Below are 57,054 nucleotides of genomic sequence, written 5' to 3' on the forward strand. Positions count from 1 at the left end.
AGGATCCAGGCCGCGTGATTCCAGTTACTCGAATCGAACAGATGCTCCTCGTCCGGCTTGGACTTGTCGTACATCTTCAGGATCTTGCCTTCGGCATCACTCATTGCGCTGTTTCTACCTTTTTATTTCGACTTGGCGGCTTTCGCGACCAGGGCATCCATTACTTGCAGCGTGGCTCCGAACAGGGCCGGCTCGTTCTGGGTCTTGACCGAATTGTAGACCAATGCCGGCGACGTCTGGTACTTGCCGTCGATGATGATGGTCGGCACGCTGTCGACCTTGTAGTCGCTGGTGATCTGCGGCAGGCGGCGCAGCTTGGTCGTCACGCCGAACGAGTTCCACGCGTCCAGGAACTTGTTACGGTCGAGACCATTCTTCGAGGCCCAGTCGATGATGGCCGCGTCCGTGTTCAGGCGCAGGCGATCCACGTGCCAGGCCTTGAAGACCTTCGGCTGGAACTCTTCGGCCTTGCCCAGCGCTTCCAGCGTCAGGCGCAGGTGTGCTTCCGGATCGTTCGGGCCCGACGACGGCAGGTGGACGCGCTTGAACACGATGTTGTCGCCCTGCTTTTTGACCCACTGTTCGAGCTGCGGTTCCAGCGCGTTGCAGTGCGGGCAGTGGTACATGAAGAACTCGATCACCTCGACTTTTTTACCCGTGGCCTGCACCGGTTGCGGCTGAGCGAGCGTCACGTACTCGACACCGCTCTTCGGGTCGGTCGGCGACGCGAACGCGGTGCTGGCGGCGAGGACGGTGGCGAGCAGGGCAAAACGCAGGGAACGCATAGTTTTCCTTCTAGGGTTGGTTAAGCAAACGACGCGAGATTACCACTTTTTCGGTCGCGAACCTTAGCCAGGGCTTATTTCTTGCAATTGGTTACCGTCGTAACCAACACCGGGGTCAGAGCGGGCTCTGACCCCGGTTTGTCAGAAGTCGTACCGGGCCGACAATTTCAGTTGACGTCCATCGCTCGGGTAGATGCCGCCCTTGCACGAGAATGCATTGCTGAAGTAACGACGGTCCGCCAGGTTCAGCCCCGTCGCGGCGACGTCCCATGCGCCCACCTTGATGCTGTAGCGCGCGTCGAGCGTCGTGTAAGACGGGATCCGCGCGCCGCAGGTGTTGCTGAAGTCGCCGCCGTAGCGCTGGCGGTCGACCCATTGCACGCCCACGTCGGCCGACTGGCCGTTGGCCGGCACCCATGCCAGGCGCGCCGTCACGACGTTCTTCGGCACGAGCGCCAGTTCGCGGCCGGTGTTCGGGCCATCCGTGAAGTGCGCGATTACATGCTGCAGGTGCGCACTCGCACGCCAGCCTGCGGCCAGCGCCGCCTCGGCGTCGATCTCGAAGCCCTTGCGCTCGGTCGGATCGAGGTTCGTGTTCGCACCCCAGCCGCCGTTCAGCGTCGGATCATAAAAAATCTCGTTGTCCAGGCGATGGCGGAATACGCGCGCCGTCAACGTGCGGCTGTCGTCGCCCGGCGCGTGGCGCAGGGTCGTACCGAGTTCCAGGTCGTGCGACGTCTGCGCCTTCAGGATGTCTCTGCTTGCACGGTAGCCGTTCTCGTCGACGTTGGCCACGCGATAGCTTTGTCCCGCCTTCGCGTACACCTCGACGAGCGGGTGCACGCGGTAGCTGGCCTGCGCTTCCCACGCGTTCTGCGATTGCGAACGGTCTTCCGGCGCGACGCCGCCCACGACGTCCACGACGTTCTTGTCGAAGTTCTCGTGGCGCGCGCCCAGGGCGATGCGGCCGTCGTGGGCCGGATCGAAGCGCAGCTCGTCGCGCAGGTACACGGCTTTCGACGACTGGCTCGCGTCGGCGCTCGAGAACGAGGCCGTCGTCTTGCGCTTCCAGCGCGTGAGGTCCACCCCGCCCACCAGTTCATTGAGCATGCCGCCGACGTCGGACAGCCAGCGGGCGCGCGGCGAGAACTGGTCCTGGCGGCCGTCGTACGCATTGTTCGAGCCGAAGGACAGGTAGTTCGAGCGCACGTTGCGCTCGCGGTGCGACAGGTCGGCCGCCAGGTCGACGGCGCCCAGGCGGTATTCGGCGAAGACGTTCGCGCGGTCCGTGTTCAGCGAGCCGAAGTCGTTCGGCGTCGCGGCCAGGCGCGGGTCCGCGTCGAACTGGGCCAGCGACAGCGCGCCGGGAAGGCGCGAGTCCTGGCGCGCGCTTTCGACGTGGATGCCGGCGCGGCCGCCCGCGAAGCGGGTCTGTACGTTGAGCGAGGCGGTCGTCTGGTCGAAATCGCTGTTGCGGCGGTAGTTATTCGAACCCTGGCGCGCGACGGCGATGTCGGCGCTGACGTTGCCCGCCGTCTGCGACAGCTGCGCGCGCACGTCGTGCTCGTGGAACGAGCCGCCTTCGGCAAACACGGAACCGTGCAGGCCACCGGCCACGTTGCGGCGCGTCGTGATCTGGATGATGCCGCCGGTGGCGCCTTCGCCATACAGCACGCTGCCGCCGCCGCGGGCGATCTCGATGCGTTCGACCGTGTCGATCGGGATCGTCGACAGCACGGTGTTCGCCAGCTCGTTCTCGTTCAGGCGCACGCCGTCGACCATGATCACCATGTTCTGCGCGCTGTTGGTGCCGAAGCCGCGCAGGTCGAGCGCGAAGTCGGGCGAGGAGTCCAGGCTCTGGCGGCCGAACACGCCGCCGATCTTGCGGATCGCGCTATTGACGTCGTTGACGCCGGCGCGGCGGATGTCGTCCTGCGTGATGACGGTGGCGCCGATCGGACGCAGGGTTTCCACGCTCGGGAAACGGGCACCGGTGATGACGACGGTCGATGGGTTGCCGTCCTGGGCGCGCACGGCGCCGGTGGAGAAGGACAGGACGATGGCGCAGGCCAGCGCGAGCGGCTTGATAGCCGGCGCGCCGCGGGTGGAGGCGGCAGTATGCATTGGATGTTCAGTGTTCGTTTGGCGCCGGCAAGCGTCCCCGCACGCCGGCGTACACAAAAGCGCGGCGTAACGCCGGCTTCCCCTGTCTGGCCGGTCTCCGGGCTCCAAGACGGACCGTCCCACCTTCCTATGCAAGCACAGTGGCTGTCGGGGCGGCCTGTCGCCATGCGGCGACGCTTGTTTACCGTTGCGGGGGCAGCACACGTTGGCACGCCGCCGTAGGCGACGCCGCTTCGTGTTTCCCGTTTAACTGCACGCGCAGACGCGCGTGCGGGCACCAGAACCCCGAGATTATAACCTGTATAGTGTAGGCACAAAAATAACAGCCACGCCCGGGATCCCGCATGCTTCCTCGTTTCCGATTTCACCTCGCCCTCGCCGCGGTGCTGCTGCTGGCGGGCGCGGTGTTCGCCGCACCTGCATCCGACGGCATCGCCCTCGCCCCGCCGGATGCCGCCGCCGTGCGCGTGCCCAGCAGCCCGGATGGCTGGGGCGGGCCGCGCACGGGCCGCGAACCCACGCTGTCGGACCGCGTCGTCCATTACGACATCGCCGCCACGCTCGACCCGGTCAAACACACGGTCACGGGACGCGAGCGGCTCACGTGGCGCAACCGCAGCAACGTCGCCGTCAGCAGGGTCTACCTGCACCTGTACATGAACGCGTTCGAGAGTGCGGGCAGCACGTATTTCACCGAGCGGCGCGAGCGCGACGGCACCTTCCGCTCCGGCGTCGACATCAAGGATGCGTGGGGCCACATCGCCCTGCGCCGCGTCGCGCAAGGCGGCGCCAACGTGCCGTGGACGTTCGTCCATCCGGACAACGGCCCGGCGACGGACCATACGGTCGTGCGCTTCGACCTGCCGCAGGCCGTGGCGCCGGGCGCATCGACGACGCTCGACATCGACTTCGTCACGCAATTGCCGCGCGTCGTCGCCCGCGCCGGCTACTTCGGCACGTTCCACCTCGTCGCGCAGTGGTTCCCGAAGATCGGCGTGCTGGAACTGCCGGGCGAACGGGGGGCGACGTCCCCGCGCTGGAACGTGCACGAGTACCACCTGAATTCCGAGTTCTATGCGGACTTCGGCAGCTACGACGTGAAGCTCACCGTCCCGCGCGGCTACACGGTGGGCGCGACGGGCGAACCGCAAGGCGCCCCCGTCGACAAGGACGGCATGCGCACGTGGCGCTTCGTGCAGGGCGACGTCCACGACTTCGCCTGGACGGCGGACAACCAGACAGCCAGGCCGCTCGTCGACACGTGGACCGGCCCGGGCAGCCCGACCGTGACGGTGACCGTGCTGTACCCGCCCGAATTCGCCGCCAGCGCGGCGCCCGCGCTGAAGGCGGCAAAAGAATCGCTGACGTACTTCTCGAACACGCTGGGTCCGTACCCGTACCGGACGCTGACCATCGTGATCCCGCCCTACAACGCGGAGGAAGCGGGCGGCATGGAATACCCGACGTTCTTCACGGCCGAGGCCTACCGGACCGTCGAGCCGCGCACCGCGAACCAGTTCGCCCTCGCCTTCGTCACGATCCACGAATTCGGCCACGGCTATTTCTACGGCCTGCTCGCGTCGAACGAATTCGAGGAACCGCTGCTGGACGAAGGCCTCAACGAATACTGGGACAACCGCATGATGCGCGACCAGGGCCAGCTCGCGTACATCGCGACGCCGCTGCTCGCCCGCCTCGGCTTCGCGCCGGGCTATCCGACCTTCGACGCCGAACGCACCGCGACGCCGCGCCACGACCCGGCCGACCCGCCCGGCGCCAACGCGTGGCACCGCCTGCAGGACATCGGCCCCGTCTACACGCGCACGGCGATCCTGATGCGCGACCTGGAAGCGCGCATCGGCCGCGCACCGATGGAGCGCGCGTTCAAGGAATACTACCGGCGCTGGAAATTCCGCCACCCGGGCACCGCCGACCTGCGCGCAACGCTCGCCGAGGTGACGGGCCAGCGCGCCGTCATCGAGGACGCGTTCGAGCGCCAGGTCTACGCCGTCTCCCGCGTCGACGACGGCATCGCCGACCTCACGAGCACGGAACTGGTGCCGCTCCCCGGCGCGCACGCCAGCCAGTCCGCCCTCGACAAGCGCATCGACGCGGCGCGCGCGGCCTGGCGCAAGACGCATCCGGACGGCACCGGGCCGTACCCGTACCGCACCGATGTCACGGTCCGCCGCCACGGCGCGCCCGTGCCGCAGACGCTCGTCGTGAAATTCGCCGACGGCAGCACCGAGACCGCGCGCTGGGATGCCGACGAACGGTGGCACAAGTTCACCTGGACGAAGCCGGCGAAGGCCGTCTCCGCCGAACTCGATCCGCAGCGCCTGCACTACCTGGACGTGAACAAGCTCGATGACAGCCGCACGCTCGCACCGGATGCGCGCGCCTCGCACCGCTGGGGCTTCGAGTTCGCGGCGGTCGTCAACTACCTCCTTGCCCTGATCGCCACCTTATGACGACCGAAACGCTCACGCCCCCTTCGCTCGCGCCGCGCGCGGCCGGCCCGCATGGCGTACTGCACGCGGCGCGCGCCGCGCTGCAATGGCGCTTGCTGCTGTGGTGGGCCGTGCTCCTGCTGCTGCCGACCGTCGTCGCCGCGCTGCCGGTGTGGGAGCTGCTGGCCGCCGGCCTCGATCACTCGGTGTACGCGGGACGTTTGGCGGAACGCCTCGACATGATCGCGTACGCCGACATCCTGCACGCCGCGCGCGACCAGTACGCGCCGGCGCTGGGCGCGGGCAGCCTCGTCGCGCTGGTGCTGACGTTGCTGCTGTCGCCGCTGCTGGCCGGCATGGCGCTCGCCGCCGCGCGCGCGCCGGAACCGCTGGCGTCGGGCGCGTTGCTGACCGCCGGCGCGCAGTGTTACCCGCGCCTCGCACGCATGCTCGCGTGGTCGGTCGTCCCGCTCGGCGTGGCGGGACTGATCGGCAGCTCGGCCCACCATCTGGCCGGCCAGATCGCCGAGACGGCGCGGCTGGAAACCGACGCCGAACGCGCCGCGCACCTGGCCACGCTCGCGACCGTCGTGCTGCTCGTGCTGGCCCACGCGACCGTCGACATCGGCCGCGCCATGCTTGCCGCCGACCGCCGCCGGACGTCCGCCATCGGCGCGTGGTGGCGCGGCTGCGGGCAGCTGGCACGCCGGCCGCTGGCGCTGCTGGGCACCTGGCTCGGCATCACCGCGGCCGGTCTCGCGCTCGCGGCCGTGCTCGCGTTCGCGCGCGTGCACGTGCCCGCGCTGGGGATGGCCGGCACCATCGGCGCCGTCGTGCTGGCCCAGCTCGTCGTGCTCGTGCTCGGGTGGATGCGGATGGCGCGCCTGTTCGCGCTGGTGGCGCTGCTGCGCTGATCCACGCGGGCGGCGCGGATCGGCTACCATGAACGCTTCGATTGCCGCCCGAAGGAACCTGCCATGACCCGCCTGCCCACCTATTTCGTCTCGCACGGAGGCGGCCCGTGGCCGTGGATGAAGGACCAGTACGGTCCCACGTATGCCGAGCTGGAAGCGTCGCTGGTCGACATCAAGCGGCAGATCGGCGTGCGTCCGAAGGCCGTGCTCGTCGTGACGAGCCACTGGGAGACGGACGACTTCACGGTATCGTCCGGCACGGCCCCCGGCATGATCTACGACTACGGCGGTTTCCCGCCGCACACGTACCAGATCCGCTATCCGGCGCCGGGCGAACCGCAGCTGGCAGCGCGCGTCGCGCAACTGCTGAACGATGCCGGCCAGCCTGCCCGCCTGGATGCGGAGCGCGGCTTCGACCACGGCACGTTCTCGATGCTCGCGCCGATCTATCCCGAGGCCGACATGCCGGTCGTGCAGCTGTCGATCCGCCACGGCTACGACCCGGCCGTGCACCTGGCGGCCGGCCGCGCGCTGGCCCCGCTGCGCGACGAGGGCGTGCTGATCCTCGGCAGCGGCCTGTCGTTCCACAACCTGCGCCAGTTCGGCCCGGGCGGCGCGCTGGCGTCGAACGCGTTCGATACGTGGCTGCAGCACGTGCTGCTGGAATTATCGCCCGCGGACCGCGAGCAGGCGCTGCTGCACTGGAGCGAGGCGCCGTATGCGCGCATGGCGCATCCGCGCGAGGATCACCTCGTGCCGCTATGGGTGGCGCTGGGCGCGGCCGAGCAGGAGGCGGCCGCGTGCGTGTATCACGAGGAGAGTTTCTTTGGGGCGTTGACGGTGTCGAGTTTCAGGTTTGGCGGGGCGAACGCCGCATGATGGTGCCCGGAGCCGGCGTCGAACCGGCACCGGTTGCCAGCACTCGATTTTAAGAACGCAAGTCGATCTTCATTAACGTATTTCGTTCCTCCCTCACGACCTGGCAGACGAAAGGTGACCTGATGGCTTCATTACTTGAGCAGTTCGCCAAGGAGGAGGCGACACCTTATGTTCGCGGGCTTATTCTGGAAGCGGTACGTGAGCGCGAATCAAATCCCGCGCGGGAGCAAACTTATTTCAATTTCAACCGCTTTGATATTACCCTTGATTTCGTCAGCGATACCGTCCTGATCGAAGACGAGCTGAATTTCGATCCTGGAGCCAACGAGGCCCGGCTTTCACTCACTGAGTTTATGCGCTACTTGTCGTCCGAGCCAGCGCCGCGCAGTGAATAGCTTGCCCCTCGTCACCAGCGATTGTCCCAGGTCGAAAGCCGCCCCACTCATCTTTTTGTCAGGCGCCCTAACAAGGTGTAGACGATTTTGTCTACACTCACTAAGACCCGCGCTTCCCGCGCGCCGCCTCTTCCGCCTTGCGCGCCGCCTTCTCGGCCGCGATGCGCGCCTTTTCTTCCATCTCGATGCGGTGACGCTCCAGCGCCTCGGCGCGGGTCTGCGGGGTTTCCAGGCTGATGCGGCCCAGCGCGCCCTGGCGGTAATCCTGCAGCAGCACGTGGGCCGCCTTTTCGTAGTCGTAGTCGCCGCCGCGCACGCGGAACGCGCGGCGCTGGGCGACGCCTTCGATCACGCCGAAGCCGTCCAGCCCGTCCGTCTTGATGCCGTAGCGCGCCGTCAACAGTTGCGGATAGCGCTGCAGCAGCAGGCCGCCCAGGTATTCCGCCACTTCTTCCTCGATGACGGCGTTCGTGCCGATCGCGTGGCTGGCGGCCAGCATCAGGCCGTCGCTTTCCATCGCGATCTTCGGCCACAGCATGCCCGGGGTGTCGACCAGCACCGTGAACTTGTCCAGGTAGAGCTTTTGCTGGGACTTCGTGACGGCCGGTTCGTCGCCGACCTTGGCCACGCGCTTTTTCAGCAGCGCGTTCATCAAGGTGGACTTGCCCACGTTCGGGATGCCCATGATCATGATGCGCAGCGGCTTCGTCGGCACGCCGCGGTGCGGGGCCAGCGCCTTGCACAGGTCGGGGATCCGCGCCACGTCCGACGGCTTCTTGGTCGTCATCGGGTACGCGGTCACGCCCTCCTGGGCGTCATACCACGCGGCCCAGGCCGCGGTGGCGGCGGGGTCGGCGAGGTCGGTCTTGTTCAGCACCTTCAGGCAGGGACGCTGGCGGAACTTGCGCAACTCTTCGACCATCGGGTTGCTGCTCGCCTGCGGCAGGCGGGCATCCAGGACCTCGATGACCACATCGGTGTTTTCCATCTGCTCCGCGGCCTGCTTGCGGGCGGCGGCCATGTGGCCCGGGAACCATTGAATCGACATGCTCTACCTTCAAAAATTTGCGTGCAACCGACTATTTTACCCTAGTCCACGCAAATCGACGACAGCCAGGACGGTGCCGCAGGGCCGTCCGGGTCGACTGCCCTCCTGTCGACGGCGCTTCAGTCGAGTTCCGCGAGGGCCTTGACGTGGGCCACGACACTGCGTCCCAGCGCCGACAGCGCGTAGCCGCCCTCGAGGCAGCTGACGATGCGCCCGCCCGCGTACCGGTGGGCGATGTCGGCGACCTGGTGCGTGATCCACGCGTAATCCGCCTCGACGAGGGCCATGCCGCCCATGTCGTCTTCCTTGTGGGCGTCGAAGCCGGCCGAGATGAAGATCATCTGCGGGCGGAACGCGTGCAGCGCGGGCAGCCATTGTTCGGCGACGAGCTTGCGCACGACGTCGCCGCCCGAGTACGCGGGGACCGGGACGTTGACGCAGGTCGGCGTGATCGGTTCCGGCTCCGTGTACGGATAGAACGGATGCTGGAAGAAGCTGGCCATCAATACGCGCGGGTCGTCCTTGAACGACTCCGCCGTGCCGTTGCCGTGGTGGACGTCGAAGTCGACGATGGCGACGCGCTCCAGCCCATGCACGTCGAGCGCGCGGCGCGCGGCGATGGCCACGTTGTTGAAGAGGCAGAAGCCCATGGGCTCCGTCGGCCGCGCGTGATGGCCCGGCGGGCGGACGGCGCAGAAGGCATTGTCGACGGTGCCGGCGATGACGGCATCCGTCGCGGCCACGGCGGCGCCGGCCGCGCGCAGGGCGGCGCGGTAGCTGTCCTTGCACAGCAGGGTGTCGCCGTCGAGCGGATAGAACTCGCCTGCTGCCTGCGGCAGGTTGTCGCGCACGAGGTCGAGCGCACCCTGCGTGTGGTTGCGCAGGATGTCGGCTTCGTCGGCCAGCGGGGCGCTCACCTGCTCGACGAGCCCCTCCAGGCGCGCGAGGATCAGCTGGTCCTCGATGGCACGCAGGCGCTCGGGGGCTTCGGGATGCCAGCTGCCCATCTGGTGCAAGGTGCAGTCCGGGTGGCTGTAAATGGCTGTACTCATGATTCCTGGTTGATGCTCATCGATACCGCAAGTCCCTCCGTTCTCGCATAGAATCGATGCGAAAGGCAACCGCAGGCATATCAGGATTGCTAACAGCGTTAATCTACCACGCCCGGGTGCCCCGCCGCCCGGAACGACCATCGGAAGCCATCCATGTTCAATCAATTGCACGCCGCCGCCCGCCAGGTCAACCAGATCGTGGTCGGCAAGGACCAGCAGGTCCGCCTCGCGTTGACCTGCCTGCTGGCCGGCGGCCACCTGCTCATCGACGACGTGCCCGGCGTTGGCAAGACGACCCTCGCCCATGCGCTCGCGCTGGCGCTGGGCCTGAAGTTCAACCGCGTCCAGTTCACGAGCGACCTGCTGCCGGCCGACGTCGCCGGCATCTCCGTCTACGAGCGCGAAAAGAACGGCTTCGTCTTCCACCCCGGTCCGATCTTCACCCAGGTGCTGCTCGCGGACGAGATCAACCGCGCCACGCCCAAGACGCAGTCGGGCCTGCTGGAAGCGATGGAAGAGCGGCAGGTCACGGCGGACGGCGTCACCCGCGCGCTGCCGGAACCCTTCTTCGTCATCGCGACGCAGAATCCCGCGCACCAGGTCGGCACGTTCCCCCTGCCGGAATCCCAGCTCGACCGCTTCCTGATGTGCCTGTCGCTCGGTTATCCGGACGCCGCCGCCGAGCGCGCCCTGCTGATGGGCGAGGACCGGCGCGCGATGCTGAAAACCATCGAGCCCGTGATGCGGCCGGAAGATCTGCTCGACGCCCAGCGCTCGCTGCGCGCGATCCACGCCTCCGACAAGCTCATCGACTACCTGCAGGCGCTCGCGCTGGCATCGCGCTCCGGCAAGCTGTTCGCGGAAGGCCTGTCGCCGCGCGCCGCGCTCGCGCTGCTGCAGGCCGCGCGCGCGTGGGCCGCGCTGGAAGGCCGCGACCACGTGATCCCGGAAGACGTGCAGGCCCTGCTCGTGCCCGTATGCGCGCACCGGTTGCGGCCGCTGCGTTCCGCGCAGGGCGTGGCGATGGCCAGCCGCGACCTCGTTCTGCAGTTGCAGAAATCGGTCCCGGTCTGATGCCCCCGACAGCCGATCCAGCGATGGCACGACCCGATGGCTGGCTGAACCGCAAGCGCGCCCAGTGGCGCACGAAGACGACGGCCCGCGACACGGGCAGCGTGCTGCTGAACCAGCGGCGCGTCTACATCCTGCCCACGCGCGCGGGCCTCGCGTTTTGCGCGCTGCTGCTCGTCCTCCTGATCGGTTCGATCAACTACAACCTGGGCCTCGGATTCGGCCTCACGTTCGTCGCCGGCGCCTGCGCCATCGTCGACATGGTGCAGACGACGCGCAACCTGGCCGGCCTCGTGCTCAGCCCCGGCCGCGCACCGGACGTGCATGCGGGCGAGGACGCGCCGTTCGAACTGCGCGTCGAGAACCCGACGCGCCTGGCCCGCTACGCCGTCTGGATCGATTTCGAGCACGTGCCCGAACCGCGGCAGGCCATCGACGTGCCGGCCGGCGGCAGCACGGCGCTCGTGCTGCGCACGGCCACGCGCACGCGCGGGTGGATGCGTCCGCCGCGCGTGCGCCTGACCACGCACTTCCCGCTCGGCCTGTTCCGCGCGTGGAGCTGGTGGCAGCCGGACAGCCGCGCCCTCGTCTACCCGTTCCCCGAGCAGGACGCGCCGCCGCTGCCGATGCTGGGCCGTCCCAGCCCCGACGGCGCGGGCAGCACGGGCAGCGATGATTTCGCCGGCGTGCGCAGCTACCAGCCGGGCGACCCGCTGCGGCACCTCGCGTGGCGCCAGATCGCGCGCCTCGATCCGGAACTGGGCGGCCAGCTCGTCACCAAACATTTCGAGGGCGGCACGGTCGACGAGCTCGTGCTCGACTTCGACACGCTGCCCGCCCACCTCGACGTCGAGCTGCGCCTCGCGCGCATGGCCCGCTGGGTGCTGGAAGCGGAGCAGCGCGCCCTGCCCTATGGCTTTATCCTCGGCCGCATCCGTTACCCCGTGGCGCTCGGCACGGCGCACCAGGCGGCGTGCCTGCGCGCGCTGGCGCTGTACGGCTTGCCGGAGGAGCCGGCGTGAAGCTGCTCCTGTCACGGGACAAGCAGGATACGTTGCTGCTGATCGCCAGCAGCCTGCTCGTGCTGGCACCGCACGCGGCCCACCTGCCCGTGTGGGTGAGCCTGCTGTGCGGCGCCACGCTGGCCTGGCGCGCCGCGGTCACCCTGCTGGGCCGGCGCATGCCGTCGAACTTGCTCCTCGTGCCGATCGCGGCGGCCGCGATGTTCGGCGTGCTGCAGAGCTATCACACCCTGCTGGGACGCGATGCGGGCGTCGCCATGCTCGTCCTGCTCGTCGCCTTCAAGATGCTGGAGATGCATGCGCGGCGCGACCTGTTCGTCGTCGTGTTCCTGTGCTACTTCCTGGTGCTCACCAATTTCTTTTATTCGCAGACGATCCCGACGGCCCTGCTGATGCTGGCCTCGCTCGTCGCGCTGCTGGCCACGCAGTTGTCGTTCCAGCTGACGGGCGCCGTGCCCCCGCTGCGCACGCGCCTGTGGATGGGCGCGAAACTGCTCGGGCTGGCGCTGCCGCTGGCGGGCGCCGCGTTCGTCCTGTTCCCGCGCGTCGAAGGACCGCTGTGGGGCATGCCGGACGCGTCGCACAGCGCGCAGAGCGGCCTGTCCGACACGATGGCGCCCGGCCAGATGTCGAACCTGGCGCAGTCGGAAGACGTCGCGTTCCGCGTGAAATTCGACGGCCCCGTGCCCGCGCAGCCGCAACTGTACTGGCGCGGCCCCGTGCTGGGTAGCTACGACGGCCGCACCTGGACGCGCGTGCGCCCGTCCCGCCACACGCGCACGCAGGCGCTGTCGCTGTCCGTGGGCGGTACGCCGGTCGGCTACCAGGTCACGCTGGAACCGTCGAACACGCGCTGGCTGTTCGCCCTCGAGATGCCGCGCGCCATCCCCGAGCTGCCGGGGCATGGCGTGACGCTGTCCGGCGAACTGGAATTCCGGTCGCTCGACCCGATCGGCGAGCGCGTGCGCTACGACCTCGTCTCCTTCGTGCACTACAGCCTGCAGACGGATGCGTCGCCCGTCGACGGGCAATGGCTGATGCTGCCCTACGGCCTGAATCCGCGCACGCGCGCGGCCGGCCAGGCGCTGGCGTCCGAGCCGGATCCGGCGCGCCGCGTGGCGGCCGTGCTGCGCCTGTTTGCGGAAGGCGGTTTCGTCTACACGCTGCAGCCGCCGCTGCTGCCCGGCCGCGACTCGATCGACGATTTCCTGTACGGCACGCGCGCCGGCTTCTGCGAGCATTACGCGGGCGCCTTCGTGTTCCTGATGCGCTCGGCGGGCGTGCCGGCGCGCGTCGTCACGGGCTACCAGGGCGGCGAGATGAACCCGATCGACGGCTACCTCACCGTGCGCCAATCGGACGCGCATGCGTGGGCCGAGGTGTGGCTGCCGCGGCGCGGCTGGGTACGTATCGACCCGACGGCCGCCGTGGCGCCGGAGCGCGTCCAGCGCAGCCTGGCGCGCGCGCTGCCGCCACCGGCGCCGTTCGGCCTCGAAGGCCTGGGCCGGCTGCTGCAGCCCGATCCGGATTCGCTCCCCGGCCGCATCCGGTACATGTTCGGCGCCGTCAACAACGGCTGGAACCAGTGGGTGCTGAATTACACGCCGCAACGCCAGCGGCATCTCGTGCAACGCTTACAAGAAGGATTGTCCCATTGGCAAAGCCTGGCACTCGTTACCATGCTCTGCGTCATGTTGTTCCTGGTAAAAAAATTCTCGCAGAGGCGGAAAGCCGACCCCGTCGATGCGCTATACTCGCTCCTGTGCCAGCGCCTCGGCCAGCTTGGCGTGCCGCGTGCGCCGGACGAAGGGCCGACCGCGTACGCGCAGCGCCTCGCCGCCGCCGACCTGGCTCCCGAGACTGGCGCGGCCGCGACGGAATTCCTGCGCCGCTACAGCGCTTACCGCTACGGACCGCAGAGTCCGGGCACCGGCCTCGTTCCCATCCTGAGAGATTTGCTGTCCCGAGTTCGATGAAATCCTTCGCTTCCCTGCTGCTTGCCCTGGCCATCGGCGCCGGGCCGGCGGCGGATGCCCTCGCCGCATCCTCGCTCCATCACACCAAGACCACGGCCAAGACGGCCAAGGCCGCCAAGGCCGCCAAGGCCGCCAAGGCCGCCAAGGCGGGGCGAAAGGCCGGCAAGAAGGCGAAAGCCCCCGCCCGCCCCGCCATCGATTACGACGGCGAGGCCGTCAATTTCAGCGACTGGCAGGCCGTGCGCGATTTCGAGGACGACATCGTCGCCCGCAACGGTTTCGAGCGCGCGCAGATCGAGGATGTGATCAAACGCGCACGCTTCATCGATTCCGCGGTCCAGCTCGTAAAACCGGCGCCGCCCGGCAAGCCGAAGAACTGGCAGGCGTACAGCGACCGCTTCATCGAGCCGATCCGCATCAACGCGGGCGTGCGCTTCTGGAACGAGAACGCCGACCTCCTCTCCCGCGCGGAGGCGACGTATGGCGTGCCGGCCGAGATCATCGTCGGCATCCTCGGCGTGGAAACGATCTATGGCCGCGACACGGGCCGCTTCCGCGTCGTCGACGTGCTGACCACCCTCGCCTTCGCCTATCCGGAAGCGCCGAACCGCGCCAACCGCATGGCGTTCTTCCGCAGCGAGCTGGAACACACGCTGCTGCTCGCGCACAAGGAAAACATCGACCCGTTCTCGCTGCTGGGCTCGTTTGCCGGCGCCGTCGGCATGCCGCAATTCATGCCAGGCAATATCCTGAAATATGGCGTGGACTTCGACGGCGACGGCATCGTCGACCTGCGCGGCTCGGCCGCCGATGCGATCGGCAGCGTGGCCAACTTCCTCGTCGAGCACGGCTGGGATCGCAACAACACGGGGCCGGCCGTGTTCCCCGCTGACGTGGCGCCCAGCCTCGCCTGGCAAGGGCTGCTCGGCGGACTGGAAGCGCGCTACCGCCCGGGCGAGCTGGACGGTGCCGGCGTCGCGACGCGCACGGCCCTGCCGGACGGCCGCCTGTACGGCCTCGTCGATTTACAAAACGGGGCGGACCCGACGGAGTATTGGGTAGCGAACGCTAACTTTTTTGCTATCACTAAATACAATCGCAGTTATTTCTATGCCATGTCCGTGATCGAATTAGGCCGTGCGGTGCGGTTGGCGCGCGGAATCTAGTGTCCTCCAACCAACAACTTTGTATCAGTTTGTAACAGGATTGTCATAAATACGGCTGAGTCATGCAGTCGTGACAACCTTATACTCCCCGGGGGTATGCTTATTTCTTCTAGACAGTTCTCCTGAGAAACTTAGCATCCTCCCCGATACCCCCTCTCAAGTTGTCATTCCACTACTCAATTCCTAATTGTGCGGCAGCGCATCGTTAATTGCTCTACACTTAAGTTTAAATAAAAAACAATGATGTCCTCAGTGAGTTTGTGAGAGAATTGCATTGCGGCTATTGTTGCGATGGGACAACGAACTCAACGAAAGCCACTGATCCTTATTGCTCTTAAGTACTAAATTGGAAATTAGTTGTATAATTTAGTAGAAACTTTCATATCCTTACAGGAGTGGAAGTTCCGCCGCGAGCTCTGACAAACCCTCATAGGAATAGTGAATCATGACGAACCAAGTCGGTATCGATATGAACAGCGATTCGGAAAACGACGAACTGCTGCAATACAACCCGAATCGCCTGCTCGACACCCTGATCGAGAACCTGCGCCTGAAGAACGACGCCGCACTGTCGCGCGCCCTGGAAGTTGCGCCGCCGGTGATCTCGAAAATCCGCCACCACCGTCTGCCGGTCGGCGCTTCGCTGCTGATCCGCATGCACGAAGTCTCCGATCTGTCGATCCGTGACCTGCGCTACCTGATGGGCGACCGTCGTGCCAAGTTCCGCATCAGCGACAAGCAGTTCAAGCCGAAAGACAAGGACGGCAACGCAGGCGGCAGCGAGTAATAATGGCACGCACCGGACCGGACGGCGGCCATTGATGCCGCCGCACCGCCCGACTCTGCCGGCCTCCCGAATGATCGAATTGCCGGGTCAGGGATAGTATTTCCCCGCAGCGGATGCGGGATGGGGAAGACCCAGCGCCGGGAACCCGCGCCGGGCAAGCAAGCAATCAGGCGGGGAACACACCCGTCGACAGATAACGATCACCGCGGTCGCAGACGATGAACACGATCGTCGCATTCTCCACCGTTTGCGAGATACGCAAGGCGATTTCGCAGGCGCCGGCCGCGGAAATACCGCAGAAAATACCCTCTTCGGCCGCCAGGCGGCGTGCCATCTGTTCCGCCGCGGCCTGGGTCACATTCTCGACCTGGTCGATGCGCGATTTATCGAAGATCTTCGGCATATAGGCTTCCGGCCATTTGCGGATGCCCGGGATCGACGATCCCTCCTCCGGCTGCGCGCCGATGATGCGGATCGCTTCGTTCCGTTCCTTCAGGTAGTGCGACACGCCCATGATGGTGCCGGTCGTGCCCATCGCACTGACGAAGTGGGTGACGCGGCCTTCCGTGTCGCGCCAGATCTCCGGACCCGTCGTCTCGTAATGGGCGCGCGGGTTGTCCTGGTTGCCGAACTGGTCGAGGATGATGCCCTGGCCATCTTTCTGCATCTGCTCGGCCAGGTCGCGCGCGTATTCCATGCCGCCCGTCTTGGGCGTCAGGATGATCTGGGCGCCGTACGCGGCCATGCTCTGGCGGCGCTCGATGGACAGGTTGTCCGGCATGACCAGCACCATCTTGTAGCCGCGGATCGCGGCCGCCATCGACAGCGCGATGCCCGTGTTGCCGCTCGTCGCCTCGATCAGCGTGTCGCCGGGCTTGATCTGGCCGCGTGCCTCGGCCCCGCGCAGCATCGACATCGCCGCGCGGTCCTTCACGGAACCCGCCGGGTTGTTGCCTTCCAGTTTGCCGAGGATGACGTTGTTGCGGGCCGCCGCTTCCGGCCCGGGGATGCGCACCAGCTGCACCAGCGGGGTATTACCGATCGTGTCTTCGATGGTCTTGTATGCCATTGCCTACTCTTTTGCGAACGCGAAACCGACATTCTAATCCGAGTTGACGGGGCGCGTATGGGACCGGCAAGCGAAATACTTTTGTACAAAGACAAAAACCCCGCGCGGGGCGGGGTTCTCATGCGGCAGGAGCCGGATCAGGTCGCCGATTTGGCGGCCTCGGGTTTGGCTTCCGGCCTGGCCTTCGCGTCGGCCGGCTTGGCGCCGGCTTTGGCGGGCTTGGCGGTCTTGTCAGCCGGTGCGGCGGCCATCGGCGCGCCGTCCCTGGCCTGGCCATTGACCTGCAGGCCGGCCTTCGACAGCTGGGCGGCGCGCTTGTCGGCCACACCCTTCACGCGCTTCTGGAAATCGGCCCAGTCCTTGAACGGACCGGCCTTGGTGCGCTCGTCGATGATTGCCTTCGACATGGCCGGACCGACGCCCTTGACCGAATCCAGCGCGGCGGCATCGGCCTTGTTGACGTCCACCTGGGCGAATGCAAAGCCCATCGACGCCACCAGCGTGGCGACTGCAAGCATCAGCTTCTTGATCATCTCGTTTTCTCCGTTATCGTTGGCTTGGTTGGCGGCCGGGGATGGCCGCCTGTTGCCTTAACGGATGAATACGGCGGTGGGTTGACGCCCTGGTTTGCGACCACGCAATCACGCGTGGCCGTCGTCCTTGCGGCGTTGCGCGAACAGCTCGTCGCGCGTGACGGTCGCCGTACCCAGCTTGCCGACGACGATGCCGCCCGCGCGGTTCGCCGTCGCCAGCGCTTCCGGCAGCGATACGCCGGCACCCAGCATGGCGGCCATCGTCGCGATGACGGTGTCGCCGGCGCCGGAGACGTCGAACACCTCGCGCGCGTCCGCTTGCACGTGCAGGACCTCGTTCGCCGTGTACAGGCTCATGCCCTCTTCCGAGCGCGTGAGCAGCAGCGTTTCCAGGCCGAGGTCCGTGCGCAGCTTCTGGGCCTTTTCCGTCAGCTGCTCTTCCGTCTTCCAGCTGCCGACGATGCGCTTGAGTTCCGACTTGTTCGGCGTGAGCATCGTGGCGCCCGCGTACGGCGTGAAATCGTCGCCCTTGGGGTCGACCATGACGGTCTTGCCGGCCGCGCGCGCGGCGCGGATCATCTCGGCCACATCCACGAGACTGCCCTTGTTGTAGTCGGACAGGACGATCACGTCGTAGTCCGGCAGCAGCGCCTTGAATTGCGTGAGCTTGTCGCGCAGGATCGTTTCGGTGGGCGCGTCCTCGAAGTCGATGCGCACCATCTGCTGCTGGCGGCCGATCACGCGCAGCTTGATGATCGTGGAGATCGCCTCGTCGCGCTTCAGGTAGCTGTGGATGCTCGATTCGCGCAGGATGCGTTCGACGTGGTCGCCCGCCTCGTCGGCACCGACGACGCCCAGCAGGCCGCAGTGCGTGCCGAGGGCCGCGGCGTTGCGCGCCACGTTGGCGGCGCCGCCCAGGCGCTCCTCGCGGCGCTCGATGCGCACGACGGGCACCGGCGCTTCCGGCGAAATGCGCGAGACGTCGCCGAACCAGTAGCGGTCGAGCATGACGTCGCCGACGACGAGCAGGCGCACGCTCTCCAGTTGGGGCGCTTCGGCCTGGCGGTAGCTGTCGGTCGGCAGCAGGCGGCTGGGGATCGTAGCGGTCATGCGTGCCTCACTTGCCCGTCAGGACCGAACGGCCGATGCCGTGGTACTCGATGCCCAGGCCCGTCATCAGCGGCGGCTCGAACAGGTTGCGGCCGTCGATGATCACCGGGTGCTTCAGGCGCGCCTTGATCTGCTCGAAGTCCGGGCTGCGGAACGCCTTCCATTCGGTGACGATCACCAGGGCTTCGGCGCCGTCCAGCGCTTCCATCGGCGTCTTCTTGAAGTCGACGCGCGCGAGTTGCGCTTCGGAGAGGTCCAGCGCCAGCACGCGCTGCGCTTCTTCCATCGCGACCGGATCGTGCACGGCGACGCTGGCGCCCCGCTCGATCAATTCCTTCAGCAGCACGCGCGACGGCGCTTCGCGCATGTCGTCCGTGTTCGGCTTGAATGCGAGGCCCCAGACGGCGAAGGTCATGCCCGCAAGGTCGTCGCCGAAGCGCTGCACGACCTTGCGGCCCAGCACCTGCTTCTGGCGGTCGTTGACGGCTTCCACGGCGCGCAGGATCAAGAGTTCCTGGTCGTACTGGCGCGCGGTGCGCTCGAGCGCCTGCACGTCTTTCGGGAAGCACGAGCCGCCGTAGCCGGCGCCCGCGTACAGGAAGCTGTGGCCGATGCGCGGGTCGGAGCCGATGCCGTGGCGGACGGCTTCGATGTCGGCGCCCACCTGGTCGGCGAGGTTGGCCAGTTCGTTCATGAACGAGATGCGCGTCGCGAGCATCGCGTTGGCCGCGTACTTCGTGAACTCGGCCGAGCGCACGTCCATCCAGTAGACGCGTTCGTGGTTGCGGTTGAACGGGGCGTACAGCAGCTTCATGAGGTCGCGCGCGCGCTGGCCCGCGGGGCTGTCGTCGTGGCCGATGACGATGCGGTCCGGGCGCATGAAGTCGTCGACGGCGGCGCCTTCCTTCAGGAATTCCGGGTTCGACACGACGGCGAATTCCATGCTTTCTTCACCACGCGCACGCAGCTCTTCGCGCAGGGCGGCGGCGACGCGGTCGGCCGTGCCGACGGGCACCGTGGACTTGTCGACGATGACCTTGTAGCCGTCCATGTGGCGGCCGATGTTGCGCGCGGCGGCCAGCACGTACTGCAGGTCGGCGGAACCGTCTTCGTCCGGCGGGGTGCCGACGGCGATGAACTGGAGCTGGCCATGCGCGACGCTGGCGGCGACGTCGGTCGAGAACTGCAGGCGGCCGCTGGCGCGGTTGCGCGCGACGACTTCTTCCAGGCCCGGCTCGTGGATCGGGATGCCGCCGTTGTTCAGCAGGTCGATCTTGCGTTGGTCGACGTCGAGGCAAAAGACGTCGTTGCCGAGTTCCGCCAGGCAGGCGCCGGTCACGAGGCCGACGTAGCCGGTGCCGATAATCGTAATCTTCATGGTTCGCTTTAGCTTAGTTCATCACGTTCAGTTCTTCGGTGCGGCGCGGCGGGTAAGTCTCCCACTTGCTGCACCCCGGGCATTGCCAGTAATACTGGCGCGCCTTGAAACCACAATGGCTGCACTGGTAGCGCGCCAGCTTCTGCGTGTACCCGTGCACCAGGTTCTTCACCATCGACAGCTCTTCCCATACGTTCGCCGGCGCATCCATCAGGCGCGCTTCCAGCAGCTTGTCGAGACCGAGCAGGGTCGGATTGCGGCGCAGCTCTTCCACCACCAGCTGTTTGGCAGCCTCCACGCCGTTGAGTTCAATGACGGCCTTGAAGACGACCTCGATCAGATCAATCGACGACGCTTCTTCCAGGTACGAGCGCAGCAGGTTGACGCCTTCCTGCGGGCGGCCGACGGTGCGGTAGCCATCCATCAGGCGCGCGGCGACGAGGGCCACGTGCGGCACGCTTTGCTGCTCCACGCGGCGCCACGTCTTCAGCGCGCCCTCGATGTCGCCTTCGGCCTTGAGCGCATCGCCGCACAGCATCGTCGCGCGCACGTTCTTGCGGTCGGCCTGCAGCGCCTTGTCCAGCAGCGCCTTCGCTTCCTCGGACTGCATGTGCACGAGGGCGTCCTGCGCCAGCTCGCAATAGAACTGCGCGATTTCCTTGTGGTGCGCGCCGGCGCCGGATTCCATCAGGCCTTCCGCGGCGGCGATCGCACGGCGCCATTCCTTTTCGCGCTGGAAGATCTCCAGCAGCGCGCGGCGGGCCTGCACGCCGTACTGCGTGTCGACGAGCAGGTTGAACGTCTCTTCGGCGCGGTCCAGCAGACCGGCCTTCAGGTAGTCCATGCCGAGTTCGTACTGCGCGTGCACCTGCTGCTCGATCGGCAGGTCGGGACGCGACAGCAGGTTCTGGTGGACGCGGATCGCGCGCTCCGTCTCGCCGCGGCGGCGGAACAAATTACCCAGCGCAAAGTGCATGTCGGCCGTTTCGGGATCGAGCTTGACGATCTCGATGAACGCGTCGATGGCCTTGTCCGGCTGTTCGTTGAGGAGGAAATTCAGGCCCTTGAAATAGCCGCGCGGGAGGCTGCGCGATTCGGAGACGAGCTGCTTGATGTCGACGCGGGCGGCGATCCAGCCGAGGGCAAAAAAGACGGGGATGCCGAGCAGCCACCAGATTTCAAATTCCATATGTTGTTCTTATTGATGACTGAGTTACGGTCAGGCGCGCGGCGCGACGCTGTCCGGCTGCGGCGCATTGGCAGCGGTACCGGCCGCGCTCTGCAGGGCCTGGATCGTGTGCTTGTGCTGCGAGCTTTCGCGGCGGTGCCGGAACACGGTCGGCGTCACGGCCAGGATGCCGAGGAAGGCGCCGGCGATGAAAAACGCGAGCAGCATCAGCACCAGCGGTCCCCGCACCTCGTAATTCAGGAAGAAATGCAGGTCGACCTGATGCGTGTTCTTCAGGGCAAAACTGAAGAACAGGACGAACAGCAGGCATCCGACGATGGTGGAGACGAGTTTCATCAGCAGGTCCCGAGAGGTAAGACGGCAAAGGCGCAGTGTCGCATATTTGAAACAATATTCCTAGAACGGCCGGCCCGGCCGTTGCTCGCGTGCGGCGTGATTATACGTGGGTTGCACGATTCGGGGTCAGAGCTCATTTTTCGGGAGATTCGGGGTCAGAGCACTTTTCAGGTCATTATCTCTGCAGCAAATTTCTCGTGAGTCCGGTAGCAACTATCGTCTGTGGTTGCTGATGCGCGCGACGCCCGTGCGTTGCGATTGTTCATCAGTAAATTGATCGAAAAAGTGCTCTGACCCCGAATTTTTGCGGGAATGTGCTCTGCCCCCGAATTTGAGATCGGCATAGGGGCGGCCAGTTGTCTGGCCGGTCCCCTGCCACACCACCCGGCGTGCGGGTCCGCACCGGGCGGTTCGAGTAGTTGAGGTTAGGTGAGGCGTGGCATGCCAAGACGGTCGAAGTAGGCAATCGTTAGCGCATTGTTCAAGGCAAACTTGCTGTTATGCCACCAGCGACGGCTGTTTCTTGCCACCAGCAGTGCAACGTTCGGTTTTGCCCCTAGCTTCAGCAGTTCACGGTAGATCGTCGTCCCTCGCTTCCAGTGCTTGAGGTGAAGTGCTCGCATCCGGTGCCGCATCCATTCATCCAGCCTGTTTAGGACCTTTGGGGTTTGCGCCAGACCGAAGTAGCCTTTCCATCCCAGCACATAAGAGCGCAGGCTTTCAATCACCTGCATGATGCTGCGTCCGCCGGACCGGCGGGTGAGTTCTCTGATCTTTTGCCGAAACGCCTCCTGCGCCTTCTTCGACACCGCACGTTTTACCTCGCCTTTTCCGGTCATATAAAGCTCGTAGCCGAGAAATTTGCGGCCAAACGCCTGGCTTACCGCACTTTTCGATTCGTTGATCTTCAAGTGCAGCTTGTCATATTGACGCTTGAGCAGAGCCATCACCCGCTCGCCTGCCTTCTGGCTGCGCACGTACACGTTGCAGTCATCGGCATAGCGGGCGAAGCGGTGTCCCCGTCGCTCCAGCTCACGATCCACCTCGTCGAGAAGCACATTGGCCAGTAGCGGAGAAAGCGGACCGCCTTGCGGCGTCCCTTCTCCCCGCTCGAGCACCACGCCGCCATTCATGATGCCCGCGTTCAGGTAGGCGCGCACTAGCCGGATGATTCCGGCGTCCTTCACGCGTTTCCCTAGACGGTCGATCAGAATGTCGTGGTTGACTCGATCGAAGAACTTCGACAGATCGACGTCGACCACGGTGCGGTAGCCCTGCTGCACGTACCACTGTGCTGCAAGCACGGCATCTCGCGCACGACGGCCGGGCCGGAACCCGTGGCTGTGTTCACTAAAAGTGGGATCGATCAGGGGTTGCAGCACCTGCAACAGCGCCTGCTGAATCAAACGGTCGGTCACGGTGGGTATCCCCAGTTCACGCTCGCTCCCGTCCGGCTTCGGTATGCCGACGCGCCGTACCGGCATGGGCCGGTACGTGCCTTCCATCAGTTGCTGCCTGATGGTGGGCCAAGCGTGCTTCAGGCGTTGTCCGGTTTGGGCAATGTCCAGACCGTCGGCGCCTGCGGCTCCCTTGTTCGCCTTCACGCGTTTCCACGCGCGTTGCATGTTCTCCCTCGCGAGCGCTTGCGTGAGCAAGTCTCGCCCTGTGCCTTCCAGTCCCTGTCGCGGGAGCCGTGTTTCATCGCTGGACGCTTGGGACGGGGCTTCACCCCGCCTTGCCGCGACCCGCCCCGCTTTTGCGGGCATCTGATGCCGTACACAGTTCATCGACACGTTGTTGGACACTCCTACTCGTTCGGCCCTTCGCTGAAAAAAAAAAAAAACTCAGCTACTACGGCCTCTGCTGACTTCTCGCTCCGATTTTTTTTCGTCGCCCTTTCAGGCGTGAGGCGAGATCTCCCCAGGTAAGAACGCACTCCTTCCCTGCACAACCGCCGGATCTACGCCGCTTCGCCTTGACCACAAGAGCTTCGCGGTTTTTGGCCCGCTCGCCCTGCTCGGCAGCGCCTTGTATCCGATTCTTGTTCATCGGCTCGCAGTTTCGCTCCACGCTTCCTCCCCACAGTCGGTCGCCCTCGTGCAGTTGCGCTTCGCTTCGCTCGCTGTGGTCAGCTCGCGGCGGGACTTCCACCCACAAGAGTGCGCCCATGCTGGGCGCACCAAAAAAAACGGCGCCCCGAGGGACGCCGTTTCGTGAGTCTGTCGCAGACGGATCAGTCTTCGATGATCGGTTGTCCGACCATCGCATCCACCCGCTCGCGCAACTGCTTGCCCGGTTTGAAGTGGGGCACCCGTTTTTCGGGCACCATCACTTTGTCGCCGGACTTCGGGTTGCGGCCGATACGGGGCGGCCGGCTGTTCAGGGCAAAGCTGCCGAAACCCCGTATCTCGATGCGCTGGCCGCTCGCGAGAGCGCCCGTCATCGCATCGAGGATGGTCTTGACGGCGAACTCGGCGTCTTTTGCCACCAGCTGAGAATAGCGCTCGGCCAGGCGGTTGATCAGCTCGGACTTGGTCATCTGCTCATTCTCAGGTGATTAACCTTTGTTATCGAACTTGGCCTTCAGCAGGGCGCCCAGCGAGGTGGTGCCGGTTGCTGCGCTGTTGTCCGAAGCCAGCTTCTGCATGGCTTCCTGGGTCTCGGCGTTGTCCTTGGCCTTGATCGACAGCTGGATGCTGCGTGCCTTGCGGTCGATGTTGATGACCAAGGCTTCGACCTTGTCGCCCACTTTCAGGTGGGTGCCGGCATCTTCCACGCGGTCGCGCGAGATTTCCGAAGCGCGCAGGTAGCCTTCGACTTCGTCGCTCAGGGCGATCACGGCGCCTTTCGGCTCGACCGACTTCACGGTGCCGGTGACCAGGGTGCCCTTGTCGTTCAGCGAAGCGAAGTTGTTGAACGGGTCGCCTTCCAGCTGCTTGACGCCCAGCGAGACACGCTCGCGCTCGACGTCGATCGCCAGAACGACGGCTTCCAGCTCGTCGCCCTTCTTGAAGCGGCGGACAGCTTCTTCGCCCGGCTCGGTCCACGACAGGTCGGACAGGTGCACCAGGCCGTCGATGTTGCCCGGCAGGCCGATGAACACGCCGAAGTCGGTGATCGACTTGATCAGGCCCTTGACCTTGTCGCCCTTCTTGTGGGTCATGCCGAAGTCGTCCCACGGATTCGCCTTGCACTGCTTCATGCCCAGCGAGATACGACGACGCTCTTCGTCGATTTCCAGGACCATGACTTCGACTTCGTCGCCCAGCTGGACAACCTTGTTCGGCGCCACGTTCTTGTTGGTCCAGTCCATTTCCGAGACGTGCACCAGGCCTTCGATGCCCTGCTCGACTTCCACGAACGCACCGTAGTCGGTCAGGTTCGTGACCTTGCCGAACAGGCGGGTGCCTTGCGGGTAGCGACGCGACAGGCCGGTCCACGGATCGTCGCCCAGTTGCTTGACGCCCAGCGAGACGCGGTTCTTTTCCTGATCGTACTTGAGGACCTTAGCGGTGATCTCTTGACCAACCGACAGGACTTCCGACGGGTGACGCACACGACGCCATGCCAGGTCGGTGATGTGCAGCAGGCCGTCGATGCCGCCCAGGTCGACGAACGCACCGTAGTCGGTGATGTTCTTGACGACGCCGGTGACGACGGTGCCTTCCTTCAGCGTTTCCATCAGCTTCGCACGCTCTTCGCCCATCGATGCTTCGATGACGGCGCGACGCGACAGCACGACGTTGTTACGCTTGCGGTCCAGCTTGATGACCTTGAATTCCAGGGTCTTGCCTTCGAACGGGGTCGTGTCCTTGACCGGACGGGTGTCGACCAGCGAACCCGGCAGGAATGCGCGGATGCCGTTGGTCAGGACGGTCAGGCCGCCCTTGACTTTGCCGTTCACGGTACCGGTGACGATCTCGCCCGATTCCATTGCTTTTTCCAGAGCCAGCCACGATGCCAGGCGCTTGGCCTTGTCGCGCGACAGGATGGTATCGCCGAAACCATTTTCCAGCGATTCGATGGCCACGGAAACGAAGTCACCCACGTTGACTTCCAGTTCGCCCTGGTCATTCTTGAATTCTTCGATGGGGATGAAAGCTTCCGATTTCAGGCCGGCGTTGACGATCACGAAGTTGTGATCCAGACGCACGACTTCGGCGGAGATGACTTCGCCCGAACGCATGTCTTGACGCGCCAGCGACTCTTCGAAGAGTGCTGCGAAGCTTTCCATACCGGTATCTTGATTTGCTGCAGTAGCCATAAGTTTTGAGATGTTAGCCAGCAGATCGGCTATATGCGATCTGAACTGGGTCAAGTTGAACCACACCCGGGACATCCCGGGCACCAAAAAACGCCGCTCTCACGGCAGTTCCTACGCCTTCAGGAACGAATTCTTGTTCAGGGATGCGCGTACCAGGCCAGTACCTGTTCGACGGCTTCGTCCGCCGTCATCTGCGAGGTATCGAGGATGTGCGCCCCTTCCGCCGGCACCAGCGGGGCCACGGCGCGCTGGGTATCGCGCGCGTCGCGGGCCTGCAAATCCGCCAGCAGATCGTCCATATTAGCAGAAAATCCTTTGTCAATCAATTGCTTATACCGGCGTTGCGCACGTGCCTCAACACTTGCGGTCAGGAACACCTTCAGCTGGGCGCCGGGAAAGATCACCGTGCCCATGTCGCGGCCGTCGGCCACGAGCCCGGGCGTTTCGCGGAAGCTCAGTTGCAAGCCGTACAACGCCTGGCGCACGGCCGGCAGCGCGGCGATCTTCGACGCGGTATTGCCGACTTCTTCCTGGCGGATGGCGTTGCTCACCTCTTCCGTGCCGAGATAGATGTGGCCGCCGTTGAAGCGGACGGGCAGGTGTTCGGCGACCTTGGCGAGCGCGTGCTCGTCGTGCAGGTCGGTGCCGCGGCGCAGTGCGGACAATGCGGTCAGGCGGTACAGGGCGCCGGAATCCAGCAGGTGGAAGCCCAGGCGGTCGGCGACCTTGTGGGCAACCGTGCCCTTGCCCGAGGCGGTCGGGCCGTCAATCGTAATGACGGGAATATTCGAGTTCGGCATGTGAATTTGTTACCAAAATGCCGACGGGATGCTCGCATGATGGTGGGCACGGGGTGCCCACCCTACGGCAATCGTCGGACGTAGGGTGGGCACCCCGTGCCCACCGAAAATCAAACCATCAGGATACGGTGTCCTGGGCGATTCCGGAAAACGTTTCGAAATAATCCGGGAACGTCTTGGCCACGCACTTCGGATCGTTGATGCGCATCGCGTTGCCGCGGCGCGCGGCGCCATCCAGCGACGCCAGCGAGAAACACATCGCCATGCGGTGGTCGTCATAGGTGTCGATCGTCGCATGCGACAGCGTGTCGGGCGGCGTCACGCGGATGTAGTCCGGGCCCTCCTCCACCGTCGCGCCGACCTTGCGCAGTTCCGTCGCCATCGCGGCCAGGCGGTCGGTTTCCTTCACGCGCCAGCTGGCGATGTTGCGCAGCGTGCTCGTGCCGTCCGCGTACAGTGCGGCGACGGCGATCGTCATCGCGGCGTCCGGGATGTGGTTGAAGTCCGCGTCGATCGCTTTCAGCACGCCGTTCGACTTCGCCTCGATCCAGTTGTCGCCCTTCGTGATCGTCGCGCCCATCTGCTCCAGCGCGTCGGCGAAGCGCACGTCGCCCTGGATCGAATCCTTGCCCACGCCTTCCACGCGCACCGGACCGCCGGCGATGGCGCCCGCGGCCAGGAAGTACGACGCCGACGACGCATCTCCCTCGACGTGGATGCTGCCCGGACTCTGGTAGGTCTGGCCCGGCTGCACGGTGAACGACGCCCAGCCGTCCTGGCCGACCGTCACGCCGAAGCGGCGCATCAGGTTCAACGTGATCTCGATGTACGGCTTCGAAATCAGCTCGCCCACGACCTCGATCGTGACCGGCTTGTCGACCGCCATCAGCGGCGCAGCCATCAGGAGGGCCGTCAGGAACTGGCTCGACACGTTGCCGCGCACGGCGATGCGGTCCGGCTGGACCTTGCCTGCGCGGATGTGCAGCGGCGGGTAGCCCGGATTGCCGGTGTATTCGATGCTGGCGCCGACCGCGTTCAGCGCGTCGACCAGGTCACCGATCGGACGCTCGTGCATGCGCTCGACGCCGTGCAGCGTGTAATCGCCGCCGATCACGGCCAGCGCCGCCGTCAGCGGACGGATCGCGGTGCCCGCATTCCCCATGAAGAGGTCGGCCTGGCCGACGGGCAGCTTGCCGCCGGCGCCGTGGACGACGTGCGTGCGCTCGTCGACTTCTTCCCACCGGATACCGAGCTTCCTGAGGGCGTCCAGCATGACGGACGTGTCGTCCGACGCGAGCAGGTCGTGGATGGTCGTCGTGCCTTCGGACAGTGCGGCCAGCAGCAACGTGCGGTTCGATATGCTCTTCGAGCCGGGCAGGCGTACGGTGCCCTGCACGCGCATCACGGGTTCGAGGTCGATGTGCTGGGGATAGATTTTAGCTTGTGTCATTTTCCAGATTCCTGATCGGGCGCCGGCGGTTTTTCCGCGGCTTCGATCGCTTCGGTCCACGCGCGGCGGGCACGCTGGGCGTTGGCGTAGGTCGCCTCCAGCGCGGCTCCGTCACTGGCGGCGAGCCGCGCGCGAAGGTGTGTCAATTGAGCGAGATAGGCGTCCAGTTCGCCGAGCAGCGCGTCGCGGTTCGCGAGGCTGATGTCGCGCCACATTTCCGGCGACGAGCCCGCGATGCGGGTGAAGTCGCGGAAGCCGCTGGCGGCATACTGGAACAGCAGGTCCGCGTGCGGCTTGTTGGCGATGTCGTCGACGAGCGCGTACGCGAGGAGGTGCGGCAGGTGGCTGACGGCGGCGAACACCTTGTCGTGTTCCTGCGGCGTGAGCATGTGGATGATGGCGCCGCACGTGCGCCACGCGGCGGCCACTTTCTCGACGGCTTCCGGGGCATTTTCCGGCAGCGGCGCGAGCACGGTCTTCTTGCCGCGGTACAGGTCGGGGATCGCCGCGTCCGGACCGTTCGATTCACGGCCGGCGATCGGGTGGCCCGGCACGAACTGGTGGACGCGATCGCCCAGCGCGGCACGCGCGGCCGCCACGACGTCGGACTTGGTGCTGCCCGCGTCCGTGACGATCGTCTGCGGCTCCAGGTGCGGCAGCAGCGATGCGAGGATGGTCCCAGTCTGCGCGACGGGCGCCGCCAGCAGCACGAGGTCCGCACCGCGCAGCGCGACTTCCGGCGATGCCGCCGCTTCGTCGATGATCCCGAGTTCGCGCGCACGCGCCAGCGCCTGCGCGGAGCGTCCCAGGCCCACGATATGGCCCGCGGCGCCGGCCGCCTTCAAGCCCAGCGCGAACGAGCCGCCGATCAGGCCGACGCCGACGATGACGACTTTCGTGAACATCAACCGAGGGCCTTCTTCAGCGCTTCGATGAACTTCGCATTTTCTTCCGGCAGGCCGATCGAGATGCGCAGCCATTGCGGCAGGCCGTACGCGCCGACCGGACGCACGATCACGCCCTGCTTCAGCAGCGCGAGGTTCACGCGCGCGCCGGCGCCCTCGTCGTCGCCCACTTTCACGAGCACGAAGTTGCCGTACGACGGGACGTACTCGAGCTTGAGCTCATCGAACGCCGCGGTCAGCTGCCGGTAGCCGGCGCGGTTGTTCTCGGCACCCTTCCGCAGGAATTCTTTATCGTTCAGCGCCGCGATGGCGGCGGCCTGCGCGAGCGAATTCACGTTGAACGGCTGGCGGATGCGGTTCATCAGGTCCGTCACGGCCGGCTGGGCGATGGCGAAACCGACGCGCAGGCCCGCGAGGCCGTACGCTTTCGAGAAGGTGCGCGAGACGATCAGGTTCGGGTATTTGCGGACCCACTGCGTCGATTCGAACTGGTCCTTCTGCTCGAGGTATTCGTTATAGGCCTCGTCCAGCACGACGACGACGGACGCCGGCACCTTGGCCAGGAACGCCTCGATCTCGGGTGCGGCGATGAACGTGCCGGTCGGGTTGTTCGGGTTGGCGATGTAGACGAGACGCGTGTCGGCATCGATGGCGGCGGCCATCGCATCGAGGTCGTGGCCGTAGTTCCTGGCCGGAACAACGATGCCGCGCGCGCCGACGCCCTGCGTGGCCAGCGCGTACACGGCGAACGAGTACTGCGCATAGACGACGGCCTGGCCCTTCTGCACGAACGCGTGCGCGGCGATCTCGAGGATGTCGTTGGAGCCGTTGCCGAGCGTGATCCAGTCGGCCGGCACGTCGTAGCGCTTGGCCAGCGCGGCCTTCAGCTCGAAGCCGTTGGCGTCCGGGTAGCGGCCGAGTTCAGTGGCGGCAGCAAGCATCGCGGCCTTGGCCGATTCGGGAACGCCGAACGGGTTTTCGTTGGACGCCAGCTTGACGATATTGGCTTCATCGAGGCCGAACTCGCGGGCGACTTCGGAAATGGGTTTGCCGGCCTGGTAAGGGGCGATGGCGCGGACGTAATCGGGACCGAATTGCGACATGGGATTCTCTTGGCTGTAGTGGTGTGATTCAGAGGCCGACGGGATAGGATCCCAATACCTTGAAGAAGGCGGCGTTGTCCTTGAGTTCTTCGAGCGCGCGGCCGACGGCGGCATCGGCGATGTGGCCTTCGACGTCGACGTAGAAGTAGTACTCCCACGTGCCGATGCGCGCGGGACGCGATTCGAAACGCGTCATCGACACGCCGTGCTTCGCGAGCGGCGCGAGCAGGCTGTAGACGGCGCCGGCCTTGTTCGGCACGGCCAGCACGATCGACGTGCGGTCCTTGCCCGACGGGCCCGTGGCCTGGCTGCCGATGATCAGGAAGCGCGTGCGGTTGTGCGGGTCGTCCTGGATGTGCGCCTGCACGACGCCCAGCTTGTACTGTTCGCCCGCCATCTCGCTCGCGATCGCGGCGATGGCCGGATCCTGGCTCGCCAGCACGGCCGCTTCCGCGTTCGACGCGACGGCGCGGCGCTCGATGCCGGGGTGGTGCAGGTTGAGCCAGACCTGGCACTGGGCCAGCGCCTGCGAATGCGCGCACACGACCTTCACGCCGTCCATGCTGCCCGTCTTCGTCATGAGGCTGTGATGCACGGGGATCGACACTTCGCCGCTGATGATCGTCGTGGTCGCGAGCATCAGGTCGAGCGTGCGGTTGATGGCGCCCTCGGACGAGTTCTCGACCGGGACGACGCCGTAGTCGGCGGTGCCGGCCTCGGTGGCGCGGAACACTTCGTCGATCGACACGCACGGCAGGCCTTCGACGGCGCTGCCGAACTGCTGGAACACGGCCTGTTCGCTGAACGTGCCGGTGGGGCCGAGGAACGCGACCGTCACGCGCTTTTCCAGCGCGCGGCAGGACGACATGATCTCGCGGAAGATGGTCTGCACGTCCTGGTTCTTCAGCGGACCAGGGTTGCGCTCGGCGACGCCGCGCAGCACCTGCGCTTCGCGCTCGGGGCGGAACACGGGGGCGTTCGTCTCGGCCTTCACATGGCCGACTTCCTGCGCGACCTTGCCGCGGCGTGAAAGGAGTTCGAGGATTTGCGCGTCGATCGCATCGATCTGTTCGCGCAGGGGTTTGAGTTTGTCTGTCATCGTCTGCTCATGGGTTTCGGTTCGCCCGTCATCCCCGCGGACGCGGGGATCCATGCTGATTACCCGAAGTCGCGGCATGGGCATCGCCACGTTGCCGACAAGGGTACGCTCAGCATGGGTTCCCGCCTGCGCGGGAACGACGAGGATGCGGCGACTCAGCGCCCCGCGAACTCGTTCAAATAATCGACCAGGGCTTGCACACCCTCGATCGGCATCGCGTTGTAGATCGATGCCCGCATACCGCCGACGGACTTGTGGCCCTTCAGTTGCAGCAGGCCGCGCGCTTTGGCGCCGGCCAGGAATTGTTCGTTCAACGACTCATCGCGCAGGTAGAACGGTACGTTCATGCGCGAGCGATAGTCGGGCGCCACACGATTCTGGTAGAAGTCGTCGGCGTCCAGCGCCGCGTACAGCAGGCGCGCTTTTTCGATGTTGCGGCGTTCCATCTCGGCCACGCCGCCCTGTTTTTTCAGGTGCGCGAACACGAGGCCCGCGATATAGATCCCGTACGTCGGCGGCGTGTTCAGCATCGACTCCGCCTCCGCCACCGCGCGCCAGTTGAACACGCCCGGGCAGATCGGCAAGGCGTGATCGAGCAGGTCCTCGCGCACGATCGTGATCGTCAGGCCCGCCGGGCCGATGTTCTTTTGCGCGCCGGCGAAGATCACGCCGTACTTCGACACGTCGACCTGGCGCGACAGGATGTGCGAGGACATGTCGACGACGAGCGGCGTATCGCCTTGCACGGTCGGGACGTAACCGATCTCGACGCCGTCGATGGTCTCGTTCGTGCACAGGTGCAGGTAGGCCGCGTCGGCGCTCAGCTTCCACGTCTCCTGCGGCGGCACGGTGGTGAAGCGGCTCGCTTCGCCCGATGCGGCCACGTTCACGTTCGCGTAGCGCTTCGCTTCCTTGATCGACTTGCCGGACCACGAACCCGTGTGGACGAAATCGATGGCCGCGGGCTGGGGTTTGCGGCCCACCATGTTCATTGGGATGATCGCGTTCTGGCCCAGGCCACCGCCCTGCAGGAACAGGACCTTGTAGTTGTCCGGGACACCCAGCAGTTCGCGGAAGTCGGCTTCGGCCTGCTTCGCGATCGAAATGAACTCGGGGCCGCGATGGCTCATCTCCATCACGGACATGCCGCTGCCGTGCCAGTCGAGCATCTCTTCGGCCGCCTGGCGCAGCACTTCTTTCGGCAGAACGGCCGGGCCGGCGGAGAAGTTGTACACCTGGGTCATCGTCTCCTCCTTACTTGCCGACGATGCTTTGCGCGCTCTGCGCCATCATCTTCTGCACGCGCGGCATCATCACGCGGTTGCTGATCTCCATGCTGCGGGTCATCAGCGTCGGCATGTTCGCCAGCATCTTCTGGCCCAGCGGCGACGCGTAGAACGCGGACAGCTGGCGGATCTCGTCCAGCGTATAGGTCTCGGCGTACAGCGGCACCATTTCGGCCAGCATGTCGTCGACGAGGGTCGGGTCGCTGAATACGCCGTGCATCTGCGCGGTCAGCGTGGGCAGCGCTTCCTGCAGCTTCTTGTGCGCCTCGGCCTTCTTCTCCGCGGAGAGCGTGGCGTCGCTGTCGATCATCGCATTCATCGACGCGCTGATCTGGGCCGGCATCTGCTGGTCCGCCTGCTTCAGCGACGCTTGCATCACGTCGCGGATCTTCATCGACGCCAGCATCTGCTTGGTGGCGGCGACGACGGCCGGATCGGCTGACGGCACCGGCGTCGCGGCGAACGCGGCAGGAGAGCAAATGACGAGGGCGGAGGCGATGGCGACGAGAGTTTTCTTCACGGATGTCCTTGATGATGGCTGGTGCGGGGGGCTTGCAATCCCGGCATGACAATGCGGGTTCCTCGATTTTCGCACGAAACTTGCAAAAAATCCTCAACAGGCCCCATTTCGACGGCATATGACACGTCGCCCCCGCGGAGGCGGGGGTCCAAGTTTTGCATCCAGGCTGCTCGAAATTGGGTTCCCGCCTGCGCGGGAACGACGGTTAGTCAAAGTTTCGACCAGTAAAAAAGCCGCCAGGACGCAAGCGTCAGGGCGGCTTTCCGATGGACTATCCGGCTTATTCCGGCGCCGGCTCCAGTTCCGTTTCCTCGAGGTCGGTCTCGACCACGCGCTGCAGGCCGGACAGCCTGGTGCCGTCTTCCACCGCGATCAGGGTGACGCCCTGGGTGGCACGGCCCATCTCGCGGATCTCGGCCACGCGGGTGCGGATCAGCACGCCGCCGGTCGTGATCAGCATGATCTCGTCCGTCTCGTCGACCAGCGTCGCGGCGACGACCTTGCCGTTACGCTCGGACGTCTGGATCGCGATCATGCCCTTCGTGCCGCGGCCGTGGCGCGTGTACTCCGTGATCGGGGTACGTTTGCCGAAGCCGTTTTCCGTCGCGGTCAGCACGGACTGCTGCTCGTTCTCGGCGACCAGCAGCGCGATCACGTTCTGGCCCTCTTCCAGGTTCATGCCGCGCACGCCGCGCGCCGTCCGGCCCATCGGACGCACGTCGTTCTCGTCGAAGCGCACGGCCTTGCCGGCGTCCGAGAACAGCATCACGTCGTGCTTGCCGTCCGTGAGCGCGGCGCCGATCAGGAAGTCGCCGTCGTCCAGGTCGACCGCGATGATGCCGGCCTTGCGCGGATTGCTGAAGTCGCGCAGCGGCGTCTTCTTGACCGTGCCGAGGCTCGTCGACATGAACACATAATGGTCTTCCGGGAACGTCGAGTTCTCGCCCGACAGCGGCAGGATCACGGTGATCTTCTCGCCATCCTGCAGCGGGAACATGTTCACGATCGGCTTGCCGCGCGAGTTGCGCGAACCCTGCGGCACTTCCCACACCTTCAGCCAGTACATCCGGCCGCGGTTGCTGAAGCACAGCATGTAGTCGTGCGTGTTCGCGATGAACAGCTGGTCGATCCAGTCCTCGTCCTTCGTCGCCATCGCCTGCTTGCCGCGGCCGCCGCGCTTCTGCGCGCGGTATTCGGAAATCGGCTGCGACTTCATGTAGCCCGTGTGCGACAGGGTCACGACCATGTCCTGCGGCGTGATCAGGTCTTCCGTTTCCAGGTCGGACGCATTGTGCTCGATGGCCGAACGGCGGGTGTCCTTGCCGTTGTCCGCGTAGTCCGATTTGATCTGCGCCATCTCGTCGACGATGATGCTCGTGACGCGCTCCGGGCGGGCCAGGATGTCGAGCAGGTCGGCGATGTGCAGCATCACTTCCTTGTACTCGTTGACGATCTTGTCCTGCTCCAGGCCGGTCAGGCGCTGCAGGCGCATCTGCAGGATTTCCTGGGCCTGCTCGTCCGACAGCTTGTAGAGGCCGTCCTGCTGCATGCCGTAGTGCTTCGGCAGGTGCTCCGGACGGAACGCCTCGATGCCGCCGGACGCGCCGAGTTCGGTGCGGCTCAGCATTTCGCGCACGAGGGACGAATCCCACGCGCGCGACATCAGTTCCGTCTTCGCGACCGGCGGCGTCGGCGCGGCCTTGATGATGGCAATGAAATCGTCGATGTTCGCCAGCGCGACCGCGAGGCCTTCCAGCATGTGGCCGCGTTCGCGTGCCTTGCGCAGCTCGAACACGGTGCGGCGCGTGACCACTTCGCGGCGGTGCGACAGGAAGCACTCCAGCATCTGCTTCAGGTTCAGCAGTTTCGGCTGGCCGTTGACGAGGGCCACCATGTTCATGCCGAACGTGTCCTGCAGCTGGGTCTGCTTGTACAGGTTGTTCAGCACGACTTCCGGCACTTCGCCGCGCTTGAGCTCGATGACGACGCGCATGCCCGACTTGTCGGACTCGTCGCGGATGTCGGAAATGCCTTCCAGCTTCTTGTCGCGCACGTTTTCGGCGATGCGCTCCAACAGGGATTTCTTGTTGACCTGGTACGGCAGCTCGTCGACGATGATCGCGATGCGGCCGCCGTCCTTGCCGTATTCCTCGAAGTGGGTCTTGGCACGCATCACGACGCGGCCGCGGCCCGTGCGATAGCCGTCGCGCACGCCCGAGACGCCGTAGATGATGCCGGCCGTCGGGAAGTCCGGCGCCGGGATCAGCTCGATCAGCTCGTCGATCGTGCAATCCGGGTTGCGGAGGACGTGCATCGCGCCGCTGATCACTTCGGACAGGTTGTGCGGCGGGATGTTCGTCGCCATGCCGACCGCGATACCGGACGAGCCGTTGATCAGCAGGTTCGGGATCTTCGTCGGAAGGACGGTCGGCTCTTTTTCCTTGCCGTCATAGTTCGGCTGGAAGTCGACGGTGTCCTTGTCGATGTCGGCCAGCAGCTCGTTCGAGATCTTGTCCAGGCGGCATTCGGTGTAGCGCATCGCCGCGGCGGAGTCGCCGTCGATCGAGCCGAAGTTGCCCTGCCCGTCCACGAGCGTGTAGCGCAGCGAGAAGTCCTGGGCCATGCGGACCAGGGTGTCGTAGATCGACGCGTCGCCGTGCGGGTGGTACTTGCCCATCGTGTCGCCGACCACGCGCGCGCACTTCAGGTAAGGACGGTTCCACACGTTGTTCATCTCGTGCATCGCGTAGAGCACGCGGCGGTGCACGGGCTTCAAGCCGTCGCGCACGTCCGGCAGAGCACGGCCCACGATCACGCTCATGGCGTAATCGAGGTAGCTCTTGCGCATCTCTTCTTCCAGGGAAATTGGAACTGTTTCTTTTGCGAATTGATCCATTGTGCGGGTCGGCGCCTTCAGGCTGATAAGTGATATTCCAAGCCCATGATTTTACCACGGCAGCCCTATCAATAACCGATTTCAACGGCAAGCGGCGCCGATAGCAAACAAGCACAATTAGCCCTTTGACACATGCTTGTCATAAACCTTCGTCAAGCTTGCGTGCGACTTCCGACACCTTGTTGCGCAGAAACAACGCGACAAATAGCATGCACGGCAATTGGTCGCCGGTCGGTCGTGCGGATGTGGCGTATGTGGCAAAATGGCCGAGACGTTAATTGCTTGTTTCACAATGCGGAACTGACGTGCTGTCTCGAGTGTTAATATTATGCTCACGTCTTATTGCCCTGGGGCAGTTTCGCCGCTAGAAGATTTTACCGAAAGGAAGAAAAAATATGAACAAATTGGCAACCCTCGTATTCGCAGCTACGGCCGCGATGGCGGGCAGCGCATCCGCGCAAAGTGCGCCTCCGTATGCGCCGCTGACCACCGATATCAAGGCGCCGACGCCGTACAGCGCTTACGTGCAGGATGCCCGTGGTGTCATCGCCCGTAATCCGTTCGGCCTGTGCTGGCGCACGGGCTACTGGACCCCGGCCGACGCGGTCCCGGGCTGCGACGCACCGCTGTGCGTGGAACCCGAGCGTCTGGAAAACGGCAAGTGCGTCGCTCCGCCGCCGCCGCCGGTCGCCGCTCCGGCACCTGCAACCCCGGCTCCGGCCCCGGCACCGGCTCCGGTCCCGACCTCGGAAAAAGTGAGCTACTCGGCTGACGCCTTCTTCGACTTCGACAAGGCCGTCCTGAAGCCGGCCGGCAAAGCGTCGCTGGACGACCTGGTCTCGAAGCTGAAAGACATCAACCTGGAAGTCATCATCGCCGTCGGCCACACCGACTCGGTCGGCACCGATGAGTACAACCAGAAGCTGTCCGTCCGCCGCGCCGAAGCCGTCAAGGCCTATCTGCAGAGCAAGGGCGTCGAATCGAACCGCGTCTACACCGAAGGCAAAGGCGAGAAGCAGCCGGTCGCCGACAACAAGACCGCCGCCGGCCGTGCGAAGAACCGCCGCGTGGAAATCGAAGTCGTCGGTACCCGCAGCAACAAGCAGTAATCTGGCTTAACGCCTGAACAACCCCGCTGCGGCGGGGTTTTTTTATGGCCCGGTTTTTTTCACGATCCCATCCGTACCGCTACCCATTTCCGCTATCATTCCGTCCTATGACTACGACGACCAATGCCGATCCCTTAGAGATCCAGAAGTTCAGTGAACTGGCCCACCGCTGGTGGGACCCGACGTCCGAATTCCGTCCGCTGCACGACATCAACCCGTTGCGCCTGGAATGGATCAACGCGCGCGTGCCGCTGGCCGGTAAAAACGTCATCGACATCGGCTGCGGCGGCGGCATCCTGGCCGAATCGATGGCACGCAAGGGCGCCAAGGTCACGGGCATCGACCTGTCGAAAAAGGCACTGAAGGTGGCCGACCTGCACAGCCTGGAATCGGGCGTGGAGGTGCGCTACAAACTGATCGCGGCCGAGGACATGGCGACGGAAGAGCCGGGCCAGTTCGACGTCGTCACCTGCATGGAGATGCTCGAGCACGTCCCGGACCCGGCTTCCATCGTGCGCGCCGCGGCGGCCCTCGTCAAGCCGGGCGGCCGCGTGTTCTTTTCCACGCTGAACCGCAACGTCAAATCGTATCTGTTCGCCGTCGTCGGCGCGGAATACGTGCTGCGCATGCTGCCGCGCGGCACCCACGATTACGCCAAATTCATCACGCCGGCCGAGTTGTCGAACTTCGTGCGCGACGCCGGCCTCATCGTCGACGGATTGAAAGGCCTGACCTACAACCCGCTGACCAAGATCTACTCGCTGAACCAGGACACCGACGTCAACTACATGGTTGCCTGCAGTAAGCCGCTCTAAGTACCGACTCATGACCTTTTCTTCTTCCCTGTCCGCGCCGCGCGCCGTCCTGTTCGACCTCGACGGCACCCTGGCCGACACCGCGCCCGACCTCGCGGCGGCCGTCAACTGGATGCGCACGGAACGCGGCCTGGAACCGACGCCGTACGCCATCCTCCGCCCGACCGCATCGGCCGGCGCCCGCGGCATGATCGGCGCCGCCTTCGGCCTGGCGCCGGGGGACGAGGGCTATGAAGAGATGCGTCTCGAATGGTTCGAACGCTACCAGTCCAACATGGCCGTGCACAGCACGCTGTTCGACGGTATCTCCGACCTGCTGGACGGCCTGACGGCGGCCGGCATGGCCTGGGGCATCGTCACCAACAAGCCGGCCCGCTTTACGGACCCGCTCGTCCCGCTGATCGGCCTGGCGCACGCCGGCTGCGTGATCTCGGGCGACACGACCCCGCACGCCAAACCCCACCCCGCCCCGCTGCTGGAAGCGGCGCGCCGCCTGGACATCGACCCGACCCACTGCTGGTACGTGGGCGACGACCAGCGCGACATCGAAGCGGGCCGCGCGGCCGGCATGGTCACCGTGGCCTGCAACTGGGGCTATTGCGGTGCCATCGATCCGGCGACGTGGGGTGCTCACTACCAGCTGGACACGCCGCGCCATCTGCTGGACATGCTGCGCGAGCTGGCGGGCGCTGCGGTAACGACTGCCTGATCCGGCTTTCATCATTGCTTCATCCTGGCCGCCTTCTGCCCTGGCGGCCCGGTTTTTTCTCGGGGCCGCCCGTCGGTTAGTTGCAGATGTTGCGCTCTCGTCTTCGTCTTCGTTAGATCGCGATCCCGATCGGTCAACTCGTCATTTACATATCTTTACGATTGATACAGGGATACGTCTATCTCTCGACAATGCCTCTGGGTAATCTACAGCCATACGACAACAACGTCTCAGGAGCAGAAAAAATGGAAACGATCAAAACCGCCACCTCCCGTATCCACCCGCTGGTTGCAGCTGCCGCAGTGTCCGTCATCGTCGTGAGCCTCGCCGGCACGGCCGCGATCACCGGCCTCCTGCCGAGCTCGCACAGCGCTCCCGAGGCTGCCCCGACCCAGGTGAACCCGGCCTACGCCGCTGCCCCGACCGCCGCACCGGCCCTGCCGATGGCTGCGGACGCCACGGCACCGCAAGGCCTGCAACCGGTCCAGGGCGCCTATGCACAGCCGGCCGTCGCCAGCGCCCAGCCGGCCCCGGCACCCACGGTGATCAAGGAAACGATCATCAAGGAAGTCCCGGCGAAACCGGCCCCGCGCCACACGACGCACCACTCGAGCTACGCCCAGAACGATGCGCCGTCGTATCGTGAACCGGCACCCCGTCCGGCTCCGCAGCCGGCACAACCGAACTACGTCGCCATCGGCACGGGCGCCGTCGTGGGCGGCCTGCTGGGCAACCAGGTGGGCAGCGGCAACGGCCGCAAACTGGCGACGGTCGCCGGCATGATTGGCGGCGGCATGCTGGGCAACCAGATCGCCAACCAGAACCAGGGCCGTTAATCCCACATCAGCCCTTGATACTCCGCACCTCGCACCCATATCGGGTGTGAGGGCACGACAGGGCTCTCCGCTCAGAGGCCGATTGCGGTACAATGAGCATTCCTATCTGGGGGCGACCTGGTTTCGACGTGGGTTGCAAAGCAGAACAGGGCATACCGAGGACTGGTTACCTCGTAAATACATCCAGAAATCAATAACTGCAAACGATAACTCGTACGCACTCGCAGCCTAATCGCTGCTAGCTCTACACCACCTCGCCTCTGGGGTGTGCCGCAAGGCAAGTAGAGTCATTTACAGAGGCTAGGATTCAACCGGGTTACCTGGTTGCTTCCGAAACTTTAGGTAACTCGCTTAGTCGAAGGGTGCACGTCCCCGGCGCCTAAGTTAAATTAAAAGACAGTGCTAAGTATGTAGAACTGTCTGTAGAGTGCTTGCGGACGAGGGTTCGATTCCCTCCGCCTCCACCAGTATTCAAATAAAAGCCCCGCCGGCGCAAGCCGGTGGGGCTTTTGTTTTATGCGATACCGGACCCTCACGCCTCCGCAGTTTCCGCATTGCGCATCAGCCAGTGATAACGGAATGCGTCGGCGATACTCGCACATAACGCGTCGTCATCCCAGGGCTTCGCGTGGAACCGGAAAACGGCGCCGCTATTGGTCGCTTCGATGATCGCGTCGACCGCCGTGTAGCCCGACAGCATGATCCGGATAATCTTCGGGTGAATCTGCTTGACGCGCGACAGGAATTCGATACCCATCATGCCGGGCATGCGCTGGTCGGAGATGACGACCTGGACGTCGTTCAAGGCAAGCAGGCTCAAACCTTCCTCTCCGCTTGCCGCATGCAGTACCCGATAGCCCTGGCGGCGCAGAAGCCGGCGCAATGCCGCGCTGACGCCAGGGTCGTCGTCAACGAGCAGCAGCGTCCGCACCTGTTCGTCAGGACACGCCACCGGCAGCGCCCGCTCCTCGCGCAGCAACTGCTCGAATGCCGCGGCCGGAACCGGACGGCTGAAATAGTAGCCCTGAATCTGGTCGCAACGGTACGTGGTCAGATAGCTGAGCTGTTCCTGGGTTTCCACGCCTTCCGCGATGACTTGCAATTGCAGGCTTTGGGCAAGCGAAATGATGGACCGCGCGATCGCCGCCGCGTCCGGATCGGTGGTAATGTCCCTGACGAACGACTTGTCGATCTTCAGCACATCGATCGGGAAGCGCTTCAGGTACGACAGGCTGGAGTAGCCGGTGCCGAAGTCGTCCAGCGACAGTTGTACGCCGAGCCCCTTGAGCGTATTCATGGTGGCGAGTGCGTGGTCGATGTCGGTCATGACCAGGCCTTCCGTCAGCTCGATGTCCAGGTAGCGTGCCGCGAGCCCTGATTCCGCCAGGACCCCTGTCACGACCTCGATCAGATCCGGCTGGTAGAACTGCTTGCCCGACAGGTTGACGCCCACACGCAGGCCCTCCCAACCGGCATCGTGCCAACGCCTGGCGTCCGCGCACGCGGTCCGCAATACCCAGGTGCCGATCGGGACGATGAGCCCGGTTTGTTCCGCCAGGTCGATGAACCGGTCGGGCGACATCATGCCGAGTTCGGGATGCGCCCAGCGCAGCAGGGCTTCCACGCCAACGATCCGACCGGTGCGCACGTCGACTTGTGGCTGGTAATGCAACAGCAATTCGCCCCGCTGGACGGCATGCCGCAGGTCGCCCTCGAGCCGCAGGCGTTCCATCGCGCGCGCTTTCATCGACGCCGTATAAAACTGCAGCTCGCCACCGCCCGCTTCCTTGGCACGCTGCATCGCGATGTGGGCATTCTTGATCAAGGCGTTCGCCGTGTCGCCGTCGGCCGGAAATACCGACAACCCGGACGTGCAGCTCAGGAAATGCTCGTGCTCCCCGACCTTGATCGGATCGCGTAGGGCGGCCATGACGCGCTGGACGGTATTGATCGCGGCGTGCTCGTCGGGTGTATCGGCGAGCACCAGCACAAATTCATCGCCACCGGTGCGCGCAGCCGTATCGTTCGGCCCCAGTGCCGTTCTCAGGCGCGCGGCTGTCTCTTGCAGGACCAGGTCGCCCGCTTCGTGGCCCAGCGTTTCGTTGACCAGGGCGAAGCGGTCGAGATCGATACAGACAAGCCAGGCCTGTTCGCCCCGGCTCACGGCCCGTGCCATCGTCTGACTTGTCCTATCGCAAAGCAGATTACGGTTGGCAAGTCCCGTCAGGGTGTCGTAATTCGACTGATATTCAAGCTGGTCCTCGCTGGCGCGTGCCTTGCGTTCGATGTGAAGTCGTTCGACCGCGATGCTGACCGTGTGGGCGCACAGGTCAAGGATCTCCATTTCGCCTTGATCGGGCACACGTCCGGCTTCGGTGAATACCGCGAGCGTACCGAGCAGCCGGTCCTGCCCGGAGCGAATTCCATACCACCAGCAGGCACGATCCCCATGCAGTGCGGCCGCATCGTGCGCGCCAGTCCAGCTCGGATCTTCCCCCACGTCGGCAACGAAGACCGGCCCGGCTTGCAGCCGTGCGCGTCGGTCCGGTGGCAATACCTCATCGACGTCGAATTCGTTCAGGATGCCTCGTAGCGAAGCCGGAAGACTTGGCGCGACGACGTGTTCGAAGGCGGCGCCGTCCGCACCCAGCAACATTACGGCACAGTGCATGGCATTTCCGGACGACTCGACAATGTGCGTGGCAAGTTCCAGGAGCTCAGGCAACGGCGCCCCCAGTGCCATCCGTTCCAGCAATTTCATCTGCTCATTCTTGAACTTCTGCAGACGCCGGCTTGCGCTGATGTCGCGGCAATATACGGCAAGCCCTTCCGATGAAGGATATGCACGAACCTTGAACCAGCGATTCAGCGGCGGGAAGTAAATGTCGAATTCGACCGTGCAATGTTCATGCATGGCCCTTCGAAATTCGGTATCGGCGATGCCGCCGACGAGCGCCGGATATTCCTGCCATAACATTCGTCCAAGCAATTGCTGGCGATCACGCTGAAGCAGGCGCTCGGTTTCCTTATTGACGTACGTAAATCTCCAGTCCAGATCGACTGTGAGGAATGACTCCGTGATGCTTTCGAGCGTGGTGCCGAGCCGGTGTGCGAGCCTGCGGATTTCGTCGTTCGCCAACCGCGTGTCATGGTTGTCGGTGGTGGTGCCGTACCATTTTACGATCGTACCGTGTTCGTCCCGGATCGGTATGGCACGCGCCTGATGCCAGCGATAGCTCTGGTCGGCGCTGCGAAACACGCGGTATTCGGTCTCGAAGATGGCGCCCGAGACGAGCGACGCCTCCCAGACGCGCAGCGTCGGCGCAACGTCGTCCGGGTGCAGTATCGTGACCCAGTTGTCGGCATCGATCTTCTCGACCAGTCCCGTGTAGGCATGCACCCAACTGTTGGCGTAATCGATCGCACCATCGGGGTCGGCTGTCCATACGATTTGCGGCATCGCATCGGCAAGCTGGTGGAAACGCTGTTCGCTTTGGAACAGGGCCTGCGCGGCGTGCATCTGCTCCATTTGATGGAGCGCCTCTTCCCGCAGCTTACGATCGGTCAAGTCAGTATGGGTCCCGATCACCCGCGCCGCCTGTCCGCCCGCATCGGTACCGACGGCCATGCCGCGACTGAAGATCCAGCGCCAGCTACCATCCTTCGCCCGCATGCGGTATTCCATCGCGTAGGTCGGCACCTGCCCGGCCACCAACTTCGCCGTGGCGTCGAGAACCCGTCCACGGTCCTCCGGGTGGATCAGGTTTTCCCATTGTTTCCCGGTCCGGATCTCGGCGTCACCATAGCCGAGCATCTCGCGCCAGCGGTGTGAAAAGTACACCGTATCGGTCCGGCCGTCCCAATCCCAGACACCATCGCCCGCGCCTTCGAGCGCATATTTCCAGCGAAACTCGCTTTCCTCGAGCGCGGCCCGGGCGCGGGCACGGTCGCGCATTCCGGACAACACGCTGTAACCGATCAGGACAATCAGGATGGACAGCCCACAGGCGCCGCCCACCACCAGGTTCCGCTGCCGGACATACGATTCGAGGATTTCATCGCGGCTACGGCCGACCGCCACGGCCAAGGCCTTCTTCGGCAATACACGCCAGGCATAGAGCCGAACGACACCGTCGATCTGCGAGGCGCGTGAATACATCAGTGTTTCCGTGCCCATCACGCCGAAGTCCGGCGTGGTCCTCAGTACGTTGCGCGGCTCGGACGACACTGCCGGCTCGCGCGCGACAATGGTACCGTCAGAGCGAACCAGGGCGACTATCCCGTGCTCGCCAAGTTGCAGCTTCCCCGAAAACCGGGTGAAGTACTCCGGTGTCACCGACAACACGATCACGCCTGCGAAACGATTCCCGCCGGCCAGCAATGGACGGGTGAACTGGATACTTCCCCGCCCCGACACCCGGCCCTTGATCGGGCGGCTGACGAACAGCTTGTCGATCCCGGCCAGATGGGTGCGAAAGTGCTCGCGGTCGCTTAAATCGAGCCGCGGCGCCGAGCGGTCCACGCTCGAATATGCCAGGTGCCCTGTGGCGTCGATGATACTTACTTGAAATGCCACAGGTTTTTCGAGAATCGCCTGACGCTTGCGCACGTGGTCATCAAACCTGTCCGGGTCGTCGAGCCATCGTTCGCGCAGGTCGATCGCCGCCAGGTCGATCATGTTGATGGAAGAATTGACTTCTTCAGCGAACAGACGCGCAATGTTATTGCTGTCCTTGGCGGCCTCGGCCAAGGTTTTCTCATAGGTGCCGTGTAACGACGCGATCACGACGGCCCACAGGCAAGGCAAGATAATTGCCGCAATGAGGGCGAGTTGTCCGGGCAACGGAAGTCGGGAAAAAACCTGCAATGGCAGGCCGATCGATTTGGAGCTCACTGAGCGACCTTCTTATCCGGAAGGGCATCGCTGGCGCAACGACCGCGCGATACCGTTAGATAGCCTTTGATTGGACCGGCGCTATCCAGGACGGCGGCGGCGCAGTCCAGTCACGGACATCTTGCATGGCATTTCCGACCACGTCATATCGTCAACAACAGCACATTGCCCGCCAAAACCACGGCTTACATTTTACATAGATTCCCAGGGGAAACATAAATGCATTTCTACGAAGAAGAAAAAATGTCGCATTTATGCTCAATATTATTCTTGCAAAGGATGAAACCGCTGGGGAGACACCCGCTCCACTCAGACGAGTTCGCGATAAAAATACGTCGTATCGCACAGCCCGCCTTCCGGCAGCAACGCAAAGCCGGGCACGACACCCAATCGCGTCCACCCCATGCGCGCGTACAGGCGCTCCGCCTCGGCGCTGGCCGTATCCAGCACCAGCAGCGTCTTGCCGAGCGACCGCGCTTCCCGCTCCGCCGCATCCATCAGCGCCGCGCCGACGCCCTGCTTGCGCGCCCGCCGCATGACGAGCATCTTGCACAGGTCCGCCCGATGCGGCTGGTTGTCCGGCATCGCCAGCACGAGGTGGACGGTGCCCACGATGCCGTGCTCGTCCTCGGCGACGAGCAGCGCGCGCCGGCCAGACTCAACGTCGGCCGCGAGCCCGCGCCACCAGCCGAGCGCCTGCCCCAGCGTGTACGGCTGCATGAACCCGACGGACGCTCCGCCCTCGACACAGTCGAAGAGAACGGCCGCCAGGCCTTCGATGTCGGCATCGGTCAGCGAATGGATACGGCGTACGCGGCAACTCATGATCAGCTCCTGCCAAACGTGGTAAGGACGACGGCGTAGCGCGCCGGCACGTCCCCGGGGTTGTGGAAGGAATTCGGTGCGTCGAGGGGAATGACGAGGCAGTCGCCCGTCTCCAGCAGCCAGGATTCGCTGCCGTACGTGATCTGCATGCGGCCTTCGAGGATCCAGATCTGTTGCAGCACGGCGGGCGTGCGGGGGCCGGCCTCGTACGTCACGCGCGTCCGCGGCGGAAACTCCACGTCGACGATGCGTGTCGGCGACTGGAATCCTTCGGGCGAGACATTGCGGCGCAGATAGCCGGAATGCGGATCCCGCCACGTGACCTGGTCGGCATGGCGTGAGACAGGCTCGGCCTTGCGCGCCGGGTCGTCGAACAGCGATGCGAGCGGCACGCCGAGGCCGGCCGCGAGCTTGTCGAGCACGACGGCCGTCGGGCTCGTCTCGCCCCGCTCGATCAACGACAGCATCGAACGGCTCACGCCGCTTTGGGTCGACAAGGCATCGAGCGACAGGCCGCGCTCGCTGCGGAGGAGGCGCATCTGCTGGGCGATGCGTTCGTTAACGGTAGAGTCATCTTTCATAATGGATGTATTCTCCAATATGAAAGATAAGACGTCAACTATCCTGGATTAGTTCTCCAGTTTATTGGATACATCGACTACGACGTCGGCCCAGGGTCCGTCCCTGGCGCCACGAGCAATTCCTTCAACAACATGTCGTTGAAGGCGGGCAGATCATCCGGCTTGCGGCTCGTAACCAGTCGGGCATCCAGCACGACTTCCTCATCCGACCACTCGGCACCTGCATTCATCAGGTCGCGCTTCAGGCTGGGCCAGCTGGTGAGATGCTTGCCGGTGGCGATGCCCGCGTCGATCAGCGTCCACGGACCGTGGCAGATGGCCGCGACCATCTTGTCCTCGGCATCGAAGTCGCGGATGAAATCGATGGCTTCCTTGCTGAGGCGCAGTTGGTCCGGATTGGCGACGCCGCCCGGCAGCACGAGCCCGTCGAAGTCCGCCGGTTTCGCGTCGCGCACGTTCATCTCGACCTTGAAGCGGTCGGCCGGCTGCATGTGATTAAAACCCTGCACTTCGTCGCCGGCGGCCTTCGGCGACAGCAACACGACAGTGGCGCCCTGCTCTTCCAGGAAAGAGCGCGGGCTCGTGTACTCGATCTGTTCCACGCCATCCGTCATGAGCATGGCGACGCGCTTGCCCTGCAAAGGCTTGTTGGCAACTTGTTCCATATAAACTCCTTTTGGTCGAACGTATGAGGACAATCGACCATTCTAGGCAGGGCTGGCGGGGCGCGTCGCACGCGGCGAATCAGGCGGACAGCGCCTGCCACACCATCCATGCGTTGGCGGAGGAAATCACGACGAACAGGAACCACGACAGCACCGTCGTCCACCACTTGTTGCCAAACTGCCCCATCAGGTCGCGGCGGCCCGTCAGGCGGATCAGCGGGTACATGGCGAACGGCAGCTGCAGGCTCAGCACGACCTGGCTGCCGACGAGCATCTTGCCGATGGCGTGGTCGCCCAACGTGAGCACGCCGATCATCGCCGGCCCCAGCGCCAGGCCGCGCGTGATCAAGCGGCGCTGCCAGCAGGGAATCCTGAGTTTCAGGAAGCCTTCCATGATGACCTGGCCGGCGATGGTGCCGGTGAACGTCGAGCTCTGGCCGGACGCCAGCAGCGCCAGGCCGAACAGGATCGCCGCGGCCGCCGTGCCCGCGACGGGGGCCAGCAGGTAATAGGCCTGGTCGATGTCCATCACATTGCCGCCGCCCGGTTTATGGAACGCGGCCGCGGCCAGCACGAGGATGGCGCCGTTGATGAACAGCGCCAGCAGCAGCGACACGACCGTGTCGATGCGCGACAGCCTGATCGCTTCGGCCAGGTGGGCGCCGTCCTGGTTGAGGTCGTGGCGCAGGACGCGCGTCTGCACGACGGACGAGTGCAGGTACAGGTTGTGCGGCATGACGGTGGCGCCGAGGATGCCGATGGCGAGGTACAGCGCGTCGCGCTGGCCCACCTTTTCCAGCGACGGCACGAGGCCCGCCAGGACGGCGCGCGGGTCCGGGTCGACAAGGAACAGCTCCGTGAACAGGCAGATGGCGATCGTCGCGATGAGGCCCAGCACGATGGCTTCCAGTTTCCGGAACCCCGTGCCTTTCAGCCCCAGCACGATGATGGTGTCGAGGGCCGTCAGTGCCACGCCGACGGGCAGCGACACGCCCAGCAGCAGATGGAACGCGAGCGCGCAGCCGAGCACTTCGGCCAGGTCGCACGCGATGATCGACAGTTCGGCGAACGCCCACAAGCCTTTCGCGTGCACTGGCGAATATTGTTCGCGGCAATGTACGGCGAGATCCTTGCCCGTGACGATGCCGAGCCGCATGCTCAGGCATTGCAGCACGATGGCCGCCAAGCTGGACAGAACGACGACGAACAGCAGGTCGTAGCCGAACTGCGAGCCGCCCTGGATGGCGGTCGCCCAGTTGCCCGGGTCCATGTAGCCGACCGACACCAGCAGGCCGGGGCCCGCATAGCGCAGGATCTTTTTCCACAGCGGATCGTTCTCGGGCACGCTGACGGTGCCGGAGACTTCCGATGGGCAGAACGGTGCGGTGGCGTTGGTCGGTAGTTTGAGCATAGCGGGCAAGATAGCACGGTGAGTCTGGCGCACACCGCGCCCCGCCGCGCCCGCCATAAGACCGGTGCCCGCAGGCGGTCGGACCTTTAGTCGATGCCGAGCACGCGCATGCGGGCGCGCAGGCGGCGGATCTCGTCGGCCATGTCGACCACGAGCGCGGCGAGGTCCTCGTTGGCGTCGAAGTCGCGTTCGACGCTCAGCAGGCGCCGGGCCCGTGCCAGGTCGCCGCTGCGGAAACGCCAGCTCGTCACCTGCACGCTGGTCTCGCCGCCCAGCACGCCCGCCTGCACGTGGCGCACGACCCAGTCGGTCTCCACGTTGCAGGCGCGCGCCAGTTCGTCGAGGGTCAGCGCCACGTCGTCCAGCAGCACGCCGGTGAGAATATCGTCATGCATCGTTCAGGCTCCTATGCGTTCGCGTGGATTGAAGGCAAGGTCGCGCGCCATCGCCTCGTACAGCTCGCGCGCACGGTCGCTGGTGGCGGGCGGCAGCACCACGTTCAGCATCAGGTACAGATCGCCCGGCGTCCTGGCCGGAATGCCGCGTCCTTTCAAGCGCAGCTTGCGTCCGCTCTGCGACCCCGGCGGCACCGTCACCTCGACCGTGCCGGACGGCGTGGGCACCGAGATGCTCGCACCGAGCGCCGCTTCCCACGGCGCCACCGGCACGTCCTGGTACACGTGTGTCCCTTCGACGCGATAGCGCGGGTCGGGGTTCAGCTGGATTTCCAGATACAGGTCGCCGGCCGGCCCGCCGCCGAATCCCGGATGCCCCTGCCCCCGCATGCGCAGCTGCTGGCCCGGCGTGACGCCTTTCGGGATGTTCACGCTGAGGGTCTTGTCCTGCATCGTCGTGCGGCCCTGTGCATCGTGCTGCGGAACGCGCAGGCTGACCGTGCGCGTGGCGCCCTGGTAGGCGTCGCGCAGGTCGATGGAAATCGCCGCGTGGATGTCCTCGCCGGGCATCTGGAACCCGCCGCCGCCCGCGTGCGCGCCCCCGCCCGCGCGCGAACGCCGGCCCACGTGGGCGAACAGGTCGTTGAAGAAATCGTCCCCGCCGGCACCGCCGAAATCGAACTGCGTGCCCCAGTCCGGCGGCGGCTGGAAGCCCTGGCCGGGTCGGTGCCCGCGGCCCAGTTCGTCGTAGGCCGCACGCTTTTCGGCGTCGCCCAGCACGTCGTAGGCCTCGTTGATTTCCTTGGTCTTCGCGTCCGCGTCCTTGTGCTTGCTGACGTCGGGGTGGTACTGCCGCACCAGCTTGCGGTAAGCCTTCTTGATGTCGTCCTGGGTCGCGGTCTTCTCGACACCAAGCGTCTGGTAATAGTCCTTGTATTCCACGAGCTTGCTCCTGGATCGGTTGGATAGTTGAATGTCCCGTAAGTTGTGGCGGGGGGCTTGCTTTTCAACTACGCCTCTTCTTGGCGCGGGATGACAAGAAGCTCAGTATCCCGGCATGCCTCGCTTAAAAATCAGTTTTTGAAATGTGGCTTTCCACCTTAACCACACGATCGCTCAACCGTGCTTGAATATGCACTTTAGTGACGAATCTTGTCGTGTCTTTTCGATCCGCGCTTACGATGGTCGATTTTGCACTTCCGTCGTAGGAACACGGTGTATCGGTCGCGGACGGGCAAATAAAACCCAGTTCCTCCAAGGCTTTGCGGCGGTCGACTTGATTCACGACTCGAGGAGAATTGACCAGATTTCCAATCGTATGATCCACGGCCACCTCACCCAAAAAAGCGAATGTTGTAGTTGTGTCGCGACTTCACTATGACCGAGTCCGGTGTAATCGTTAGTTGCAGCCGGATCAATAGCACATGCAGAAATTAACAGTGGGAAAATATATCTGATAATTTTCATGTGCGCGCATCCGGCGGCTGCTGCGGCAGCCAGAACAGCCTGGACGGTAACAGGAACAACGGCACGGCGAACTGGAGCAAGGACGCCAACCTGCAGTGGCTCACCAACTTCACTACCCAATAAATCAATGACGCATGCTTGATGCATGCCTCATCACGTCTCCTTGGCCGTGCTTAGCATTTCAACCAGTATCCGGCCAAAAACGGCAGTGCTAGATTCCTCGTGTTGCCGTTCGTCCAACAAGGAGAGAGAGTCATGGTGAGCAAATGGGTCAAGCGCACGAGCATCGCATTGGCGGCACTCGCCCTGCTGGGGGTCGCCACGGCCGGCGTCGGCAAGGTGCTGGGGGAACGCAAGATGGCGCGCAGCATCGCGTTGCAGGTGCGTCCGCTCGACGTCGTGCCCGACGTCGCCCGCGTCGACCACGGCCGCTACCTGTACAACACGCGCGGCTGCGCCGAATGCCATGGTGCGGACGGCGCCGGCCGGACGGTCGTGCGCGACGGCGGCATGCTCGTCGTCGCCCCCAACATCACGGCGGGCCCGAACGGCACCACGGCGCGCTACCGCGTGATCGACTGGGTGCGCACCGTGCGCCATGGCGTCAAGCCGAACGGCAATCCCGTCATGATCATGCCCAGCGAGGATTACAGCCGCCTCAGCGACGAAGACATGGCCGCCCTCGTCGCCTTCCTGGAACAGATGCGCCCCGTGTCCGGCGTGAAGGCCGTCATCGACGTGCCGGTGCCCGTGAAGGCGCTGTACGCGTTCGGCGTGATCAAGGATGCGTCCGAAAAGATCGACCACGCCCTCGCGCCGCCGCAGGCCATGCCGGCCGCCGTCACGCCGGCGTATGGCGCCTATGTCGCCGCCACGTGCACCGGCTGCCACGGCGCGGACCTGGCCGGCGGCCGCGTCCCCGGTGCCCCGCCGTCGTGGCCGCCCGCCGCGCGGCTGGCGCCCGGCAAGGGCAGCGCGATGAACCGCTATCCGACGGCGGACGCGTTCATGGCCATGCTGCGGACGGGCCACCGGCCGGACGGCAGCGCGATCAGTCCCGTGATGCCGTTCGGGTCGTTCCGCCAGATGAACGAGACGGACCTGCGGGCGCTGTATGCCTACCTGAAATCGGTACCGGGGACGACCCTGGCGCAACGGTAATCAGCCGTCACACGGTGTCGGCAATTCCTCAGTAAAATGATCGGTTTCCCCAGCAAACCGATCCATGACGTCCAACCTGTCCAGCGCCGGCGCCCTTGCACCGCATCCCGTCCGCACCGAGATCGCCACCTTGTGGCGGCTCTCGTGGCCCATGCTCGTGGGCCAGCTCGCGACCGTCGGCATGGGCGTGGCGGACGTCGCCATGACGGGCCACGTCAGCGCTGAAGAGCTCGCCGCGGTGTCGCTCGGCACGTCCGTGTGGTCGATCATCCTCGTTACCGTCATGGGCATCATGATGGCCGTGAACTCGGTCGTCTCGCACGAGATGGGCGCCGCCCGCTTCGACCGCATTTCCCACTCCGTGCGCGAATCGCTGTGGATGGGTCTCGGCGTCGGCGTCGCGGGCTGTCTCGCGGCAAACCTGTGCACGCTCGTGTTCGACCACATCGGCCTGGACCAGGCCGTCGCGGACCGCGCCTCAAGCTTCCTGCACATCATCAGCCTCGGCATGCCCGCGTTCGCCTGCTACCGCGCGCTGTACGGTTATACGACGAGCATCAACCAGACCAAGCCGATCATGATCATCGCGCTCTGCGGCCTCCTGTACAACATCGGCATGAACTGGCTGTTCATCTTCGGCGAGTTCGGCTTGCCGAAACTGGGCGCGCTGGGCTGTGCCGTGTCCACGGCCAGCGGCATGTGGCTGATGCTGGGCGCGATGGTCGTGTGGATCAGGGTATCGCCCGCCTACCGCCGGACGTATCCGTTCACGCACTGGGAAGGCCCGAACTGGAAAGAGATCGGCAGCATGCTGCGCCTGGGCCTGCCGATCGGCATCACGCACTTCGCCGAGGTCAGCGCGTTCGGCATCATCAGCCTGCTCGTGGCGCGCTTCGGCGTGATCGAGGTGTCGGCGCACCAGATCGCGCTGAACTTCGTGTCGCTCGTGTTCATGGTGCCGCTGAGCTTCGGCATCGGCGCGCTCACGCGCGTGGGCCAGGCGATGGGTGAAGGCAATCCGGTGCGCGCGCGTTTCGTCGCCTGGGTGGGTACGGGCATGTGCATCGCGTTCGGCCTGATGTCGGCCATCGGCATCGCCCTCTTCCGCTGGCAGATCGCGGCGATGTACACGTCCGACGCGGCCGTCCAGGCCACGTGCGTGATGCTGCTGCTGTTCGCCGCGCTGTTCCAGCTGTCCGATTCCACGCAGGTCGCGGCCGCGTCCGCCATCCGCGGCTACAAGGTGACGCGCTCGCCGATGGTGATCCAGATGATCGCGTTCTGGGGCGTGGCCCTGCCCGTCGGCTGGATCCTGGGCCTCGCGCCGGACTGGTTCCCGTGGTCGCCGGGCAAGCCGATGGCCGCGACCGGCTTCTGGATCGGCCTCGTGCTCGGGCTGACCGTGGCCGCCGTGTTGCTGGCGTGGTCGCTGAATCAACTCTCCAAGCTGCGCATCCGCGACCACGCATAAATTCGGGGTCAGAGCACTTTTTTGTGCACAATCCTTGAAGCAAGCTTTAATGGTGGCCCAGGCCCGCTTGCACTTCCTGTTGCAAGCGCCGGGTGTCCTCGCAGCGATTTTGTCCGGCGACACATTGATCGAAAATGTGCTCTGACCCCGAATTTAAAGCAAAAAAAAGCCGATGGACGGGGAATCCATCGGCGTAACCCTAGGAGAGAGTTTCATCCTATTGTCGGCATTGGGGTGCCGACGAAATGATCATAGTGCATCGCAGCAGATGCAAACATTACAGTTCGTCCATCATCCCTTCCTTCCCGCCCGCCGTCTTTACAGCGTTTCGCGGACGACTCTGGTATCGTTCCGCCGTTGCACAAGAATAATTTCTTAATTCTTTACCCAAGAGCCCCCATGCGCCTTTTTCTCTGCCTTTTAGCCGCATTGTCGGCCGTTCCCGCATCGGCGGAACGGCTGACGCTGGACCGTATCCACGCCGACCCGGCGTTGGCCGGTCCAGGCGTCCGCAGCCTGCGCGTCTCGCCCGACGGCGAACGCGTGACCTTCCTGCGCGGACGCACCGACAACCAGTTCCAGCTGGACCTGTGGGAATTCAACATGAAGGACAAGACCGCGCACCGCCTGGTCGACTCCAAACAACTGGTCCCGAACGAGAACCTGTCGCTGGAAGAAAAGGCAAGGCGCGAGCGTGCCCGCACGGCCAGCCTGTCCGGCATCCTGAGCTATAGCTGGTCGCCGGACGGCAAGCAGCTGCTCGTGCCAATCGCGGGCGACCTGTACCTCGTCGACGTGAACCGGCCGGAAGCCGCACGCAAGGTCGCGTCCGGCAATGTCGGCGATCCGAAGATTTCGCCGAAGGGCCGCTACGTCTCGTACGTGCGCGACCAGAACCTGTTCGTCATCGACCTCACGACGGGCCAGGAGCGCCAGCTGACGACGGACGGCAAGGACACCGTGCACAACGGCGAAGCGGAATTCGTCGCGCAGGAAGAGATGGACCAGCACACGGGCTATTACTGGGCCCCGGACGATTCGGCCATCGCCTACCGCCGCTATGACGAGGCGCAGGTGCCCGTCGCGCGCCGCTTCGAGATCTTCGCGGACCGCACGGAAGTCATCGACCAGCGCTACCCCGCCGCCGGCGCGAAGAACGTCGAGATCGACCTGATGATCGTGAACCCGGCGACGGGCGCGCAGAAGAAGGTCGACCTCGGTCCCGAGAAGGACATCTACCTCGTGCGCGCAGACTGGAGCGCGGACGGCAGGACCCTCGTCTACCAGCGCCAGTCGCGCGACCAGAAGCGTCTCGATCTCGTCGCCGTCGACGCGGCCACGCTGACCCAGCGCCCGCTGCTGACGGAAACGTCGAAAACCTGGGTCAGCATCCACGACGACCTGCGCTTCCTCGGCCGCCAGAAAGCCTTCATCTGGGCCTCCGAGCGCAGCGGCCGCAAGCACCTGTACCTGTACGACCTGTCGGGCAAGCTGCTGCACCCGATCTCGAGCGGCGAATGGGGCGTCGACAACATCCTCGCCGTCGACGAGCAGGCCGGCAAGGTCTATATCGCGTCGAACAAGGATGCCGTCATCGACAAGCAGACGTATGTGCTGAACCTCGACGGCAGCAATGCGAACAAGCCGGTCCGCCTGACGAAGCAGGACGGCTGGCACGAAGACGTGTTCGCCCGCAACGGCAAGATTTTCGTGGACACGTTCTCCGATCCGGACACGCCGCCGCAAGTGTCGATCCGCCGCGCGGACGGCAGCATGGTCGAGTGGCTCGAACACAACGAGCTGAACGCCCAGCACCCGTACGCGAACTACGCGAAGGACCACCTGCCAACGGAATACGGCAGCATCAAGGCGCACGACGGCCAGACGCTGTACTACTCGATGATCAAGCCGGCCAACTTCGATGCGACGAAGCGCTACCCGGTCTTCCTGTTCACGTACGGCGGCCCGCATTCGCAGCGCGTCACGCGCCAGTGGGGCAACCTGTTCAACCAGTACATGGCCCAGCAGGGCTTCGTCGTGTTCGTGCTGGACAACCGTGGTTCGTCGCGCCGCGAGCGCGCGTTCACCGACGTCATCTACGGCAACCTCGGCGCGCATGAAGTCGAAGACCAGCTGACGGGCATCGACTGGCTGGCGCAACAAAGCTTCGTCGATCCGAAGCGCGTGGGCGTGTTCGGCTGGAGCTATGGCGGCTTCATGACCCTGCGCCTGCTGGAGGCTGGCTCGGACAAGATCGCGATGGGCGTGTCGGTGGCGCCCGTGACGGACTGGGCGCTGTACGACACGCACTACACCGAGCAGTTCGTGGGCGCGACGCCGCAGGCGGATCCGGCCGCGTACGAGCGCAGCGGCGTGTTCGCGCACCTGGATGGCCTGAAGTCGCCGCTGCTGCTGGTGCACGGCATGGCCGACGACAACGTGCTGTTCACGAACTCGACGCGCCTGATCGACGCGCTCGTCAACCGCAACGTGCGCTTCGAGCTGATGACGTATCCGGGTGCCAAGCACGGCATTTCGTCGCGTGCGGGACAGCGCCATGTGTACGGCCTGATCGAGGCGTTCTTCAAGAAGAACCTGGGCGGGACCGCCCCGAAGTAAGATTCGTTTCCCAATAAAAAAATCGGCCGCAACGTGCGGCCGATTTTTCTTGGCGCCAGCTTATTTGGTGGCGTCGTGGATTTTTTCCTTCAGGTCGCCCAGCTTTTCCTGGGTCTTACCTTCGACCTGGTTCTGCAAGCCTTTCACCTGCTGCTCCGGGCTGCCGACGATCTTGCCGGCCTCCTCCTGGATCTTGCCGCCGATGTCTTGCAGTTTGCCGTTGATCTGGTCCGAATTCATGGTGTTCTCCTTTCGTTCAAAGCTCGACACCATCGTAGCGCCCGCGCCCGTATGGCTCAGTTAGCGCACGCACATTGCCACGCGCGCGACGGTCCCGCGGCGCCGCTGATAGCATTCTGTCATGAACGACACGTCCACCTCCCCCGCCGTCAAGCCGGCACAGCGCAAACTGATGCGCCGCTTCGTCCTTGTCGACGGCATCGCGGTGCTCTTCCTCGCGCTCGCCGCGGCCGTCGTGCTGGCCATCGACGCGCTGCTGCTGCTCTTTGCCTGCGTCCTGTTCGCCGTGCTGTTGTACGAGCTGAGCGCGATCCTGTGCCGGCGCTTCGGCTGGAACCGCAAGCTCGCGCTCGTCGTCGTCGTGCTGGCGCTGCTGCTCATCATCGGGCTCGGCGGGTGGGCGATGGCGCCCCAGATTGCCGAACAATCGACCGAACTGGCGCAGCAGATTCCGCAATCGCTGCAGCGCCTGCGCCAGATGGTGGAGAACCAGCCGCTGCTCGCGCGGATCGCCGCCGACCTGCCGGACGCCAAGGAACTGATCGGATCGATGCAGCAGTTCGTGCCGAACGCGGGCCTGTTCTTCGGCGGCGTGCTCGGCGCGCTCGGCAACGTCGTTATCATCGTGTTCGTCGGCATTTATTTTGCGCTGTCGCCGCGCCAGTACAAGCAAGGCATCGTGAAGCTCGTACCGCAGGGCAAGCGCGAGCGCGCCGTGCAGGTGATGGACGACATCGGCGACACGCTGGCGCGCTGGCTGATCGGCAAATCGCTGTCGATGCTGATCGTCGGCGCCGCGACGGCCGGCGGGCTCACGTTATTGGGCGTGCCGCTGGGACTGATCCTCGGCATCATCGCCGGGCTGCTCGACTTCATTCCCTACATCGGCCCGATCATGGCGGGCGTACCGGCGGTATTGATCGCGCTGTCGATCAGTCCCGACCTGGCGCTGTACACGGTGCTGCTGTTCCTCGGCATCCAGACGGTCGAAGGGTATGTGCTGCAGCCGCTCGTCGAGGCGCGCGCGGTCGAGATTCCGCCTGCGCTCACCATCGTCATGCAACTCGTGTTCGGCACGCTGTTCGGTTTCGCGGGCATCGCGCTGGCGACGCCGTTGACGGCCATGTTGGTGGTGCTCGTCGACAAGCTGTACGTGGAAGACATCCTCGGCGACCGGCAGGCCGAATAAGTAAAACGGCCGCACGCGGCGGCCGTTGGTCAGGTGGACAGGGTCCGCGTATCAGCGGTTGCCCTTGTTGATCGCGTCACGCAGATCACCGGCTTTTTCCTGCACCTTGCCTTCGACCTGCTTCGACAGGCCCTTGGCCTGCTGTTCGCTGCTGCCGACAGCCTTGCCGACTTCCTCCTGAATCTTGCCACCGATATCCTTGGCTTTACCTTTGATTTGGTCGTCGTTCATGTCGGAATCCTCCTTGATGAGTAAGACCGCTTGCGAATCAAGCGGGATGCATTCAGGATAATTGGATGGCGGCCTTCATTCTGTACGCAAACTAACAAACCATTAACTTGCCTTGCGCCACACGCTGGCCAGCCAGGGCTGCTGCTCGCGCGGCAATCCTTCCGGACGGTAATAGTGGCGCAGCGGCACGAAGCCGGCCTCGACGACGTAGCGCTCCCAGGCGGCGTAGTCGTGGAAGCAGCCGTAGCGCGGCCCGTTCCACCCTTCTTCGTTATGGCCGCGTGGATTCGAGCTGAACAGCACGCCGCCCGGCTTCAGCGCCGCATGGAGTTCCTTCAACACTTTCGGCAACAGCTCGCGCGGCACGTGGAACAGCGACGCGTTCGCGAAGATGCCGTCGAACGTCGCGTCCGGCAGATGCAGGTCGATGAAGTTCTGGTGCCACACCTCGCAACCGCTGTACGCGCGGGCCATCTCGACGAATTTCTCGCTGCCGTCCAGGCCGATGGCATGGTGGCCCAGCGCCGTGAACGTTTTCAGATCACGCCCCGGCCCGCAGCCGAAGTCGAGGATCGTGTATGGCGCCGGCGCTTCGATCGCACTCAGCAGCGCATCGATGTTCTGGCTGACGTCGTGGTCGATGGTGCCGGCGAAGAACCGGCGCGCGTTGTCGTCGTAATGGTGCAGCGTGCGCCGCGTGATGTCTTCGTAGTCGTCGTCTTCGATCATGTGTGCAAAGTGATGAATGATGCGCCGGTCGACGTCGAGATAATGCTGTTTCATAGCAAGAACCACGATGAAAGATGCCCGAACCATTCTAGTTCGGGGC

Annotated in this window: 50 protein-coding genes, 1 other RNA gene and 1 riboswitch (1 of these 52 running past the window's edge); of the genes, 18 read left to right on the forward strand and 33 right to left on the reverse strand. The window is 64.7% G+C overall.

Translation table 11 applies throughout. The features are described 5' to 3' along the window. The 3 genes from ACEN9G_RS04375 to ACEN9G_RS04385 form a co-directional block, all read right to left on the reverse strand. Positions 1-104 carry the start of a hypothetical protein gene (locus ACEN9G_RS04375; protein WP_413339668.1) on the reverse strand. Its footprint begins 229 nt before the window's first position, so 104 of the gene's 333 nt are visible here — the first part of the coding sequence; its start codon is at positions 102-104; its stop codon lies beyond the left edge, outside the window. Between the two features lie 18 nt (positions 105-122). Then, positions 123-785, reverse strand: coding sequence for a thiol:disulfide interchange protein DsbA/DsbL (locus tag ACEN9G_RS04380; protein ID WP_056126979.1), 663 nt, complete (start codon positions 783-785; stop codon positions 123-125). Positions 786-926: 141 nt separating this feature from the next. After that, positions 927-2,909 carry a TonB-dependent receptor gene (locus ACEN9G_RS04385; protein ID WP_483126423.1) on the reverse strand — a complete coding sequence of 661 codons (1,983 nt, stop codon included), beginning with the start codon at positions 2,907-2,909 and terminating at the stop codon, positions 927-929. A gap of 71 nt (positions 2,910-2,980) precedes the next feature. After that, positions 2,981-3,206: riboswitch (cobalamin riboswitch) on the reverse strand. A 47-nt stretch (positions 3,207-3,253) separates the two neighbouring features. Here ACEN9G_RS04385 and ACEN9G_RS04390 point away from each other — a divergent pair. The 4 genes from ACEN9G_RS04390 (at position 3,254) to ACEN9G_RS04405 (ending at position 7,547) form a co-directional block, all read left to right on the forward strand. Continuing rightward, complete coding sequence (locus ACEN9G_RS04390; RefSeq protein WP_413339664.1) at positions 3,254-5,380, forward strand: M1 family metallopeptidase; 2,127 nt, start codon at positions 3,254-3,256, stop codon at positions 5,378-5,380. Beyond that, positions 5,377-6,273, forward strand: coding sequence for a hypothetical protein (locus tag ACEN9G_RS04395; RefSeq protein WP_483126424.1), 897 nt, complete (start codon positions 5,377-5,379; stop codon positions 6,271-6,273). The genes ACEN9G_RS04390 and ACEN9G_RS04395 overlap by 4 nt, the downstream gene beginning before the upstream one ends. Before the next feature lie 63 nt (positions 6,274-6,336). Then, on the forward strand, positions 6,337-7,152 hold the full coding sequence (locus ACEN9G_RS04400) for a DODA-type extradiol aromatic ring-opening family dioxygenase (protein WP_483126425.1): 816 nt from the start codon (positions 6,337-6,339) through the stop codon (positions 7,150-7,152). A 122-nt stretch (positions 7,153-7,274) separates the two neighbouring features. Next, positions 7,275-7,547 (forward strand): hypothetical protein, encoded by a 273-nt coding sequence (locus ACEN9G_RS04405; protein ID WP_413344118.1) that lies wholly within the window; start codon positions 7,275-7,277, stop codon positions 7,545-7,547. Between the two features lie 100 nt (positions 7,548-7,647). Here the strand turns inward: ACEN9G_RS04405 and ylqF are convergent, their stop codons facing one another. Together ylqF and ACEN9G_RS04415 are read right to left on the reverse strand one after the other, a co-directional pair. Then, a complete protein-coding gene (gene ylqF / locus ACEN9G_RS04410) occupies positions 7,648-8,568 on the reverse strand; it encodes a ribosome biogenesis GTPase YlqF (RefSeq protein WP_495605550.1) in 921 nt (306 codons plus the stop codon). Positions 8,569-8,714: 146 nt separating this feature from the next. Further along, the gene (locus ACEN9G_RS04415; RefSeq protein ID WP_483126426.1) at positions 8,715-9,647 is read right to left on the reverse strand and encodes a histone deacetylase family protein; all 933 of its coding nucleotides are present in this window, start codon (positions 9,645-9,647) and stop codon (positions 8,715-8,717) included. A 153-nt stretch (positions 9,648-9,800) separates the two neighbouring features. Between ACEN9G_RS04415 and ACEN9G_RS04420 the strand changes: the two genes are divergently transcribed. From ACEN9G_RS04420 to ACEN9G_RS04440, 5 genes are all read left to right on the forward strand, one after another. Next, on the forward strand, positions 9,801-10,721 hold the full coding sequence (locus ACEN9G_RS04420) for an AAA family ATPase (protein ID WP_483126427.1): 921 nt from the start codon (positions 9,801-9,803) through the stop codon (positions 10,719-10,721). Positions 10,722-10,744: 23 nt separating this feature from the next. Beyond that, positions 10,745-11,740, forward strand: coding sequence for a DUF58 domain-containing protein (locus tag ACEN9G_RS04425; protein ID WP_483126428.1), 996 nt, complete (start codon positions 10,745-10,747; stop codon positions 11,738-11,740). After that, on the forward strand, positions 11,737-13,716 hold the full coding sequence (locus tag ACEN9G_RS04430; RefSeq protein WP_483126429.1) for a transglutaminase TgpA family protein: 1,980 nt from the start codon (positions 11,737-11,739) through the stop codon (positions 13,714-13,716). Before ACEN9G_RS04425 ends, ACEN9G_RS04430 begins: the two co-directional genes overlap by 4 nt. After that, the gene (mltB, locus tag ACEN9G_RS04435; RefSeq protein WP_413343975.1) at positions 13,713-14,882 is read left to right on the forward strand and encodes a lytic murein transglycosylase B; all 1,170 of its coding nucleotides are present in this window, start codon (positions 13,713-13,715) and stop codon (positions 14,880-14,882) included. The genes ACEN9G_RS04430 and mltB overlap by 4 nt, the downstream gene beginning before the upstream one ends. A gap of 445 nt (positions 14,883-15,327) precedes the next feature. Beyond that, on the forward strand, positions 15,328-15,669 hold the full coding sequence (locus tag ACEN9G_RS04440; RefSeq protein ID WP_082577546.1) for a hypothetical protein: 342 nt from the start codon (positions 15,328-15,330) through the stop codon (positions 15,667-15,669). 166 nt (positions 15,670-15,835) lie between these two features. Here ACEN9G_RS04440 and cysM read toward each other — a convergent pair whose 3' ends face one another. From cysM to gyrA, 17 genes are all read right to left on the reverse strand, one after another. Next, on the reverse strand, positions 15,836-16,738 hold the full coding sequence (gene cysM / locus ACEN9G_RS04445; RefSeq protein ID WP_413343973.1) for a cysteine synthase CysM: 903 nt from the start codon (positions 16,736-16,738) through the stop codon (positions 15,836-15,838). 137 nt (positions 16,739-16,875) lie between these two features. Beyond that, a complete protein-coding gene (locus ACEN9G_RS04450; RefSeq protein ID WP_413343971.1) occupies positions 16,876-17,271 on the reverse strand; it encodes a ComEA family DNA-binding protein in 396 nt (131 codons plus the stop codon). Positions 17,272-17,379: 108 nt separating this feature from the next. Further along, on the reverse strand, positions 17,380-18,381 hold the full coding sequence (gene rfaE1, locus ACEN9G_RS04455) for a D-glycero-beta-D-manno-heptose-7-phosphate kinase (protein WP_483126430.1): 1,002 nt from the start codon (positions 18,379-18,381) through the stop codon (positions 17,380-17,382). A gap of 7 nt (positions 18,382-18,388) precedes the next feature. Further along, positions 18,389-19,759, reverse strand: a complete 1,371-nt coding sequence (locus ACEN9G_RS04460; RefSeq protein WP_413344618.1) for a UDP-glucose dehydrogenase family protein — start codon at positions 19,757-19,759, stop codon at positions 18,389-18,391. A gap of 13 nt (positions 19,760-19,772) precedes the next feature. Beyond that, positions 19,773-20,948 (reverse strand): lipopolysaccharide assembly protein LapB, encoded by a 1,176-nt coding sequence (lapB, locus tag ACEN9G_RS04465; protein WP_413344619.1) that lies wholly within the window; start codon positions 20,946-20,948, stop codon positions 19,773-19,775. Between the two features lie 30 nt (positions 20,949-20,978). Then, positions 20,979-21,284, reverse strand: coding sequence for a LapA family protein (locus ACEN9G_RS04470; RefSeq protein ID WP_056129565.1), 306 nt, complete (start codon positions 21,282-21,284; stop codon positions 20,979-20,981). Between the two features lie 425 nt (positions 21,285-21,709). Further along, positions 21,710-23,071, reverse strand: coding sequence for a group II intron reverse transcriptase/maturase (gene ltrA, locus ACEN9G_RS04475; protein ID WP_413345805.1), 1,362 nt, complete (start codon positions 23,069-23,071; stop codon positions 21,710-21,712). Between the two features lie 446 nt (positions 23,072-23,517). Beyond that, positions 23,518-23,823, reverse strand: coding sequence for an integration host factor subunit beta (locus tag ACEN9G_RS04480; RefSeq protein WP_056450593.1), 306 nt, complete (start codon positions 23,821-23,823; stop codon positions 23,518-23,520). Positions 23,824-23,841: 18 nt separating this feature from the next. Next, positions 23,842-25,518, reverse strand: a complete 1,677-nt coding sequence (gene rpsA / locus ACEN9G_RS04485) for a 30S ribosomal protein S1 (protein WP_495605528.1) — start codon at positions 25,516-25,518, stop codon at positions 23,842-23,844. A 167-nt stretch (positions 25,519-25,685) separates the two neighbouring features. Continuing rightward, entirely contained in the window at positions 25,686-26,348 is a 663-nt protein-coding gene (gene cmk / locus ACEN9G_RS04490; protein WP_413339432.1) for a (d)CMP kinase, read from the reverse strand. Positions 26,349-26,466: 118 nt separating this feature from the next. Then, complete coding sequence (gene aroA / locus ACEN9G_RS04495) at positions 26,467-27,798, reverse strand: 3-phosphoshikimate 1-carboxyvinyltransferase (RefSeq protein ID WP_413339431.1); 1,332 nt, start codon at positions 27,796-27,798, stop codon at positions 26,467-26,469. Next, the gene (locus ACEN9G_RS04500) at positions 27,795-28,703 is read right to left on the reverse strand and encodes a prephenate dehydrogenase (protein WP_413339430.1); all 909 of its coding nucleotides are present in this window, start codon (positions 28,701-28,703) and stop codon (positions 27,795-27,797) included. The genes aroA and ACEN9G_RS04500 overlap by 4 nt, the downstream gene beginning before the upstream one ends. Further along, entirely contained in the window at positions 28,703-29,806 is a 1,104-nt protein-coding gene (gene hisC / locus ACEN9G_RS04505; RefSeq protein ID WP_413339429.1) for a histidinol-phosphate transaminase, read from the reverse strand. Before hisC ends, ACEN9G_RS04500 begins: the two co-directional genes overlap by 1 nt. A 28-nt stretch (positions 29,807-29,834) precedes the next feature. Then, positions 29,835-30,905, reverse strand: coding sequence for a prephenate dehydratase (gene pheA, locus ACEN9G_RS04510; RefSeq protein WP_413339428.1), 1,071 nt, complete (start codon positions 30,903-30,905; stop codon positions 29,835-29,837). Positions 30,906-31,060: 155 nt separating this feature from the next. Next, positions 31,061-32,149, reverse strand: coding sequence for a 3-phosphoserine/phosphohydroxythreonine transaminase (gene serC / locus ACEN9G_RS04515; RefSeq protein ID WP_413339427.1), 1,089 nt, complete (start codon positions 32,147-32,149; stop codon positions 31,061-31,063). Between the two features lie 10 nt (positions 32,150-32,159). Then, a complete protein-coding gene (locus ACEN9G_RS04520) occupies positions 32,160-32,711 on the reverse strand; it encodes a DUF2059 domain-containing protein (protein ID WP_413339425.1) in 552 nt (183 codons plus the stop codon). Between the two features lie 280 nt (positions 32,712-32,991). Then, entirely contained in the window at positions 32,992-35,607 is a 2,616-nt protein-coding gene (gene gyrA / locus ACEN9G_RS04525) for a DNA gyrase subunit A (protein ID WP_371764795.1), read from the reverse strand. Positions 35,608-36,002: 395 nt separating this feature from the next. Here gyrA and ompA point away from each other — a divergent pair, with 395 nt between their 5' ends. The 5 genes from ompA (at position 36,003) to ssrA (ending at position 39,543) form a co-directional block, all read left to right on the forward strand. Continuing rightward, entirely contained in the window at positions 36,003-36,716 is a 714-nt protein-coding gene (ompA, locus tag ACEN9G_RS04530) for an outer membrane protein OmpA (RefSeq protein WP_413339423.1), read from the forward strand. A gap of 107 nt (positions 36,717-36,823) precedes the next feature. After that, complete coding sequence (gene ubiG, locus ACEN9G_RS04535) at positions 36,824-37,531, forward strand: bifunctional 2-polyprenyl-6-hydroxyphenol methylase/3-demethylubiquinol 3-O-methyltransferase UbiG (protein ID WP_413339421.1); 708 nt, start codon at positions 36,824-36,826, stop codon at positions 37,529-37,531. Positions 37,532-37,541: 10 nt separating this feature from the next. After that, positions 37,542-38,240: an HAD family hydrolase gene (locus ACEN9G_RS04540; RefSeq protein WP_483126431.1), complete on the forward strand. Its 699-nt coding sequence runs from the start codon at positions 37,542-37,544 to the stop codon at positions 38,238-38,240. 245 nt (positions 38,241-38,485) lie between these two features. After that, positions 38,486-39,076, forward strand: a complete 591-nt coding sequence (locus ACEN9G_RS04545) for a glycine zipper 2TM domain-containing protein (RefSeq protein ID WP_413341145.1) — start codon at positions 38,486-38,488, stop codon at positions 39,074-39,076. Between the two features lie 108 nt (positions 39,077-39,184). Then, positions 39,185-39,543, forward strand: a transfer-messenger RNA (tmRNA) gene (gene ssrA, locus ACEN9G_RS04550). 65 nt (positions 39,544-39,608) lie between these two features. Here ssrA and ACEN9G_RS04555 read toward each other — a convergent pair. The 8 genes from ACEN9G_RS04555 to ACEN9G_RS04590 form a co-directional block, all read right to left on the reverse strand. Further along, positions 39,609-43,970, reverse strand: coding sequence for an EAL domain-containing protein (locus ACEN9G_RS04555; RefSeq protein ID WP_413341143.1), 4,362 nt, complete (start codon positions 43,968-43,970; stop codon positions 39,609-39,611). 309 nt (positions 43,971-44,279) lie between these two features. Continuing rightward, positions 44,280-44,795: a GNAT family N-acetyltransferase gene (locus ACEN9G_RS04560; protein WP_160410530.1), complete on the reverse strand. Its 516-nt coding sequence runs from the start codon at positions 44,793-44,795 to the stop codon at positions 44,280-44,282. Positions 44,796-44,797: 2 nt separating this feature from the next. Next, on the reverse strand, positions 44,798-45,376 hold the full coding sequence (locus ACEN9G_RS04565) for a helix-turn-helix domain-containing protein (RefSeq protein ID WP_413341141.1): 579 nt from the start codon (positions 45,374-45,376) through the stop codon (positions 44,798-44,800). A 77-nt stretch (positions 45,377-45,453) separates the two neighbouring features. Continuing rightward, positions 45,454-46,041: a type 1 glutamine amidotransferase domain-containing protein gene (locus tag ACEN9G_RS04570; RefSeq protein WP_056129148.1), complete on the reverse strand. Its 588-nt coding sequence runs from the start codon at positions 46,039-46,041 to the stop codon at positions 45,454-45,456. Positions 46,042-46,120: 79 nt separating this feature from the next. Then, a complete protein-coding gene (locus ACEN9G_RS04575) occupies positions 46,121-47,452 on the reverse strand; it encodes an Nramp family divalent metal transporter (protein ID WP_413341139.1) in 1,332 nt (443 codons plus the stop codon). 86 nt (positions 47,453-47,538) lie between these two features. Next, on the reverse strand, positions 47,539-47,847 hold the full coding sequence (locus ACEN9G_RS04580; RefSeq protein WP_413341137.1) for a chaperone modulator CbpM: 309 nt from the start codon (positions 47,845-47,847) through the stop codon (positions 47,539-47,541). Between the two features lie 3 nt (positions 47,848-47,850). Then, the gene (locus ACEN9G_RS04585; protein ID WP_413387307.1) at positions 47,851-48,789 is read right to left on the reverse strand and encodes a DnaJ C-terminal domain-containing protein; all 939 of its coding nucleotides are present in this window, start codon (positions 48,787-48,789) and stop codon (positions 47,851-47,853) included. Positions 48,790-49,128: 339 nt separating this feature from the next. Further along, entirely contained in the window at positions 49,129-49,461 is a 333-nt protein-coding gene (locus tag ACEN9G_RS04590; protein ID WP_483126432.1) for a hypothetical protein, read from the reverse strand. A gap of 108 nt (positions 49,462-49,569) precedes the next feature. On the opposite strand from ACEN9G_RS04590, the gene ACEN9G_RS04595 reads away from it, so the two are divergent. The 3 genes from ACEN9G_RS04595 (at position 49,570) to ACEN9G_RS04605 (ending at position 54,565) form a co-directional block, all read left to right on the forward strand. Then, on the forward strand, positions 49,570-50,475 hold the full coding sequence (locus ACEN9G_RS04595) for a c-type cytochrome (protein WP_483126433.1): 906 nt from the start codon (positions 49,570-49,572) through the stop codon (positions 50,473-50,475). A gap of 64 nt (positions 50,476-50,539) precedes the next feature. After that, positions 50,540-51,946 carry an MATE family efflux transporter gene (locus tag ACEN9G_RS04600; RefSeq protein WP_413341889.1) on the forward strand — a complete coding sequence of 469 codons (1,407 nt, stop codon included), beginning with the start codon at positions 50,540-50,542 and terminating at the stop codon, positions 51,944-51,946. 399 nt (positions 51,947-52,345) lie between these two features. Beyond that, a complete protein-coding gene (locus ACEN9G_RS04605; RefSeq protein WP_413341890.1) occupies positions 52,346-54,565 on the forward strand; it encodes a S9 family peptidase in 2,220 nt (739 codons plus the stop codon). Between the two features lie 60 nt (positions 54,566-54,625). Here the strand turns inward: ACEN9G_RS04605 and ACEN9G_RS04610 are convergent, their stop codons facing one another. After that, on the reverse strand, positions 54,626-54,805 hold the full coding sequence (locus tag ACEN9G_RS04610) for a CsbD family protein (RefSeq protein WP_036237358.1): 180 nt from the start codon (positions 54,803-54,805) through the stop codon (positions 54,626-54,628). A 121-nt stretch (positions 54,806-54,926) separates the two neighbouring features. On the opposite strand from ACEN9G_RS04610, the gene ACEN9G_RS04615 reads away from it, so the two are divergent. Further along, a complete protein-coding gene (locus ACEN9G_RS04615) occupies positions 54,927-55,994 on the forward strand; it encodes an AI-2E family transporter (protein WP_413341891.1) in 1,068 nt (355 codons plus the stop codon). Positions 55,995-56,045: 51 nt separating this feature from the next. Here the strand turns inward: ACEN9G_RS04615 and ACEN9G_RS04620 are convergent, their stop codons facing one another. Both ACEN9G_RS04620 and ACEN9G_RS04625 read right to left on the reverse strand, forming a co-directional pair. Then, complete coding sequence (locus tag ACEN9G_RS04620) at positions 56,046-56,225, reverse strand: CsbD family protein (protein ID WP_056129126.1); 180 nt, start codon at positions 56,223-56,225, stop codon at positions 56,046-56,048. 102 nt (positions 56,226-56,327) lie between these two features. Next, positions 56,328-56,954, reverse strand: coding sequence for a class I SAM-dependent methyltransferase (locus tag ACEN9G_RS04625; protein ID WP_413341896.1), 627 nt, complete (start codon positions 56,952-56,954; stop codon positions 56,328-56,330). Positions 56,955-57,054 lie beyond the last annotated feature (100 nt).

Source organism: Massilia sp. Masssp94 (genome assembly GCF_059491305.1).

Coding starts and splice junctions, on each gene's coding strand:
- ACEN9G_RS04580 (WP_413341137.1), bottom strand. CDS start 47,847: ATGCATGACGATATTCTCACCGGCGTGCTGCTGGACGACGTGGCGCTG.
- mltB (WP_413343975.1), top strand. CDS start 13,713: ATGAAATCCTTCGCTTCCCTGCTGCTTGCCCTGGCCATCGGCGCCGGG.
- ACEN9G_RS04380 (WP_056126979.1), bottom strand. CDS start 785: ATGCGTTCCCTGCGTTTTGCCCTGCTCGCCACCGTCCTCGCCGCCAGC.
- ACEN9G_RS04610 (WP_036237358.1), bottom strand. CDS start 54,805: ATGAATTCGGACCAGATCAACGGCAAACTGCAAGACATCGGCGGCAAG.
- ltrA (WP_413345805.1), bottom strand. CDS start 23,071: ATGAACTGTGTACGGCATCAGATGCCCGCAAAAGCGGGGCGGGTCGCG.
- gyrA (WP_371764795.1), bottom strand. CDS start 35,607: ATGGATCAATTCGCAAAAGAAACAGTTCCAATTTCCCTGGAAGAAGAG.
- ACEN9G_RS04625 (WP_413341896.1), bottom strand. CDS start 56,954: ATGATCGAAGACGACGACTACGAAGACATCACGCGGCGCACGCTGCAC.
- ACEN9G_RS04500 (WP_413339430.1), bottom strand. CDS start 28,703: ATGTTCACGAAAGTCGTCATCGTCGGCGTCGGCCTGATCGGCGGCTCG.
- lapB (WP_413344619.1), bottom strand. CDS start 20,948: ATGGAATTTGAAATCTGGTGGCTGCTCGGCATCCCCGTCTTTTTTGCC.
- ACEN9G_RS04440 (WP_082577546.1), top strand. CDS start 15,328: ATGACGAACCAAGTCGGTATCGATATGAACAGCGATTCGGAAAACGAC.
- pheA (WP_413339428.1), bottom strand. CDS start 30,905: ATGACAGACAAACTCAAACCCCTGCGCGAACAGATCGATGCGATCGAC.
- rfaE1 (WP_483126430.1), bottom strand. CDS start 18,381: ATGACCGCTACGATCCCCAGCCGCCTGCTGCCGACCGACAGCTACCGC.
- ACEN9G_RS04540 (WP_483126431.1), top strand. CDS start 37,542: ATGACCTTTTCTTCTTCCCTGTCCGCGCCGCGCGCCGTCCTGTTCGAC.
- aroA (WP_413339431.1), bottom strand. CDS start 27,798: ATGACACAAGCTAAAATCTATCCCCAGCACATCGACCTCGAACCCGTG.
- ompA (WP_413339423.1), top strand. CDS start 36,003: ATGAACAAATTGGCAACCCTCGTATTCGCAGCTACGGCCGCGATGGCG.
- ACEN9G_RS04615 (WP_413341891.1), top strand. CDS start 54,927: ATGAACGACACGTCCACCTCCCCCGCCGTCAAGCCGGCACAGCGCAAA.
- ACEN9G_RS04575 (WP_413341139.1), bottom strand. CDS start 47,452: ATGCTCAAACTACCGACCAACGCCACCGCACCGTTCTGCCCATCGGAA.
- ACEN9G_RS04565 (WP_413341141.1), bottom strand. CDS start 45,376: ATGAAAGATGACTCTACCGTTAACGAACGCATCGCCCAGCAGATGCGC.
- ubiG (WP_413339421.1), top strand. CDS start 36,824: ATGACTACGACGACCAATGCCGATCCCTTAGAGATCCAGAAGTTCAGT.
- ACEN9G_RS04415 (WP_483126426.1), bottom strand. CDS start 9,647: ATGAGTACAGCCATTTACAGCCACCCGGACTGCACCTTGCACCAGATG.
- ACEN9G_RS04420 (WP_483126427.1), top strand. CDS start 9,801: ATGTTCAATCAATTGCACGCCGCCGCCCGCCAGGTCAACCAGATCGTG.
- serC (WP_413339427.1), bottom strand. CDS start 32,149: ATGACCCAGGTGTACAACTTCTCCGCCGGCCCGGCCGTTCTGCCGAAA.
- ACEN9G_RS04405 (WP_413344118.1), top strand. CDS start 7,275: ATGGCTTCATTACTTGAGCAGTTCGCCAAGGAGGAGGCGACACCTTAT.
- cmk (WP_413339432.1), bottom strand. CDS start 26,348: ATGCCGAACTCGAATATTCCCGTCATTACGATTGACGGCCCGACCGCC.
- rpsA (WP_495605528.1), bottom strand. CDS start 25,518: ATGGAAAGCTTCGCAGCACTCTTCGAAGAGTCGCTGGCGCGTCAAGAC.
- ACEN9G_RS04450 (WP_413343971.1), bottom strand. CDS start 17,271: ATGATCAAGAAGCTGATGCTTGCAGTCGCCACGCTGGTGGCGTCGATG.
- ACEN9G_RS04545 (WP_413341145.1), top strand. CDS start 38,486: ATGGAAACGATCAAAACCGCCACCTCCCGTATCCACCCGCTGGTTGCA.
- ACEN9G_RS04460 (WP_413344618.1), bottom strand. CDS start 19,759: ATGAAGATTACGATTATCGGCACCGGCTACGTCGGCCTCGTGACCGGC.
- ACEN9G_RS04390 (WP_413339664.1), top strand. CDS start 3,254: ATGCTTCCTCGTTTCCGATTTCACCTCGCCCTCGCCGCGGTGCTGCTG.
- ACEN9G_RS04480 (WP_056450593.1), bottom strand. CDS start 23,823: ATGACCAAGTCCGAGCTGATCAACCGCCTGGCCGAGCGCTATTCTCAG.
- ACEN9G_RS04385 (WP_483126423.1), bottom strand. CDS start 2,909: ATGCATACTGCCGCCTCCACCCGCGGCGCGCCGGCTATCAAGCCGCTC.
- ACEN9G_RS04560 (WP_160410530.1), bottom strand. CDS start 44,795: ATGAGTTGCCGCGTACGCCGTATCCATTCGCTGACCGATGCCGACATC.
- ACEN9G_RS04395 (WP_483126424.1), top strand. CDS start 5,377: ATGACGACCGAAACGCTCACGCCCCCTTCGCTCGCGCCGCGCGCGGCC.
- ACEN9G_RS04595 (WP_483126433.1), top strand. CDS start 49,570: ATGGTGAGCAAATGGGTCAAGCGCACGAGCATCGCATTGGCGGCACTC.
- ACEN9G_RS04620 (WP_056129126.1), bottom strand. CDS start 56,225: ATGAACGACGACCAAATCAAAGGTAAAGCCAAGGATATCGGTGGCAAG.
- ACEN9G_RS04470 (WP_056129565.1), bottom strand. CDS start 21,284: ATGAAACTCGTCTCCACCATCGTCGGATGCCTGCTGTTCGTCCTGTTC.
- ylqF (WP_495605550.1), bottom strand. CDS start 8,568: ATGGCCGCCGCCCGCAAGCAGGCCGCGGAGCAGATGGAAAACACCGAT.
- ACEN9G_RS04605 (WP_413341890.1), top strand. CDS start 52,346: ATGCGCCTTTTTCTCTGCCTTTTAGCCGCATTGTCGGCCGTTCCCGCA.
- hisC (WP_413339429.1), bottom strand. CDS start 29,806: ATGTCGCAATTCGGTCCCGATTACGTCCGCGCCATCGCCCCTTACCAG.
- ACEN9G_RS04400 (WP_483126425.1), top strand. CDS start 6,337: ATGACCCGCCTGCCCACCTATTTCGTCTCGCACGGAGGCGGCCCGTGG.
- ACEN9G_RS04600 (WP_413341889.1), top strand. CDS start 50,540: ATGACGTCCAACCTGTCCAGCGCCGGCGCCCTTGCACCGCATCCCGTC.
- ACEN9G_RS04590 (WP_483126432.1), bottom strand. CDS start 49,461: ATGCATCAAGCATGCGTCATTGATTTATTGGGTAGTGAAGTTGGTGAG.
- cysM (WP_413343973.1), bottom strand. CDS start 16,738: ATGGCATACAAGACCATCGAAGACACGATCGGTAATACCCCGCTGGTG.
- ACEN9G_RS04570 (WP_056129148.1), bottom strand. CDS start 46,041: ATGGAACAAGTTGCCAACAAGCCTTTGCAGGGCAAGCGCGTCGCCATG.
- ACEN9G_RS04425 (WP_483126428.1), top strand. CDS start 10,745: ATGGCACGACCCGATGGCTGGCTGAACCGCAAGCGCGCCCAGTGGCGC.